This window comes from Brevundimonas bullata (assembly GCF_003350205.1).
GTDB classification, from domain to species: Bacteria; Pseudomonadota; Alphaproteobacteria; order Caulobacterales; family Caulobacteraceae; genus Brevundimonas; species Brevundimonas bullata.
In genome coordinates, this window is record NZ_QLLC01000003.1 from 54,959 (window position 1) to 112,072 (window position 57,114).

General features: G+C 68.0%; 47 protein-coding genes, 1 tRNA gene and 1 other RNA gene (2 of these 49 only partly in view). 32 read left to right on the top strand and 17 right to left on the bottom strand.

Annotated features, from left to right (window positions below; genetic code table 11):
• The 5 genes from DXK21_RS02130 to DXK21_RS02150 form a co-directional block, all read left to right on the top strand.
• On the top strand, positions 1 to 327 hold the 3' portion of the coding sequence (locus DXK21_RS02130) for a glycine--tRNA ligase subunit alpha (RefSeq protein ID WP_114816136.1). Its footprint begins 561 nt before the window's first position; 327 of the gene's 888 nt are visible here — the last part of the coding sequence; its start codon lies off the left edge, out of view; its stop codon occupies positions 325 to 327.
• Positions 324 to 836, top strand: coding sequence for an endonuclease domain-containing protein (locus DXK21_RS02135; RefSeq protein ID WP_281269016.1), 513 nt, complete (start codon positions 324 to 326; stop codon positions 834 to 836). Before DXK21_RS02130 ends, DXK21_RS02135 begins: the two co-directional genes overlap by 4 nt.
• Entirely contained in the window at positions 836 to 2,905 is a 2,070-nt protein-coding gene (gene glyS, locus DXK21_RS02140; RefSeq protein ID WP_114816138.1) for a glycine--tRNA ligase subunit beta, read from the top strand. The genes DXK21_RS02135 and glyS overlap by 1 nt, the downstream gene beginning before the upstream one ends.
• Positions 2,906 to 3,207: 302 nt before the next feature.
• Entirely contained in the window at positions 3,208 to 5,898 is a 2,691-nt protein-coding gene (ppdK, locus tag DXK21_RS02145) for a pyruvate, phosphate dikinase (RefSeq protein ID WP_114816139.1), read from the top strand.
• 317 nt (positions 5,899 to 6,215) lie between these two features.
• Positions 6,216 to 6,743 (top strand): porin family protein, encoded by a 528-nt coding sequence (locus DXK21_RS02150; RefSeq protein ID WP_114816140.1) that lies wholly within the window; start codon positions 6,216 to 6,218, stop codon positions 6,741 to 6,743.
• 86 nt (positions 6,744 to 6,829) lie between these two features.
• Here DXK21_RS02150 and DXK21_RS02155 read toward each other — a convergent pair whose 3' ends face one another.
• The 5 genes from DXK21_RS02155 to DXK21_RS02175 all read right to left on the bottom strand — a co-directional run bounded on the left by DXK21_RS02155 (position 6,830) and on the right by DXK21_RS02175 (position 11,857).
• Complete coding sequence (locus DXK21_RS02155) at positions 6,830 to 7,096, bottom strand: hypothetical protein (protein ID WP_105563065.1); 267 nt, start codon at positions 7,094 to 7,096, stop codon at positions 6,830 to 6,832.
• A gap of 99 nt (positions 7,097 to 7,195) precedes the next feature.
• Entirely contained in the window at positions 7,196 to 8,341 is a 1,146-nt protein-coding gene (locus tag DXK21_RS02160) for a beta-ketoacyl-ACP synthase III (protein ID WP_114816141.1), read from the bottom strand.
• Between the two features lie 69 nt (positions 8,342 to 8,410).
• Positions 8,411 to 10,474, bottom strand: coding sequence for a capsular polysaccharide biosynthesis protein (locus tag DXK21_RS02165; RefSeq protein WP_245945063.1), 2,064 nt, complete (start codon positions 10,472 to 10,474; stop codon positions 8,411 to 8,413).
• A 70-nt stretch (positions 10,475 to 10,544) separates the two neighbouring features.
• Positions 10,545 to 11,366 carry an HpcH/HpaI aldolase/citrate lyase family protein gene (locus tag DXK21_RS02170; RefSeq protein ID WP_114816143.1) on the bottom strand — a complete coding sequence of 274 codons (822 nt, stop codon included), beginning with the start codon at positions 11,364 to 11,366 and terminating at the stop codon, positions 10,545 to 10,547.
• Positions 11,363 to 11,857, bottom strand: a complete 495-nt coding sequence (locus DXK21_RS02175; protein ID WP_114816144.1) for a GAF domain-containing protein — start codon at positions 11,855 to 11,857, stop codon at positions 11,363 to 11,365. The genes DXK21_RS02170 and DXK21_RS02175 overlap by 4 nt, the downstream gene beginning before the upstream one ends.
• A gap of 171 nt (positions 11,858 to 12,028) precedes the next feature.
• Here DXK21_RS02175 and DXK21_RS02180 point away from each other — a divergent pair, with 171 nt between their 5' ends.
• Positions 12,029 to 12,208 (top strand): hypothetical protein, encoded by a 180-nt coding sequence (locus DXK21_RS02180; RefSeq protein WP_114816145.1) that lies wholly within the window; start codon positions 12,029 to 12,031, stop codon positions 12,206 to 12,208.
• A gap of 121 nt (positions 12,209 to 12,329) precedes the next feature.
• Here the strand turns inward: DXK21_RS02180 and DXK21_RS02185 are convergent.
• Positions 12,330 to 12,405, bottom strand: a tRNA-Ile gene (locus tag DXK21_RS02185).
• Positions 12,406 to 12,591: 186 nt separating this feature from the next.
• Here DXK21_RS02185 and DXK21_RS02190 point away from each other — a divergent pair.
• The 16 genes from DXK21_RS02190 (at position 12,592) to DXK21_RS02265 (ending at position 30,495) form a co-directional block, all read left to right on the top strand.
• Positions 12,592 to 13,341: an SIMPL domain-containing protein gene (locus DXK21_RS02190; RefSeq protein ID WP_114816218.1), complete on the top strand. Its 750-nt coding sequence runs from the start codon at positions 12,592 to 12,594 to the stop codon at positions 13,339 to 13,341.
• 149 nt (positions 13,342 to 13,490) lie between these two features.
• Positions 13,491 to 15,278: a signal peptide peptidase SppA gene (sppA, locus tag DXK21_RS02195; protein ID WP_114816219.1), complete on the top strand. Its 1,788-nt coding sequence runs from the start codon at positions 13,491 to 13,493 to the stop codon at positions 15,276 to 15,278.
• Positions 15,279 to 15,387: 109 nt separating this feature from the next.
• Positions 15,388 to 15,711, top strand: coding sequence for a hypothetical protein (locus DXK21_RS02200; RefSeq protein WP_170136943.1), 324 nt, complete (start codon positions 15,388 to 15,390; stop codon positions 15,709 to 15,711).
• Between the two features lie 9 nt (positions 15,712 to 15,720).
• On the top strand, positions 15,721 to 16,482 hold the full coding sequence (locus DXK21_RS02205; RefSeq protein WP_114816147.1) for an N-acetylmuramoyl-L-alanine amidase: 762 nt from the start codon (positions 15,721 to 15,723) through the stop codon (positions 16,480 to 16,482).
• A gap of 192 nt (positions 16,483 to 16,674) precedes the next feature.
• Positions 16,675 to 17,053, top strand: an RNA gene (rnpB, locus tag DXK21_RS02210) — RNase P RNA component class A.
• 546 nt (positions 17,054 to 17,599) lie between these two features.
• On the top strand, positions 17,600 to 18,076 hold the full coding sequence (locus DXK21_RS02215) for a division/cell wall cluster transcriptional repressor MraZ (protein ID WP_114816148.1): 477 nt from the start codon (positions 17,600 to 17,602) through the stop codon (positions 18,074 to 18,076).
• Positions 18,073 to 19,050: a 16S rRNA (cytosine(1402)-N(4))-methyltransferase RsmH gene (rsmH, locus tag DXK21_RS02220; protein WP_114816149.1), complete on the top strand. Its 978-nt coding sequence runs from the start codon at positions 18,073 to 18,075 to the stop codon at positions 19,048 to 19,050. Before DXK21_RS02215 ends, rsmH begins: the two co-directional genes overlap by 4 nt.
• Positions 19,047 to 19,463 (top strand): cell division protein FtsL, encoded by a 417-nt coding sequence (gene ftsL, locus DXK21_RS02225; RefSeq protein WP_114816150.1) that lies wholly within the window; start codon positions 19,047 to 19,049, stop codon positions 19,461 to 19,463. Before rsmH ends, ftsL begins: the two co-directional genes overlap by 4 nt.
• Positions 19,464 to 19,483: 20 nt before the next feature.
• Positions 19,484 to 21,265, top strand: coding sequence for a peptidoglycan D,D-transpeptidase FtsI family protein (locus DXK21_RS02230; protein ID WP_245945072.1), 1,782 nt, complete (start codon positions 19,484 to 19,486; stop codon positions 21,263 to 21,265).
• Positions 21,262 to 22,722: a UDP-N-acetylmuramoyl-L-alanyl-D-glutamate--2,6-diaminopimelate ligase gene (locus tag DXK21_RS02235; protein WP_114816152.1), complete on the top strand. Its 1,461-nt coding sequence runs from the start codon at positions 21,262 to 21,264 to the stop codon at positions 22,720 to 22,722. Before DXK21_RS02230 ends, DXK21_RS02235 begins: the two co-directional genes overlap by 4 nt.
• On the top strand, positions 22,715 to 24,169 hold the full coding sequence (locus tag DXK21_RS02240; protein WP_114816153.1) for a UDP-N-acetylmuramoyl-tripeptide--D-alanyl-D-alanine ligase: 1,455 nt from the start codon (positions 22,715 to 22,717) through the stop codon (positions 24,167 to 24,169). Before DXK21_RS02235 ends, DXK21_RS02240 begins: the two co-directional genes overlap by 8 nt.
• A 12-nt stretch (positions 24,170 to 24,181) precedes the next feature.
• Positions 24,182 to 25,291 carry a phospho-N-acetylmuramoyl-pentapeptide-transferase gene (mraY, locus tag DXK21_RS02245; protein ID WP_114816154.1) on the top strand — a complete coding sequence of 370 codons (1,110 nt, stop codon included), beginning with the start codon at positions 24,182 to 24,184 and terminating at the stop codon, positions 25,289 to 25,291.
• A 4-nt stretch (positions 25,292 to 25,295) separates the two neighbouring features.
• Positions 25,296 to 26,780 (top strand): UDP-N-acetylmuramoyl-L-alanine--D-glutamate ligase, encoded by a 1,485-nt coding sequence (murD, locus tag DXK21_RS02250; RefSeq protein ID WP_114816155.1) that lies wholly within the window; start codon positions 25,296 to 25,298, stop codon positions 26,778 to 26,780.
• Positions 26,777 to 27,958: an FtsW/RodA/SpoVE family cell cycle protein gene (locus tag DXK21_RS02255; protein ID WP_114816156.1), complete on the top strand. Its 1,182-nt coding sequence runs from the start codon at positions 26,777 to 26,779 to the stop codon at positions 27,956 to 27,958. Before murD ends, DXK21_RS02255 begins: the two co-directional genes overlap by 4 nt.
• Before the next feature lie 124 nt (positions 27,959 to 28,082).
• Positions 28,083 to 29,174 carry an undecaprenyldiphospho-muramoylpentapeptide beta-N-acetylglucosaminyltransferase gene (gene murG / locus DXK21_RS02260; RefSeq protein ID WP_114816157.1) on the top strand — a complete coding sequence of 364 codons (1,092 nt, stop codon included), beginning with the start codon at positions 28,083 to 28,085 and terminating at the stop codon, positions 29,172 to 29,174.
• Positions 29,175 to 29,364: 190 nt separating this feature from the next.
• Positions 29,365 to 30,495: a mechanosensitive ion channel family protein gene (locus DXK21_RS02265; RefSeq protein WP_114816158.1), complete on the top strand. Its 1,131-nt coding sequence runs from the start codon at positions 29,365 to 29,367 to the stop codon at positions 30,493 to 30,495.
• Positions 30,496 to 30,619: 124 nt separating this feature from the next.
• Here DXK21_RS02265 and DXK21_RS02270 read toward each other — a convergent pair whose 3' ends face one another.
• Entirely contained in the window at positions 30,620 to 31,063 is a 444-nt protein-coding gene (locus DXK21_RS02270) for a hypothetical protein (protein ID WP_114816159.1), read from the bottom strand.
• A 47-nt stretch (positions 31,064 to 31,110) separates the two neighbouring features.
• On the opposite strand from DXK21_RS02270, the gene DXK21_RS02275 reads away from it, so the two are divergent.
• A complete protein-coding gene (locus tag DXK21_RS02275; RefSeq protein ID WP_114816160.1) occupies positions 31,111 to 31,866 on the top strand; it encodes a WecB/TagA/CpsF family glycosyltransferase in 756 nt (251 codons plus the stop codon).
• On the opposite strand, the gene smc is transcribed toward DXK21_RS02275, so the two are convergent.
• From smc to DXK21_RS02295, 4 genes are all read right to left on the bottom strand, one after another.
• Complete coding sequence (gene smc / locus DXK21_RS02280; protein ID WP_114816161.1) at positions 31,805 to 35,269, bottom strand: chromosome segregation protein SMC; 3,465 nt, start codon at positions 35,267 to 35,269, stop codon at positions 31,805 to 31,807. The genes DXK21_RS02275 and smc overlap by 62 nt on opposite strands.
• Positions 35,270 to 35,279: 10 nt before the next feature.
• On the bottom strand, positions 35,280 to 35,930 hold the full coding sequence (locus DXK21_RS02285) for a DsbA family protein (protein ID WP_114816162.1): 651 nt from the start codon (positions 35,928 to 35,930) through the stop codon (positions 35,280 to 35,282).
• A gap of 24 nt (positions 35,931 to 35,954) precedes the next feature.
• A complete protein-coding gene (locus DXK21_RS02290; RefSeq protein ID WP_114816163.1) occupies positions 35,955 to 36,584 on the bottom strand; it encodes a DsbA family protein in 630 nt (209 codons plus the stop codon).
• A 100-nt stretch (positions 36,585 to 36,684) separates the two neighbouring features.
• Positions 36,685 to 37,248 carry a DUF721 domain-containing protein gene (locus DXK21_RS02295; RefSeq protein WP_114816164.1) on the bottom strand — a complete coding sequence of 188 codons (564 nt, stop codon included), beginning with the start codon at positions 37,246 to 37,248 and terminating at the stop codon, positions 36,685 to 36,687.
• Positions 37,249 to 37,269: 21 nt separating this feature from the next.
• Here DXK21_RS02295 and mutY point away from each other — a divergent pair, with 21 nt between their 5' ends.
• Positions 37,270 to 38,292, top strand: coding sequence for an A/G-specific adenine glycosylase (mutY, locus tag DXK21_RS02300; RefSeq protein WP_114816165.1), 1,023 nt, complete (start codon positions 37,270 to 37,272; stop codon positions 38,290 to 38,292).
• A gap of 46 nt (positions 38,293 to 38,338) precedes the next feature.
• On the opposite strand, the gene DXK21_RS02305 is transcribed toward mutY, so the two are convergent.
• The 3 genes from DXK21_RS02305 to DXK21_RS02315 all read right to left on the bottom strand — a co-directional run bounded on the left by DXK21_RS02305 (position 38,339) and on the right by DXK21_RS02315 (position 42,826).
• Positions 38,339 to 40,486, bottom strand: coding sequence for an amylo-alpha-1,6-glucosidase (locus tag DXK21_RS02305; RefSeq protein WP_114816166.1), 2,148 nt, complete (start codon positions 40,484 to 40,486; stop codon positions 38,339 to 38,341).
• 31 nt (positions 40,487 to 40,517) lie between these two features.
• Positions 40,518 to 41,627 (bottom strand): glycosyltransferase family 4 protein, encoded by a 1,110-nt coding sequence (locus DXK21_RS02310; protein ID WP_114816167.1) that lies wholly within the window; start codon positions 41,625 to 41,627, stop codon positions 40,518 to 40,520.
• 119 nt (positions 41,628 to 41,746) lie between these two features.
• On the bottom strand, positions 41,747 to 42,826 hold the full coding sequence (locus tag DXK21_RS02315; RefSeq protein ID WP_114816168.1) for a site-specific DNA-methyltransferase: 1,080 nt from the start codon (positions 42,824 to 42,826) through the stop codon (positions 41,747 to 41,749).
• A 288-nt stretch (positions 42,827 to 43,114) separates the two neighbouring features.
• Here DXK21_RS02315 and murC point away from each other — a divergent pair, with 288 nt between their 5' ends.
• The 8 genes from murC to lpxC all read left to right on the top strand — a co-directional run bounded on the left by murC (position 43,115) and on the right by lpxC (position 55,410).
• Positions 43,115 to 44,560 carry a UDP-N-acetylmuramate--L-alanine ligase gene (murC, locus tag DXK21_RS02320; RefSeq protein WP_114816220.1) on the top strand — a complete coding sequence of 482 codons (1,446 nt, stop codon included), beginning with the start codon at positions 43,115 to 43,117 and terminating at the stop codon, positions 44,558 to 44,560.
• Positions 44,561 to 44,711: 151 nt separating this feature from the next.
• Complete coding sequence (murB, locus tag DXK21_RS02325) at positions 44,712 to 45,620, top strand: UDP-N-acetylmuramate dehydrogenase (protein WP_114816169.1); 909 nt, start codon at positions 44,712 to 44,714, stop codon at positions 45,618 to 45,620.
• Between the two features lie 305 nt (positions 45,621 to 45,925).
• A complete protein-coding gene (locus DXK21_RS02330) occupies positions 45,926 to 46,861 on the top strand; it encodes a D-alanine--D-alanine ligase (protein ID WP_114816170.1) in 936 nt (311 codons plus the stop codon).
• Positions 46,849 to 47,703: a cell division protein FtsQ/DivIB gene (locus tag DXK21_RS02335; protein ID WP_114816171.1), complete on the top strand. Its 855-nt coding sequence runs from the start codon at positions 46,849 to 46,851 to the stop codon at positions 47,701 to 47,703. Before DXK21_RS02330 ends, DXK21_RS02335 begins: the two co-directional genes overlap by 13 nt.
• A gap of 25 nt (positions 47,704 to 47,728) precedes the next feature.
• Positions 47,729 to 49,054, top strand: coding sequence for a cell division protein FtsA (gene ftsA, locus DXK21_RS02340; RefSeq protein WP_105563928.1), 1,326 nt, complete (start codon positions 47,729 to 47,731; stop codon positions 49,052 to 49,054).
• 475 nt (positions 49,055 to 49,529) lie between these two features.
• Positions 49,530 to 52,493 (top strand): TonB-dependent receptor domain-containing protein, encoded by a 2,964-nt coding sequence (locus tag DXK21_RS02345; protein WP_162790558.1) that lies wholly within the window; start codon positions 49,530 to 49,532, stop codon positions 52,491 to 52,493.
• A 245-nt stretch (positions 52,494 to 52,738) separates the two neighbouring features.
• Entirely contained in the window at positions 52,739 to 54,310 is a 1,572-nt protein-coding gene (gene ftsZ / locus DXK21_RS02350) for a cell division protein FtsZ (RefSeq protein WP_114816173.1), read from the top strand.
• Positions 54,311 to 54,510: 200 nt separating this feature from the next.
• Positions 54,511 to 55,410 carry a UDP-3-O-acyl-N-acetylglucosamine deacetylase gene (gene lpxC, locus DXK21_RS02355; protein WP_114816174.1) on the top strand — a complete coding sequence of 300 codons (900 nt, stop codon included), beginning with the start codon at positions 54,511 to 54,513 and terminating at the stop codon, positions 55,408 to 55,410.
• A 139-nt stretch (positions 55,411 to 55,549) separates the two neighbouring features.
• Here the strand turns inward: lpxC and DXK21_RS02360 are convergent, their stop codons facing one another.
• The 3 genes in view from DXK21_RS02360 to DXK21_RS02370 are tightly spaced (at most 32 nt apart) and all read right to left on the bottom strand, a layout consistent with a single transcriptional unit that may run on beyond the window.
• Positions 55,550 to 56,320, bottom strand: coding sequence for a purine nucleoside phosphorylase YfiH/LACC1 family protein (locus DXK21_RS02360; RefSeq protein WP_114816175.1), 771 nt, complete (start codon positions 56,318 to 56,320; stop codon positions 55,550 to 55,552).
• Positions 56,317 to 56,562, bottom strand: coding sequence for a helix-hairpin-helix domain-containing protein (locus DXK21_RS02365; protein WP_114816176.1), 246 nt, complete (start codon positions 56,560 to 56,562; stop codon positions 56,317 to 56,319). Before DXK21_RS02365 ends, DXK21_RS02360 begins: the two co-directional genes overlap by 4 nt.
• Before the next feature lie 32 nt (positions 56,563 to 56,594).
• Positions 56,595 to 57,114, bottom strand: the 3' end of a protein-coding gene (locus tag DXK21_RS02370; protein WP_114816177.1) for a class I SAM-dependent methyltransferase. It continues 554 nt past the right edge of the window; 520 of the gene's 1,074 nt are visible here — the last part of the coding sequence; the start codon falls outside the window, past its right edge — the gene reads right to left on this strand; the stop codon is at positions 56,595 to 56,597.

Here is a 57,114-nt window from a genome sequence, read left to right on the forward strand (position 1 = left end):
GGCCTGACCTACGGCGAGGTCTTCCTCGAGAACGAGCGCCAGCAGTCCGAAGCCAATTTCCACGGCTATGACGTCGCCGCGCTGAAGCGCCGCTTCGAGGACATGGAGCGCGAGGCCGCCCATTTCCTGACCATGAAGGGTCCGCAGGGCCAGCCTCTGGTCCTGCCCGCCTACGACCAGGTGCTGAAGGCCTCGCACCTGTTCAACCTGATGGACGCCCGCGGCGCCATCGCCGTCGCCGAACGCCAGAGCTACATCGGCCGCATCCGCGACCTGTGCAAAGCCTGCGCTCTGGCCCAAGTCGAACATGAGAAGGCGACGTCGTGACGGTTGACGATCAGTTGACGCCACAGGCTCCCTTCCCCCTCGATGGGGGAAGGGCTGGGGATGGGGGTGACGCCCTCAGCCCTCTGCGCGCGCGTCATCTGACGGGTGCTGTCGGCCGCGCGCGGCGACTGCGTCGCGACATGACCTTCCCGGAACGCATTCTCTGGGACGAACTGCGCCGCCTGAAGCTGAACATTCGCCGTCAGGCGCCGATCGGCCGCTACATCGCGGACTTCGTCCATCATGACAGCCGCCTGATCGTGGAAATCGACGGGCCGCTGCATGAGGAACTCGAAGCGGTCGCCTATGACGCCGAACGCACCGCCTGGCTGGAAAGTCAGGGCTTTCGCGTGATCCGCTTTTCCACCAAACAGGTGACGGACGGCTTGTCGGACGTGGTCGATGCGATCCGTTCGGCCGTGTTGTCACCCCCATCCCAACCCTTCCCCCATCAAGGGGGAAGGGCCCTCTGGCGCGCCCGCGATCAATGGGTGCGGGACGAAAACTGATGCCCCAGCTTCTTCTCGAAATCTTCTCCGAAGAAATCCCCGCCCGCATGCAGCAGGGCGCCGCGCGCGACCTGGAACGTCTGGTCTCGGATCGGTTCAAGGCCGCCGGCCTGACCTGGGACGCGCTGAACGTCTTCGCCGGGCCGCGTCGCCTGACCCTGGTGATCGACGGCCTGCCGGTCGCCGCCGAGGACCGCAACGAAGAGGTCAAGGGGCCCAAGACCTCGGCCCCCGCTCAGGCGCTGGAAGGCTTTCTGCGCAAGACCGGCCTGACCCAGGACCAACTGGTCGAGCGCGACGGCGTCTGGTTCGCCGAGATCAGCAGCAAGGGCCGTCAGACGACCGAGGTCTTCGCCGAGGCCGTCGATCAGATCGTCCGCAGCTTCCCTTGGCCCAAGTCGATGCGCTGGGGCACGGGAAGCCTGCGCTGGGTGCGCCCGATCAAGCGCATCATCGCCCTGTTCGACGGGGCGGTGGTGCCGTTCGAGATCGACGGCATCCAATCGGGTGATGTGACCGAGGGCCATCGCTTCCTCGGCAGCGGCAAGCCGTTCGCGGTCAAGGACTTTACCGACTATCGCGCCAAGCTGGAACGCGACTTCGTCCTGCTGGACGTGGCCGACCGCAAACTGCGGATTCTGGAAGCCGCCAAGGCCGCCTGCGCCGCGCGTGGTCTGGTGCTGGTCGATGACGACGGCCTACTGGACGAGGTCGCCGGTCTGGCCGAATGGCCGACGCCGATCCCGGGCGACATGGACCCGCAGTTCCTGTCCCTGCCGCCCGAAGTGGTCCGCCTGTCGATGAAGGTGCACCAGAAGTATTTCGCCGTGCGCGATCCGTCCAAGGACGGTCTGGCGCCCAACTTCCTCGTCGTCGCCAACGTCGAGGCGACCGATGGCGGCAAGGCCCTGGCCGCCGGCAACAGCCGCGTCCTCTCGGCCCGCCTGAACGACGCCCGCTTCTTCTGGGACGAGGACCAGAAGGTTGGCTTCGACGCCTGGAACGACAAGCTGAAGGGCGTCACCTTCCACGCCAAGCTGGGCACCCTGGCCGAGCGGGTGGACCGCATCGCGGCGCTGGCGCGCGAAATCGCGCCTCTGGTCGATGCCGACGCGGATCAGGCCGAGCAGGCCGCGCGCCTGTCCAAGGCCGATCTGGCCAGCGGCATGGTCAGCGAGTTCCCCGAACTGCAGGGGATCATGGGCGGCTACTACGCCCGTCTGGCCGGCTACCCCGACGCCGTCGCCGACGCCGTGCGCGACCACTACAAGCCGCAAGGTCCGGGCGACAGCGTCCCGACCGCCCCGGTCACGGTCGCCGTCGCCATCGCCGAGAAGCTGGACACCCTGGTCGGCTTCTTCGCCATCGACGAAAAGCCCACCGGCTCGCGCGACCCCTACGCCCTGCGCCGCGCCGCGCTGGGCGTGATCCGGCTGGTGCTGGAGAACGGTGCTCGTATCGGCCTTCGCGGCGACGCCTTCTCGGCGGCTATGGCGGCCTTGGAGAAGGGCAATGTCCAGCGTGCCGTCGACAAGCTCGCGGTCGAAACTGAACTCAGCGCCTTCTTCGCCGACCGTCTGACCGTCCTGCTGCGCGACCAGGGCCAACGCCACGACCTTGTGGCCGCCGTCTTCGCTCTGGGCGACGACGACCTGGTGCGGATCGTGCGTCGGGTGGAGGCGCTAGCCGCCTTCCTCGCCACGGACGACGGGGCCAACCTGCTGGCCGGCTACAAGCGGGCGTCCAACATCCTCAAGGCCGAGGAAAAGAAGGGACCGCTGCCGCAAGGCGCCGTCGCCACCGGCCTGGCCAACCAGCCGGCGGAAGAAACCGCGCTTGCGTTTGCCGCCGCCGCCGCCGCGACCGCCGTGGACGCCGCGCTGGAGACCGAAGACTTCGCCGCCGCCATGACGGCGCTCGCCGCCCTGCGCGGGCCGGTCGACGCCTTCTTCACCGGCGTCATGGTCAACTCCGACGTGGCCGAGGAGCGTGAGAACCGTCTGAAGCTGCTGGGTCAGGTGCGCGGCGTTATGGGCCGGGTGGCGGACTTCGGTCAGATCGCGGGCTGAGGCGCTCTCCCTACCGACCGTCGCGTCGCCCCCTCCACCGCTTCGCGGTCCCCCTCCCCACAAAGTGGGGAGGAAGGGCGCGTGTCTTTCCTCCCTGTCGCGCAGCGATGGGGAGGTGGATCGGCGGCGGAGCCGACGAGACGGAGGGGGCGGCGCAGAAGGCCGAAAATCTGCATCCCGACACATCCTCACACGGATTGTTACACCCACGGCCTCGCCTTCGCGCTTGCAGCACGCTAGTCAGGGCCACCGTAAGCGGGACTCGGTCCTGCGACGACTGACCACGGCTCAGGGACTGCAAGATGACCAAGTGGGTGTACGGCTTCGGCGGGGGATCTGCTGACGGCGATGCGTCGATGAAGAACCTTCTCGGCGGCAAGGGTGCGAACCTGGCCGAGATGTCCTCTCTCGGCCTTCCGGTGCCGCCCGGCTTTACGATCACGACGGAAGCCTGCGTCCACTATTACTCCAACGGCGAGACCTATCCGGCCGCGCTGGCTGAACAGGCCGCCGCCGGTCTGAAGACCGTCGAGGGCATTGTCGGCAAGACCTTCGGCGACGCCGCCAACCCCCTGCTGGTCTCGGTGCGCTCGGGCGCGCGGGCCTCGATGCCGGGGATGATGGACACGGTGCTGAACCTGGGCCTGAACGACCAGACGGTCGAGGGTCTGGCCAAGCTGTCCGGCGACCGTCGTTTCGCCTTCGACAGCTATCGTCGTTTCATCACCATGTATTCCAATGTGGTGCTGGGCATCGGCCACGATCAGTTCGAAGAGGTCCTGGACGACCACAAGGATCGCCTGGGCGTCTCGATCGACACCGACCTGACCGCCGAGAACTGGGAAAAAGTGGTCGCCGACTACAAGGTCCTGGTCGAGCGCGAACTGGGCCAACCCTTCCCGCAGGACCCGCATGACCAGCTGTGGGGCGCCGTCTCGGCCGTCTTCGCCAGCTGGATGAACGACCGTGCGAAATTCTATCGCCGCATGCACGACATCCCCGAAAGCTGGGGCACGGCCGTCAACATCCAGTCCATGGTGTTCGGCAACATGGGCGAGACCTCGGCGACGGGCGTCGCCTTCACCCGCAACCCCTCGACCGGCGAAGCCAAGCTGTACGGCGAGTTCCTGATCAACGCCCAGGGCGAGGACGTGGTCGCGGGCATCCGCACGCCGCAGTCCCTGACCAAGGCCGGGCGCGAGGAGATGGGCGAGACGGCTCTCTCGATGGAAGAGGCCATGCCGGTCGTCTTCGCCGAGTTCGTCGACGTGGTCGGGCGGCTGGAAAGCCACTACCGCGACATGCAGGACATCGAGTTCACGGTCGAGCAGGGCCGTCTGTGGATGCTGCAGACCCGTAACGGCAAGCGCACCGCCAAGTCGGCGCTGAAGATCGCCGTCGATCTGGCCTCCGAAGGCGTCATCTCGCAGGAAGAGGCCGTGTCGCGGGTCGAACCCGCCGCGCTCGATCAACTGCTGCACCCGACCCTGGACCCCAACGCCGCCCGCACCGTCGTCGCGGCGGGCCTGCCGGCCTCGCCCGGCGCGGCCACAGGCAAGATCGTCTTCGACGCCGACGAGGCCGAGCGCCTGTCGCAGGTCGGCGACGCCGTCATCCTGGTGCGCGAGGAAACCTCGCCCGAGGACATCCACGGCATGCACGCGGCGCGCGGCATCGTCACGGCGCGCGGCGGCATGACCAGCCACGCCGCCGTGGTGGCGCGCGGCATGGGGCGGCCCTGCGTCTCCGGCGCCGGTGAAATCTCGATCAATGAGAAGGCCGGGACCTTCACCGCCCGCGGCCGCACCTTCAAGGCCGGCGAGGTCATCACCATCGACGGCGGCAAGGGCGAGGTGCTGGACGGCGCCGTGGCCATGATCGAGCCGGAACTGACGGGCGACTTCCAGACCCTGATGGCCTGGGCCGACGGCGTGCGTCGCCTGAAGGTCCGCGCCAACGCCGAGACCCCGCTGGACGCCAAGACCGCGCGCGGCTTCGGCGCCGAGGGCATCGGCCTGTCGCGCACCGAGCACATGTTCTTCGACGAGGCCCGCATCGCCGCCGTGCGCGAGATGATCCTGGCCGACGACGAGCAGGGCCGCCGCATCGCCCTGGCCAAGATCGCGCCCTTCCAGAAGGCCGACTTCGCCGACCTGTTCACCATCATGGCCGGCCTGCCGGTGACGATCCGCCTGCTGGACCCGCCGCTGCACGAGTTCATCCCGCACACGGACGCCGACATCGACGCCCTGGCCGCCGGTTCGGGTCTGGACGCCGCCAAGCTGAAGCGTCGCGCGCGGGAACTGCACGAGACCAACCCCATGCTCGGCCACCGCGGCTGCCGCCTGGGCGTCGCCTATCCCGAGATCTACGAGATGCAGGTCCGCGCCATCCTGGAGGCGGCGCTGGAGGTGAAGCATGCATCTGGTTTGGCTCCGATCCCGGAGATCATGCACCCGCTGGTCGCCCTGGGTCTGGAGATGAAGTACCTGCGCGAACTGACCGACCGCACCGCGCGAGCCGTGTTCGCCGAGGCGGGCGACAGCGTCGACTACCTGGTCGGCACCATGATCGAACTGCCGCGCGCGGCCCTGCGCGCCGCCGACCTGGCCGAGTACGCCGAGTTCTTCAGCTTCGGCACCAACGACCTGACCCAGACGACCTTCGGCATCAGCCGCGACGACTCGGGCCACTTCCTGCAGGCCTATCTGGACAAGGGCATCTTCGAAACCGATCCCTTCGTGCGTCTGGATCAGGACGGCGTGGGCGACCTGATCCGCATCGCCGCCGAGCGCGGCCGCGCGGTCAAGCCGGACATGAAGATGGGCATTTGCGGCGAACACGGCGGCGACCCCTCGTCCATCGCCTTCTGCGAGAGCGTGGGCCTCGACTACGTCTCCTGCTCGCCCTACCGCGTGCCCATCGCCCGTCTGGCAGCGGCCCAGGCGGCGCTGGCCGCCCGCTCGGGCGAGGAGCGCGAAAAGGACCGCTAGAGCGAAATCGGTTCAGATGCGATCGCATCTGAACTCAGATATTCGCTCCCGTATCAATCCAGAGCCTGACACAGATCAGGCTCTGGGCCCCGTTTCAGGCTTGAGCGTGCAAGGGCGGTCCTTCGGGGCCGCCTTTTTCGTGCCGGAATAAAGTCGTTATCAGCGTAACGCTGTATGTGTCTGGTAGCGCACGGTTACGACCGTGTATTCATTCGCCTATGGAACGCCTCGGCGGAATACCCATTTAACTCCTCGCTGGATGGGGCCGGTGACCGCAGAAGTCACCACATCTGGTTTTACTAGGAGTTATAGAAACAATGCGTAACATTCTTCTCGCCGCCGCCGCTATTTCTGCAATCGCCGCTCCGGCATTTGCTCAATCTGGTCCTGACGCCCGTGGTTACGGCTCGCTGGGCTACACGCATCTGGAGGGCGACTCCGCCACGACCGGCGCCGTGACCGGCCGCTTGGGCGTGAACCTGAACCGTTACCTGGCGCTTGAGACCGAAGCCTCCGTGGGCGTCAAGGACGACGACTTCACCGTCGCCGGCATCGACGGCTCGATCAAGCATGAGTGGGACGCCGCCGGTTACGTGGTCGGCAAGTACCCGGTCAGCGACAAGCTGGAACTGTTCGCTCGTGGCGGCTACGGCCACACCGAGCTGAAGCAGGAGTTCCCCGGCGCCAACACCGACGTGGGCGGCGACAGCTGGAACTACGGCGTCGGCGCCAACTACTACGTCGACGGCGTCAACGGCGTCCGCGCCGACTGGACCCGTCGCGACTTCCGCGACAACGGCGGTGAAGCTGACGCCTATTCGGTCAGCTACATCCGTCGCTTCTAAGGCCTGACCTCCAAGTCTGGCGCTAGATACGACGAAGGCCCGCTCCGAGAGGAGCGGGCCTTTTCGTTTGCCTGAAAGGCTGAGGTCTAGGCGACGCCCGGCGCCAGGGCCCAGCGCAGCGAGTTCTCGCCGAAGGGCTTGATGAAGAAGTCGCGGTAGCGTTCGAAGACCTCGACGATCTTGGCCTTCAGGTCCTGGGTCACCGACTCGCCGCGCTGGCGTTTCAGCGCCGCGACGCAGTTGACCACGATGTCCTGATGGGCCGATCCGCCCATATGTTTCAGCACCGTGGCCACGTCATGAGCCAACGGATCGCTGAGCTTTTCTGCCCACGGTGAAACTGTCTGAGTCATTCGGGCGTCGTCCCCCAGGTTCTCGACACCCGTAACGGTTTGCAAAATTTTCCGAACAGTGCAAGCGGGGCCGGAAATAATGATTCCCGTTATGTGGTTTCAGGGGCGCTTTTGCACAAAAACCGTGCCCGCCGAATAGCCGGCGCCGAAGCTGCAGATCAGGCCCGTGTCGCCGGGCGCAAAGCCGTCGTGCTTCAGGTGGAAGGCGATGATCGATCCGGCCGAGGAGGTGTTGGCGTAGTCGTCCAGGATGATGACGTTCTCTTCCGGCTCGGGCTCGCGGCCCAGCACCTTCTTGCCGATCAGGGTGTTCATGTTGATGTTGGCCTGGTGCAGCCACATCCGTTTCAGGCCGTGCGGGTCCAGGTTCAGTTCTGCGGCGTGGTCCAGGATCATCTCCGAGACCATGGGCACCACCTCCTTGAAGACCTTGCGGCCCTGCTGGACGAACATCTTGTCGGTCAGGCCGTCGGACGACAGGGGCTCGCTGGCTCCCGTCGGCAGGGCGGCGCGGTTCAGGAAGCCGAAGTTGTTGCGGATGTTGTTCGAGAAGCTGGTCTTCAGCTTCGTGCCCAGAATGTCCCAGCCGCCCGGTCCGGCCTGATCCTCGGCCTCGATGATGACGGCGGTGGCCACGTCGCCGAAGATGAAGTGGCTGTCGCGGTCCTTGAAGTTCAGGTGGGCCGAGCAGATCTCGGGATTGACCATCAGCACGGCCTTGACCGAGCCCGAGGCCACAAAATCCGCCGCCGTCTTGATGCCGAAGGTGGCCGAGCTGCACGCCACGTTCATGTCGAAGGCGAAGCCCTCGATGCCCAGGGCCTGCTGCACCTCGATGGCCATGGCGGGGTAGGGGCGCTGCATGTTCGACGCGGCGCAGATGACGGCGCCGATCTCGCTAACCGGCTTGCCCCAGGCCTTGATCGCGTCCTGGGCGGCCTTGACCGCCATCTCGGCCAGGATCGACAGCTCGTCGTCGCCGCGCGCGGGCAGGTGCGGCAGCATCCGCTCGGGGTCGATGATGCCCGACTTGTCCATGACGAAGCGCGACTGGATGCCCGAGGCCTTCTCGATGAAGGCCTCGGACGACGGCGTCTTCAGCTCCAACTCGCCCGCGGCGATGGCCTCGGCGTTCTCGGCGTTCCAGCCTTCCGCCCAGGCGTTGTAGGCGGCGACCAGCTCGGCGTTCGAGATCGACTGCTCCGGCGTAAACAGGCCGGTGGCGGAGATGACGGCTTTTTGCAACTTTTTAGTTCCCTAACGCTCGGCGCGCGGCGCCTCGCTGCTTGAGGGCGTCCGTTATGACGAACGACCTCAATAGGCCGGTGGAAGGCTCCGGTCGAGACTGGCTTTGATGCCGCGCCACCATCTGTTGATGCGGCCACGCGGCGGGGCGGGCAGGGGATGATCGCGCGCGGCGATCAGGGCCTCGACCAGGTCCTCGGCCTCGCACGGCCAACCCTCGGGCGTGACATAGACGGGATAGCCGATCAGGGCGGCGTGGATGACGGATTGCAGGCTGGCGCGACGGACGCGGCGCTCGAACGTCAGCTGGTCGTCGGTCAGGCCCCAGCCCGCATAGAAGGGCCGGCCATAGACGCTGACCGCCTTGCCCCGCATCAGGGCCTCGAACCCGGTCAGCGACGTCAGGGTCGCCAGCCGGTCGCAGGTGTTCAGGCAGTCGACGATGTCCAGATCGTCGGCCGAAGCGTCGACCTCCTCCATCGCCGCATGATCCAGCAGGCCGGGCCGATTGCCCGCCGTCACGTCCGGGTGGTTGCGATAAATCAGGAAGGCCTCGGGATGATCCGCCCGCGCCGCCTTCACCAGGCCCGAGTTGGTGCGCAAGTCGGGGCTACAGCCCATCATGATCGAGCGGTCGTTCTCGACCTGCCCCACGACCAGCAGGATCGGCCTGTCTTTCGGCCAGGACGCCGGGACGCCCGCGCCCTTCAGATTGTATTTCGACAGGCCCGCCTCGACCACGCGGACACGCAGGGCCTCGGCCCGCGCCGCCTGATCCGGCGACGGCTCGCCCGCCTCGATCAGGCTCTCCAGACGGCTGGGCCGGGTCGGGTCGTAATAGACGCCTTGGTCATCGAGCGCGACGGACAAGGCGCCGAAGAAGTCGGACCCCAGGCCGCGCGAACGGATGAAGCCGTCCTCCATGCGCACGATCGGCCCCTCGAAGGCGTCGGCGGCGGCGCGGATCTGCGGCGTCTCCTTGCCCGCCCACCAGATCAGCTTGCCGCCCGTCGCTCGCGCATGGGCGACGGCGGCGGATGAACGCCAGAAGTAGCGCACCCGACCCTTGGGCGAGTTCAACAGGCGGCGCACCGGCGGGCGCTTGGCCGGGGCGAAGCCGACGGCGGCCCAGTCGCCCGCCAGCCGGTCGGCGCGGTCGCGGAGCGCCATCAGCCGTTCCAGCGCCTGCTCGGCCTCGCAACGCTGGCCGGTCACCGGATCGACATAGCGGGTGTAGGCGATCAGCGCCGCCGCCACGACCTGATCCAGATCACGCGCCACGCCGCGCCGCCCGGTCGAAACCGCGTCCGTCGTCAGGCCCCAGCCCGAATAGAAGGGGGCGCCGAAGCAACGCACGGGCAGGCCGCGCAGCAGGGCCTCGAACCCCAGGGCCGAGGTCACGACATAGACTGCGTCCACCGCCGTCAGCAGGTCAGCGGGCCGCACATCGGTGTCGATCAAGGTGATGCCGTCCAGTTCGCTGGCCGGGATGCATCCCTGTTTGCGCCCCGCGGCCACCGCCGGGTGGCGCTTGACGATCAACTGGGCGTCCGGCTCGTCGCGCTGCGCCGTCGCCAGCATGTCCGAGAAGCTCTTTTCCGTCGCCAGCCCATAGCCGATGGAGGCGTCGCCAAAGGTCTGATCCACGATCAGCACCCGACGACCCGGCTTCAGCACGGCGGCATCCAGCGGCCCGCCCATATTGGTCTTCGACACGCCCGAGGCGATGATCCGGTCGATCAGGCCGCGCGCCCGGACCCGCATCGCCGCGTCGCACCAGTCGGGCGCCGTCTGAATCAGATGCTCCAGCCGACTGGGCCGGGTCGCGTCGTAATAGACGCCGAGGTCGTCGACGATCAGGCTGAGACTGGTGGCTCTGCTTTCGCCGATCCCGACCGAGCGCAGGAAGCCGTCCTCCAGGGCGACATAGGGCTTGCCGTGCTTCTCCGCCCAGCGCCGCCCCGCCGCCGCTGTCGGTTTCATGCCCCAGCCCAGCACCGCCTCGGTCTGCGAGCCGGGCAGAGCCGATAGGTCATAGTCGGGCAGGAAGGCCGACAGGAAGGGGACCTTCAGCACCCCCGGCGCACAGACCCAGGCGCGGGTTTTGGAAGGTGTCGGAAGCGGTGCGGTCATCAGCCGTGTCTACGGTTTGTAGAGTCTGCGCGCCACTCCCTAGCGTCCTTCTCCCGCAAGGGGGGGAGGCTCATAACTCCGCCAGCAAATCCTGCGCCGCCGTCAGATGCAGCCGCTCCACCATCTCGTCCTCGACGCGGATCACGCCCAGCCCCTCGGCCTCCGCCGCGGCGAAGGCGGCGACCACCCTCCGCGCCCAGGCAATCTCTTCCGCAGTCGGCCCGAACGCCGCATTGGCGCCCTCGATCTGCGACGGGTGGATCAGACTCTTGCCGTCAAAGCCGTACAGTCGCCCTTGCGCGCATTCGGCCCCAAAGCCAGCCTCGTCCTTGATCCGGTTGAAGACCCCGTCGATGGCGCTCAGGCTGTTGGCCCGTGCATGGGCCACGACCGCCGCCAGCCAGGGCTTCAGCGGCTCGCGGTCGGGAGACGCGCCCGTTTTCAGGTCCTTGGCCAGATCGTTGACGCCCAGCATCAGCCCCTTCAACGCCCCGCCCGCCTCGGCGATGTCCCGCAGGTCCACCAGGGCGCGCGGCGTCTCGATCATGGCCCACAGCTCGACGCTGGGGCGCATCGCGTCAGACAGGGCGCGCACGGTCGCGGCGTTCTCGACCTTGGGGGCGACGATCAGGTCTACCGGCGTATCCCGCAGCGCCGCCAGGTCGTCGTCACCCCAGGGGGTGTCCAAGCCGTTGATCCGCACGCCCAGGCGCGGCCCGAAGCCGCCTTCGCGCGCCGCCGCGACCGCCGCCGCCCGCGCCTCGGCCTTCATCTCGGGCGCAACCGCGTCCTCCAGGTCCAGCACCGCCACGTCGCAGGCCAGGCCGCGCGCCTTCTCCACCGCGCGGGCGTTGGAGGCGGGCAGGTAGAGGACGCTGCGCGCGCGGTTCATGCAGCAAAGACCTTGGCCATCAGCCGCTCCAGCGCCTCGGCGTCCACGGCGTTGAAGGCGGCTTTCTCCGTCGCGTCCACGTCCAGCACGGCGATCAGGCCGCCTGCCGCATCCAGCACCGGCACGACGATCTCGCTGGCCGAGCGGCTGTCGCAGGCGATGTGGCCGGGGAAGGCGTGGACGTCCTCTACCACCTGGGTCTGGCGGTCGCGCGCCGCCGCGCCGCAGACGCCGCGCCCGAAGGGAATGCGCAGGCAGCCCAGCGTCCCTTGATAGGGCCCGACGACCAGTTCCTGCGGCTTGGCCTCGTCCACGACGTAGAAGCCGGTCCAGAAGAAGGCGGGAAAGGCGTCGGCCAGCATGGCGGCCACGGTCGCCATCCGGGCCGTCCGGTTCGGCTCGCCGTCCAGCACGGCCAGAATCTCGGCCTCGACCTCGGCGTAGCGTTCAGCCTTGTCGGCGGGGCGGTCGTCACGGGCGATGTAGGACATGGCGGCTCTCCTTCGGGAGATCGCCATATAGGCTCAGACCTTGCTGCACAAAGGGCGGGCGACGCGCGGCGAGAAAATAGAACAAAAAGCGAACAATTGACTTGAGGGTGTCACAAGCCGTGCGTAGCTTCCTTCAAGCCTGCCTGGGCGGGCTGTTTCGGGAGAGTGGGGATGAACAGTGCATCGCAGGCGGATGAGAACTTCGCGCGGCGTCTGGCATGGCTGGATCGCGAACTGGCCCTGCGGGTCGAGGAGGCGCGCGCCGGTGATCCCGGCAACCGGGCTCTGGCCGTGGGTCTGTTGATCGGGCTGGTCGCGGGCATGACGCAGGGCGGGTCGACCCCGTCATGAGCGTGATGCGTCAGCCGTCGCTGGAGCGTCTGCTGGAGGATATCGACTGGTCGCGCTGTTCGGGGCGGGACCTGCATCGCCTGGCCGAAGGCGCGGCGCAGGCCGCGATGCGAGGAGAGGGTGGTAGGCCCGGAGGGACTCGAACCCCCAACCAGACCGTTATGAGCGGTCGGCTCTAACCATTGAGCTACAGGCCCCCGAAGCAGGGATGACGTGCCTAGCAGGGGATGCGCTCGCTGCAAAGCCGCCCCGGACCTGTCACGCTTTTCATGTCGATGAATGGAACCTGCTCTGGGGGCTTTTGCGTTTGTTCAGGTTGAAACGGCCAAGGTAGGTCGTGGCTGGCGAACACGTCCGGCCAATGGATTTCCACGGAGACGATGATGACCCGCACCGCACGCGCCCTGATGCTGGGCACGGCCCTGATGACCCTGGCGGTTCCCGCCGTCTCCCTTGCCCAGACGGGCGCTTCTCCGATGCAGATGCACGCCATGGCGCAACAACCCGCTCTCAACCTGTCGGCCTTTGGCGAGGTCAAGGTCGCGCCGGATCAGGCGACGATCAACTTCGGCGTCGTCACCGAGGCCGCTACGGCCCAGGAGGCCATGACCCAGAACGCGCAGCAGATGACCCGCGTCGTCGCCGCCCTGCGCCGCGCCGGGATCAACGAGCGCGACATCCAGACCTCGGGCCTGAACCTGTCGGCGCAGTACGACTATCAGCAGAACGAACCGCCCAAGCTGCGCGGCTATCAGGCGACGAACCGCGTCACCGTGATCATCAACGACCTGACCAAGGTCGGCACGACCGCCGACGCCGTGGTCGCGGCCGGCGTCAACCAGATCGACGGCATCGCCTTCGGCCTCAAGGACGCCAAGGCCGCCGAGGATCAGGCGCGCCAGCTGGCCGTGCGCGCCCTGCAGGACAAGGCGCGGCTGTATGCCCAGGCTCTGGGCGTCCAGTTGGGCGGGGTCCGCACCCTGACCGAGGGCGGCGGCTATATGCCTGAACCGCCGCGTCCCATGTACGCCCGCGCCATGGCCATGGACGCAGGAAGCGCCTCGACCCCGGTGTCGGCTGGCGAACTGACGGTCCGCATCGACATCAGCGGGACCTACGACATCGGCCGTTGATCGGCTGAAGCGGTGGTGAGGGAAGGGCCTGCCGGCGACGGCGGGCCCTTTTCGCGTTTCATTACCGCCCCTTCATTTGACGGCCACCATCCGCGCTTTATGCTCGCGGCAGGCCGCGCGTGGCCACTGACGGGACGGCCGCCTTTTTCATGAAACAGTTCTTCCTGACCATGCTCGGCGTCTTCGCCGGGCTCGTGGCCTTCTTCATCGTCCTGCCGATTGCGGCCCTGCTGTTCTTCGCGGCGGCGGCCGGAGCCTCCAAGCCGACCGCGCCCGCCAACTCGGTGCTGGAGCTGGACCTGCGCGAAGGGCTGACGGATCAGCAGCCGACCAATCCGTTCGCTGCTTTCGGCGGTTCGGGCCTGTCGGTGATCCACATCGTCGACACTCTGGCCCAAGCCGAGAAGGACGCCAGCGTCAAGGTGCTGCTGGTCCGCGCGCCGGAGGGCGGCATGACCCCCGCCGCCGCCGACGAAGTGCGTCAGGCGATCCACCGCTTCCGCGCCTCGGGCAAGACCGTCATCGCCCACAGCCAGGGCTTCATGCCGATCGGCGCGGTGGTCTCCAGCTATATGGTCGCCGCCAGCGCCGACCAGCTGTGGATACAGAACACCGCCAGCTTCCAGGCTGTGGGCCTCTCCAGCGACAGCCTCTTCCTGGGCCGCGCCTTTGAGAAGTACGGCGTCAAACCCGAGTTCGAGCAGCGCTACGAGTACAAGAACGCCGTCAACGAATATACGCAGAGCGACTATACCGCCCCGCACCGCGAGGCGATGACGGCCTGGATGACCTCCATCTACGACGGCGCCCTGGCCAATACGGCGCGCGACCGCAAGACCACGCCCGAGGCGTTGAAAGCGACCATCGAGGCCGGCCCCTATTCGGCGGAACAGGCCCTGTCGCTGAAGCTGGTCGACAAGATCGGTCAGGTCGAAGAGGCCGAAGCCGCCGCCAAGGCCAAGGCCGGCAAGGACGCCAAGATCATCAAGTTCGGCGACTACGCCTCCATGCAGGGCGCACGCAACGGCTCGGGCAAGTCGGCCATCGCCATCGTCGGCGGCGAGGGCGCGATCATGACCGGCCGCGGCCAGGGCGCCTCGCCCTTCGGCTCTGGCTCTGACATCCGTTCCGACGATACGGCCAAGGCCATCTATGACGCCATCGAGGACAAGAGCGTGAAGGCCATCGTCTTCCGCGTCTCCTCGCCGGGCGGTTCGCCCGAGGCCTCGGAACAGATCCTGGCCGCCGTGCGCGCGGCCAAGGCGGCGGGCAAGCCGGTGGTCGTCTCCATGGGGGCCTATGCGGCCTCGGGCGGCTATTGGGTCAGTTCGGAAGCCGACTGGATCGTGGCCCAGCCCTCGACCCTGACCGGCTCCATCGGCGTCTTCGGCGGCAAGTTCGTGCTGGCCGACGCCCTGGGTCGTTTCGGCGTCGACATGCGCGGACTCAAGGTCGGCGGCGACTACGCCGATGCCTTCTCGCCGGTGCAGGGCTTTGACCAAGCCCAGCGCGCCGCCTTCGCCGCCTCGATGGATCGGGTCTACGAAGACTTCGTGGCCCGCGTGTCGACGGGCCGCAAGCTGCCGGTCGAGCGGGTGCGGGAAATCGCCAAGGGCCGGGTCTGGACCGGAGCCCAGGCCAAGGGTCTGGGTCTGGTCGACGAACTGGGCGGTCTGAACGAAGCCGTCATCAAGGCGCGCAAGCTGGCCAATATCCCGACCAGCGAATCGGTGCGGTTCAAGCGCTTCCCGACGCCGCAGTCGCCGTGGGAAGCCTTGGCCTCGGCCTTCGGCGCCTCCGGTCAGGCGGCAGAGACCATGGTCTCGGTCGGTCAGGTCATGGGTGATCCGGCGGCCCAGGCCGTGCTGAACCGGGTCGAGGCCGAGCGGATGCGCAGCCGCGGCGCCGTGGTTCTGGCCGATCAGCCGGCCTTCTGAGGCGTTTCCTGACCGAGCCGTGATGTCGCAGTCCATTGACCGTTCAGGTCGATGGACCGACATTGAGGTTCGGGCGTTCCTTCATCGGCGCGCCATGAAAGGCAGTTCCATGATTCAGTCCGACCCCTTCGCCCAGATCGGCTTCAACGCCCGGCGCCGCACCGGCGGCGGCTTGATGGCGCCCTTCGTCTGGTTCGGCGGGCTGGTGGCTACGGCCCTCGCCCTGACCGTGGGTGCGGTGCTCGCCGTGCTGACCGCCGCCGCCGTAGCCGTGATCGCCTTGATCGCGGGCGTGGTCGTCTTCTTCGCCGGTTTCGCTTTCCGCGCCCGTCGCGCCCGCACGGCCAAGGCGCGTCAGGACGAAGGCGTGATCGACGCCCAGAAGGTCGGCGACACCTGGGTCGCCTACGGCTGGGAACGCGAAGGGCGCTGATCGGGCGTCATGCTGAGCTTCACCGACGCCCCGTCGCCTAATTTCAACGCCCGGCGCGGGCTGCCGGACATGCTGGTGCTGCACTACACCGGGATGCAGACGGCTGATGAGGCCGTCTCTCGGCTTTGCGATCCCGCCGCCGAGGTCTCGGCCCACTATGTCGTCAACGAGAACGGCGTGATCCTGCGCCTGGTGCCGGAAGAGCGCCGCGCCTGGCACGCGGGCCGGGGCGTCTGGCAGGGCGAGACCGACGTCAACGCCGCCTCCATCGGCATCGAGATCGTCAATCCGGGCCACGAGTTCGGCTATCGCGCCTTTCCCGAGGCGCAAGTTCAGGCGGTGATCGCCCTGATCGCGGATATTCGCTCGCGCTGGACCATTTCCGATTCCCGCATCATCGGCCATTCCGACACGGCGCCGGACCGCAAGCAGGACCCAGGCGAGTTGTTCCCGTGGAAGCGTCTGGCCGAGGCCGGCCAGGGCCTGTGGTTCGATCCTGCGCCCGAACGCATCGCCGCCCTGGGCGCGGACCTGTCGCCGGGCGACGAGGGGTTGGGCGTCATCGTCCTGCGCTCGGGCCTGCACCGGCTGGGCTACGGGCTGAAGCCGGGCGGCGAATACGACGATGAAACCCGCCTGACCGTCGAGGCTTTCCAGCGCCACTGGCGGCCCGACCGCATCGACGGCGTCGCCGACGGCGAGACCCGCGCCCGCCTGGTCGGTCTGCTGCAACTGGCCTCGGTGGAGAGCGTCACCGGCGTTCTGGACTAAAATTCTCCCTCCCCTTCATGGGGAGGGTGGTCGCGAAGCGACCGGGTGGGGAGGGCGAGGCGAACGTGCGTCGTGTCTGACTTGCTGAAGCGCCCCCACCCGACTTCGCCTGCGGCTCAGCCACCCTCCCCATGAAGGGGAGGGAGAAAGCAGACGTTGACCTTCGCCGCGTTCGCGCGCACTTAGCCCCCGCCAGACGGTCGGGCGGTCGCGGCGAGAGCTTGCTCTTGTCGAGGAAAGTCCGGGCTCCACGGTGAAGAGGCGGCGGGTAACTCCCGCCCGGGGTGACCCGAGGGATAGCGCCACAGAAAGCAAACCGCCTGGGCTCCGGCCCGGGGAAGGGTGAAAGGGTGGGGTAAGAGCCCACCGCGTCGGCGGCAACGTCGGCGGCATGGCAAGCCCCGCCTGGAGCAAGACCGAATAGGGACGTCGCGCGGGTTCGCTCGCAGGGTTCACCGCCCGAGGCGTCCGGGTAGGTCGCGAGAACCGTCCAGCAATGGGCGGTCCAGAGGAATGATCGTCGCCGCCTTTCGGGGCGGAACAGAACCCGGCTTACAGGCCGTCTGGCATTTTTTTCTTGGGCCTATCGCCCTTCGGGCTACTTGAGGCCCGTTTTGTTTTGGGCCTACCGGCTTGAGGCCCGCTGTCTCCTCCCTCTCCCGGTGGGAGGGGGCTTGAGCGCACGAGAGCCGGAGGCGATCGTTCTTGCGCGAAAGGGTGAGGGGCTGGCGTTTCAGTCGGCGCAGGCCGTCGCGCCACGGCCTTCGGCCGACTTTGCTCGCGAACCCTCACCCTTTCGCCTTTGCCAATCGCTGCGCTCTTGGAGGCTCAAGCCCTCTCCCAGCGGGAGAGGGCGGCATTAACCCCTGCGTTGAAAACATGGCGGAAAAAGCCGTCCACAGGCTGTGAATACTCTTGATGTTGCTTGTATGTTCTCATTTTACACTTGCTGAAGCGTTCGTCGAACTGCAAATCTGGTTAAAGGGTGTCAACTAATCCCATTGAGGCCCATCTGATCCCATGCTATCCCACAGCCTCATGAGTAGGGGCTGTCGCCCGACGCGTGGATGTTTCAACGGACTTCAGGGGCGGGCCGAGCGGCTCGATTGGGCAAAGCGTGTTTCTCTCGACCTACGAGAAGCAGCTGGACGGCAAGCGCCGTCTTTTGATCCCCCAGGAATTCCGCACGGCCGAAAACGGCGCGGAACACGGCGTTTTCTGCTTCCCCTCCATCGAAGCCGACTGCCTGGAAGCGGGCGGCGACAAGCTGTTTGCCGAATACCGCGCCGTTATCGAAAGCCTGCCCTTCGGCGATCCCTACCGTTCGGCGCTGGAAGCCTCGATCTTCGGCGAGCAGAAGCCGCTGACCTATGACTCGGGCGGCCGCATCACTCTGCCGGAACATCTGTGCGCCGAGGTCGAGCTGTCCGACACGGTCGTCATCTACGGCGTCGGCGAGCGCTTCCAGATCTGGAACAAGGACAAGTGGGCCGCGCACCGCGCGGAGCAGCGCCGCATGGCGCGCGAGGGCCTGAAGCAGTTCGGTGAAATGCGCCGTCAGGCCGCGGTCGCCAAGACCGGAGGCGCGGCATGACGTCGCCTCACGCGCCCGTCCTTCTGGCCGAAGTTCTTGAAGCCTTGAACCCGCAGCCCGGCGACGTCGTCATCGACGCCACCTTCGGCGCCGGCGGCTATACCCGCGCCATCCTGGATCGCGGCGCCCAGGTCATTGGTCTGGATCGCGATCCGACCGTTCAGCCGCACGCCGACGCGGTGGCCGCCGCCTATCCCGACCAGTTCCAGCTGATCCGCACGCCCTTCTCGGGTCTGTCCGAAGCCTTCGCCGAGAGCGGCAAGGCCCAGCTGGACGGCGCCGTCTTCGATATCGGCGTCTCGTCGATGCAGCTGGATCAGGCCGAGCGCGGCTTCTCCTTCATGCGTGACGGGCCGCTGGACATGCGCATGGGCGATACGGGGCCTACCGCCGCCGACATCGTCAACACCTGGGATCACGGGCCGCTGGCCCATATCTTCAAGCAGTACGGCGACGAGCGTCAGTCGGGCCGCGTCGCCACGGCCATCCTGCGCCGCCGCGTCGGGCAGCCGTTCAGCCGCACCCTGGATCTGGCCGAGGTGGTCGAAAAGGCCCTGGGCGGTCGTCGCGGCGCGCCGATCCATCCCGCGACCCGCGTCTTCCAGGCCCTGCGCATCGCCGTCAACGACGAGCTGGGCGAGCTGGAGCGCGGTCTGGAAGCCGCCGAGGCGACGCTGGCGCCGGGCGGGCGTCTGGTCGTCGTCACCTTCCATTCGCTGGAAGACCGCATCGTCAAGGCCTTCATGACCGAGCGCACCGGCAATGCGCCCGGTGGCTCGCGTCACGCTCCGGTCGCGGTGGAGCTGCGCAAGCCCAGCTTCGACCTGATGTTCAAGGGCGCGCGCGAGGCGGGCGAGGCCGAGCTGGCCGCCAACCCTCGCGCCCGTTCGGCCAAGCTGCGCGCGGCGGTCCGCACTGAGGCTCCGGCCTGGGGCGCGATCGAGGGTCGGGCCGGCAAGGGCAAGCGCGCATGATCGCCGTGCCCGTCCCGGTCAAGCGCCTGTTCGACTGGAAGGTCCGCGGCGTGCGCTGCGTCGAGATCATCGGCGTGGTCTGCGTCGCCGCCCTGGTCTTCTCGGTCTATATCGCCAAGGCCGCCGCCGCGCGCGAAAGCGCCGAGATCAGCCGCATCGAGAGCGAGATCCGCGAGAACCGCCAGCGGGTCCGCCTGCTGCGCGCCGAGGCGACCCGGCTGGAGCAGCCCGCCCGGCTGGAGGCCCTGTCGCGTGAAATCGGCCTGGGGCCGGTCGATGTCCGTCGTCAGGCGGTCGAGGCCGGTCTGCCCGCCATCGCGCCGCCGCCGGTCGTCGCCGCTGCGCCCGCGCCTGTGGCGGTTGCGCCCGTCGCGCCTGCTGCTGAACCCGTGGCCGAGGGGAGTCTGCATTGAGCGTGCATGATCACCACGGCATGGACTATCGCCGTCCCGCGCCGGGCCGTCCGCAGCCGCGCGCTCAAGGCCCGTCGGTCGGCGGTCTGTTCGCCGCCTGGGGGCGCTGGGTCGCCTCGGGCGTCTGGTGGATGGAGCACTCGTTCGAGCGCGCCCGCGCCGACGGCCGCCCGGAAGAAGACACCCGCGTTCGCATCTTCCTGATTTTGGCGGTGTTTTCCGCCATCTTCGCCTGTCTGGCCCTGGGCGCGGCCCACGCGGCCCTGTTCGCGCCGCGCGGCGCGGCGGGCGCGGGCTTCAACGCCAACGCCCTGACGCGCGCCGATCTGGTGGATCGCAACGGCCAGCTGCTGGCCACCAACATCACCCACTACGGCCTCTATATCGACCCGCGCGAGATCTGGGACCCGGCCAGCGCCAAGGTCCAGCTGCGCCGCGCCGTGCCGCGCATCTCGGCCAAGCGCCTGGACCGCGTGCTCAGCGGCGACCGTCGTCTGCTGGCCCTGAACGGCCTGACCCCGTCCGAGCGCAGCGCGGTTCACGCCCTGGCTCTGGGCGGCGTCTCGTTCGAGCCCGAGGATCGCCGCGTCTATCCGCTGGGCACCTCGGCGGCCCACCTGATCGGTCGCGCCGACACGGGGGGCGAGGGCGTGTCGGGCTCGGAACTGGCCTTTAACCAGGAGATCCGCGCGGCGGGCGCCGCCGGCGAGGACTTCCAGCTGTCGATTGACCTGCGCGTCCAGGGCGTGGTCGAGAACGAGCTGGCCGCCGCCGCCGAGGCCGCCGGGGCCAAGGGCGCGGTCGCCGTGGTCACTGACGTTCAGACCGGCGAAGTCCTGGCCATGGCCAGCTGGCCGACCTACGACGCCAATCGCCGCAACAGCGCACCCGAAGAGGCCCTGCTGAACCGCGTCACCTCGGCCCACTATGAAATGGGCTCGGTGTTCAAGAGCTTCACCGTCGCCGCCGGCATCGACACGGGCCGCGCCGACATGAACACCCTGTTCGACGCCTCCCAGGCCCTGCAGATCGGCAAGCGCCGCATCAAGGACTTCCACGCCACCAACAAGGTGCTGACGCTGGAAGAGGTCTATCTGCACTCGTCCAACATCGGCACCTCGCGTCTGGCCGTCGAAATGGGCGGCGACGTGATGCGTGAATACTTCCAGCGGTTGGGCCTGCTGGACGCGGCGCCGATCGAACTGAAGGAATCGGCCCGTCCGTCGCACATCCGCAAATGGGACGACTCGACCCTGGCTTCGCTGTCCTTCGGCTACGGCATCATGGTCACGCCGATCCAGTATGTGGCCGCCTACGCCTCCCTGGCCAACGGGGGCCGCTATGTGCCCCTGACCCTGCGCAAGGGCGGCCTGCCCAACGCCCGCACGCGTCAGGTCGTCTCGCCTGAGACCTCGGCCACCATGCTGGACCTGATGCGCCGCAACGTGACGCGCGGCTCGGGCCGATTCGCTGATGCCGCAGGCCTGCGGGTCGGCGGCAAGACGGGCTCGGCCAACAAGCTGGTCAACGGTCGCTATGACCCGACCCACGCCGTCGGCTCCTTCGCCGCCGTCTTCCCCGCCGACGGCCCGGTGACGGCCAAGCGCTATACGATCTTCGTTCTGGTGGACGAGCCGTCCTCCTATCCGCGCACCGGCGGCTATGTCGCCGCGCCCGCCGTCGGCAAGATCGCCGACCGCATCGCCCCCTTCCTCGGCGTCGAGCGCAAGGCTGACCGCTGGTCCACCGCCCTGGGCGAAAAGATCCCCGAATTCCAGGACGTCGAGGGCGACGGCCGATGAGCGCCCTTCGTTTGTCAGAACTGCTGCGTCGCGACGTGAGCTCGGACCCCGAGATCACCTCGGTCACGTCCGACAGCCGCAAGGTCGCGCCGGGCGCCCTGTTCGTGGCCCTGCCGGGCTCGACCGCCGACGGTCGCGCCTTCATTCCTCAGGCGCTGGCAAAGGGCGCCGCCGCCATCCTCGCCCCGTCCGACACCCCGGCGGGCGCCGCGCCCCTGCTGGTGACTTCGGGCGACGTGCACCGCGCCTATGCCCTGGCCGCGCGAAGCTTCTACGGCGCCCAACCCAGGACCTGCGTCGCTATCACGGGCACCAACGGCAAGACCTCGGTGGCCAACTTCTGCCGCCAGATCTGGGCGGGCCTCGGCCACAAGTCGGCCAGCATGGGCACCCTGGGCGTGGTCGGTCAGAAGGGCGAGCAGACCTACGCCCTGACCGGCCCCGGCCTGACCAGCCCTGACGCCGCCGAAGCAGCGCGCCTGCTGGCCGAGCTGGCCGCCAAGGACGTGACCCACCTGGCGCTGGAGGCCTCGTCGCACGGCATCGACCAGCGCCGTCTGGACGGCGTGGCCATTCGCGCCGCCGGCTTCACCAACCTGACCCAGGACCACCTCGACTATCACGGCGACATGGCCGCCTATCGCGCCGCCAAGCTGCGTCTGTTCGAGGCCCTGCTGCCGCGCGGCCGCACCGCCGTTCTGAATGCGGACTCTGACGCCTATTCCGCCTTCGCCTCGGCCTCGATCATGGCGGGACTGGGCGTCATGGGCGTGGGCGAGCGCGGGCGCGACCTGTCGCTGATCGCGCGCCGGGCCACGCCGGAAGGCCAGCGCCTGACCATCGACGCGCGCGGCCGCATCCACGACATCCTGCTGCCGCTGGCCGGGGCCTTCCAGGCCTCGAACGCCCTGGTCGCGGCGGGCCTGTGCATCGCGGGCGGTGAAGACCCCGACCGCGTCATCCCCGCCATGGAGTTCATTCGCGGCGCCCAAGGCCGTCTGCAACGCATCCCCGGCGAAGGCGCGCGCGGCGGCGAGGTCTATGTCGACTACGCCCACACGCCTGACGGTTTGGAGACAGTGCTCAACGCCCTGCGCCCGCACGCGACCGGCCGTCTGATCGTCGTCTTCGGCGCCGGCGGCGACCGCGACCGCGCCAAGCGGCCGATGATGGGCGAGATCGCCGGCCGTCTGGCCGACGTGGCCATCGTCACCGACGACAATCCGCGTTCCGAAGACCCCGCCGCCATCCGCGCCCAGGTCCGCGCCGGCTGCCCTGACGCGCTGGAGATCGGCGACCGCCGCGAGGCCATCCGCCACGCCGTATCGCTGATGCGCGAAGGAGATGTGGTCGTGATCGCCGGAAAAGGGCATGAACAGGGACAGATCGTCGCCGGGGTGATCCATCCCTTCGACGACGCCACCGAAGCGACTGAAGCCCTGCGCGATCATGCCTGACACCCAAACCCCGCTCTGGACCGCCGAAGCCATCGCCTCGGCGACCGGGGGGACACTTCACGGACCCGACGCCGCCCAAGACATTGGCGTCTCGGGCCTGACCTACAACAGCCGCGAGATCGCCCCCGGCGACCTGTTCCTGGCCCTGCACGGCGCCCGCGACGGGCATGAGTTCGCCGCCGCGGCTTTCGCCGCCGGGGCGACCCTGGCCCTGGTCGATCGTCCCGTCGAGGGCGGGCCCTATGTTCTGGTTCCCGACACGCTGAAGGGGCTGGAGGCCATGGGCGTCGCCGCCCGTGACCGCGCCCGCCTGCGCGGCGCCGTCACCGGCAGCGTCGGCAAGACCAGCGTGACCCAGGCGATCAAGGCGGGGCTCGACTTGGCCGGTTCGGCCCACGCCTCGATCAAGAGCTATAACAACCACATCGGCGTGCCGCTGACCCTGGCGCGGATGCCCCACGGCACGGATCGCGCGGTGTTCGAGATCGGCATGAATGCGCCGGGCGAGATCGGGCCTCTGTCGAAGTTCGTCCGTCCGCACGCCGCCTGCGTCACCACGGTCGGCCCGGTCCATATTGAGGCCTTCGCTGACGGCGAGGCCGGTGTGGCGCGCGAAAAGGCCACCATCTTCGAGGGCCTGATCCCCGGCGGCGTGGCCGTGATCAACGCCGCTGACGCCCATGCCGATCTGGTGCGTCAGGCGGCGGTCGCGGCTGGCGCCGTGGTGCAGACCTTCGGCTCGGGCGCCGGCGCCGACGCCCGCCTGCTGGGCTTCAAGGCCGACACCGAGGGCGCGCGCGTCACCGCCGAGATCGACGGCCATCGCCTCGACTACCGGCTGGCCCAGTCGGGCGTGCACTGGGGCTTGAACAGCCTCTGCGTCATCCTGATGCTGGGGGCGCTGGACGTGTCGCTGGATACGGCGCTTCAGGCGCTCGCCGGCTTCCAGCCTCTGGCGGGACGCGGCCAGCTGAAGACCGTCGCCATCCCCGGCGGCGCCTTCACCCTGATCGACGAGAGCTACAACGCCAATCCCCTGTCGATGAAGGCGGGCTTCCTCAGCCTGGGGGCCAGGCCGGTCCCTGAGGGCGGACGCCGTATCGTCGTCCTGACCGACATGCTGGAACTGGGCGAGCACAGCCGCGCCCTGCACGAAGGCCTGATCCAGCCCATCGCCGCCGCCGGTCTGGACGTGGTCCACGCCGCCGGGATGGAGATGCGCCGTTTGCACGACGCCCTGCCGCCGTCGCGGCGCGGCCTGTGGCGCGCCACCGCCGCCGAACTGGCCGCCGAGGCGAACAAGCTGGTTGGCCCCGGCGACATCGTCATGGTCAAGGGCTCGAACGGGTCCAAGGCCTCGCTGGTCGCGGCTGCGCTTGCAAATCTCGGCTCAGCCGATCAAGGCAACAACCCCTCAGGCAGCGGCGCGCCGCGCGCGACGCGATAGGGTCACTCAAGAATGTTCTACCTGCTCTATCTCTACTACGCGGACATTGCGCAGGAATATCCGCTGCTGCACCTGATCCAGTATCAGACGGTGCGCGTCGCCCTGGCCATGGCCACGGCCATGATCGTCGCGGTCGCCATGGGCAGCCGCTTCATCAACTGGATTCGCGCCAAGCAGGGCCGGGGCCAGCCGATCCGTGAGGACGGCCCGGTTTCGCACCTGTCCAAGGTCGGCACCCCGACCATGGGCGGGCTGATGATTCTGGCGGGCATCGGCGTGGCGGTCTTCCTCTGGGGCGACCTGACCAATCCCTATATCTGGATCGTCTCTGGCGTGACGGCGGCGTTCGGCGTGCTGGGCTTCATCGACGACTACGCCAAGGTGACCAAGCAGACCTCGGCGGGTCTGACCTCGAAACAGAAGCTGGCGGCCCAGGCGGTCGTCGCCGTGATCGCCGGCGTGCTGACCGTGGTCTGGATGACTTATTCCCCGACCTCGCCGGGGCTTGAGACCTCGATCGCCTTTCCCTTCCTGAAGGCGGTCCTGCTGAACATCGGCTGGTTCTATGTGGCCTTCGCCGCCTTCACCATCATCGGCTTCTCCAACGCCGTGAACCTGACCGACGGTCTGGACGGTCTGGCCATCGTGCCGGTGATGATGGCGGCGGGCGCCTTCGGCATCATCTCCTATCTGGTCGGCAACTTCGTCTTCGCCGAGTATCTGCAGGTTCACCACGTGCCCGGCTCGGGCGAGCTGGCCATCTTCTGCGCCGCCATGATCGGCGGCGGCATGGGCTTCCTCTGGTACAACGCACCCCCGGCCAAGATCTTCATGGGCGACACCGGCTCGCTGGCCCTGGGCGGCGCGCTCGGCTCCATCGCCGTGGCCACCAAGCACGAACTGGTGCTGGGCATCGTCGGTGGCCTGTTCGTGGTCGAGGCGGCCTCGGTCATGATCCAGGTCGGCTACTTCAAGCTGACCGGCAAGCGCATCTTCCTGATGGCCCCGATCCACCACCATTTCGAAAAGATGGGCTGGCCGGAATCCACCGTCGTCATCCGTTTCTGGATCGTCGCCGCCATGCTGGCGCTGCTCGGTCTGGCCACGCTGAAGCTGCGCTGATCCCATGATCCCGGTTCCCGGCTTCGAGGGCAGACGCGTCGCGGTCTTCGGCCTGGGCCGGTCCGGGATCACCGCCGCGCGCGCGCTTCAGGCCGGCGGCGCCGTCCCCGTCCTGTGGGACGACGGCGTCTCGGGCCGGATGCAGGCCGAGGCGGAAGGCTTCCTCGTCGAGGACCTGACCCGCGCCGACTGGTCGGGCTTCGCCGCCCTGGTCCTGTCGCCGGGCGCGCCCCTGACCCATCCCAAGCCGCACTGGACCGTCGAGCGCGCCCATGCAGCGGGCGTGCCGGTCATCGGCGACGTCGAGCTGTTCGCCCGCGCCCTGGACGCCCTGCCCAAGGACCAGCGCCCCCGCGTCGTCGCCATCACCGGCACCAACGGCAAGTCCACCACCACGGCCCTGATCGGCTGGGTGCTAAAATCGGCGGGCCTTAGCGTTCACATCGGCGGCAATATCGGCATCGGCGTCCTGGCCCTGCCGGCCCCGACGCCCGACGCCGTCTATGTCATCGAGGTCTCGTCCTATCAGTTGGACCTGACCACGACCTTCGCGCCCGACGTGGCCATCCTGACCAACATCAGCCCCGACCATCTGGACCGCCACGGCGGCATGGAGGGCTATGTCACGGCCAAGCAACGCATTTTTCAGGCGCAAGGGCCGGGGGCGCTGGCCCTGGTCGGCGTGGACGAGGCCTGGGGGCAGGGGATCGCGGCGGACCTGCGGGCGCAGGGAAGGCGGGTCTGCACAGTTTCCACCCTTTCCGTCATCCCGGGGCCGGACGCGCAGCGTTCGGAACCCGGGACCCAGACGGTTGCTCATGTCGCCGAGGCCTGGGTTCCGGGTTCGGCTACGCCGCCCCGGAATGACGGCATGGAAGCCGCGCCCGGCAGGCTGAGTCTCGACGGCCAGCCCGTCGCCGACCTCTCCGCCGCCCGCTCGCTTCCCGGTCGCCACAACGCCCAGAACGCCGCCTTCGCCTACGCCGCCGCCCGCGCGCTCGGCGTGTCGCACGACGCGGCGGTCGACGGCCTGCTGACTTTCCCCGGTCTGGCGCACCGGATGGAGGCCGTCGGCCGCCTCGACGGCGTGCGCTTCATCAACGACTCCAAGGGCACCAACGCCGACGCCGCGCGTCAGGCGCTCGCCTCCTACCCCTCCGTCTTCTGGATCGCAGGCGGCAAGGCCAAGGAGGGCGGCATCGAAGCCTTACGCGACCTTTTCCCCCACGTCGCCAAGGCCTATCTGATCGGTGAGGCCGCCGAGGCGTTTGCTGAGACCCTCGGCGACACCCCGCACATAGTCGCCCACACCATGGAGCGCGCCGTCGAAATGGCCGCCGCCGACGCCGCGAAAGCCGGGGGCGAGCAGGTGGTCCTGCTGTCGCCCGCCTGCGCCAGCTTCGACCAGTTCCCCGATTTCGAGGTGCGGGGCGAAGCCTTCCGCGCCGCCGTCCTGGCGCTGGGCGCGAAAGCGGAGCCCACCGCATGAGCCAGAGCTACAGCCATCCCTTTTCGCGCAATGATCAGAGCCTGATCGCGCGCTGGTTCTGGACCGTGGATCGCGGCCTGCTGGGCGCGGCCCTGACCCTGGTGGCGCTCGGCGTATCGCTCAGCTTCGCCTCCAGCCCCGCCGCCATCCTGGCTGATGAATCGATCACCGATCCCTTCCACTATTCCTGGCGGATGATCGTCTGGGCTTCGATGGGCACGACCGTCATGCTGACGGCGTCGCTGTTGTCGCCGCGCGGCGTGCGGCGGATCGCGGTCCTGGCCCTGTTCGGCGCCATCGTGGTCATGGCGGCCCTGCCGTTTATCGGCGACACGGTGAAGGGCGCCGCGCGCTGGGTGAACCTCGGCCCGTTCAGCCTGCAGCCGTCCGAGTTCGCCAAGCCCGGTCTGATCGTCTTCGCCGCCTGGATGTTCGCCGAGGCCCAGAAGGGGCAGGGGGTTCCGGGCGTCAGCATCGCCTTCGGTCTCTGGGCCCTGACGGTCGGCCTGCTGCTGATCCAGCCGGACATCGGCCAGACCTTGCTGATCACCACCACCTTCATGGCCGTCTTCTTCATGGCCGGGGTGCCGCTGAAATGGGTGGCGGTCATCGCCGCTATGGGCGCGGGCGGGGTGGTGTCGCTCTATTTCACCTTCAGCCACATGCGCGACCGCCTCAGCCGCTTCCTGTCGCCCGAGACGACCGACACCCATCAGATCGACCGCGCCTCCGAGGCCATTCGCGCCGGCGGCCTGGTCGGACGCGGCATCGGCGAGGGGGTGATGAAGCGCCGGGTGCCCGACCTGCACACCGACTTCATCTATTCGGTCGGCGCCGAGGAGTTCGGCCTGATTCTGTCGCTGTTTATGATCGGCCTCTACGCCTTTATCGTCATCCGCGGGATGAAGAAGGCGATGAAGCTGAACGACCCGTTTGAGCAGACGGCGGCGGCGGGCCTCTTCATGCTGATCGGGCTGCAAGCCTGCATCAATGTGGCGGTGAACCTGAACCTGATCCCGACCAAGGGCATGACGCTTCCCTTTATCAGCTATGGCGGCTCGTCGATGATGGCCATGGGCCTGACCATGGGCTTCGCCCTGGCCCTGACGCGTCGTCGTCCGGGGGCCTATGAGCCGGGCTCCAACATCTCCCCGCCGCGTCGTCGCCTGCTGCCCTGACGCGCCTTCGTCATCCCGGAAGCCCGAAAGGGCTATCCGGAACCGCTCCATACGCCGCGTTTGTGGCGGTCCCGGCTCTTCGCCTGCGGCTACGGCCGGGATGACTATCTGATTTGAGGTTCTCATGACTGAGAAGAACAAGGTGTGCGTCGTCGCCGCCGGGGGCACTGGCGGCCATATGTTTCCCGCCGAGGCCCTGGCCCGCGAACTGGCCTCGCGCGGCTGGCGCGTGGTGCTTGCCACCGATGCGCGCGGCGAGCAGTACGCCCACGCCTTTCCCGCCGAGGAACGTCTGGCGCTGGACGCCGCCACCGGCAGCGGCCCCGTCGGCCTGCTGAAGGCGGGCCTGGCCATCCTCAGGGGGGTGGGCCAGGCGCAGTCGGCCTTCGCCCGAATCGGCGCGGACGTGGTCGTCGGCTTCGGCGGCTATCCGTCCGCCCCTGCCCTGGTCGCCGCCGTGGCGACGCGCCGTCCGACCCTGATCCATGAGCAGAATGCGGTTCTGGGCCGCACCAACCGGATGCTAGCCCCGGCGGTCGGCACGGTGGCCTCGGCCTTCCCGACCCTGGGGCGCGCCCCCGCCAAGGTGAAGGCCCGCGCCAGGCTCGTCGGCAATCCGGTGCGCCCCGACATCCGCGCTCTGTTCGACCGCGCCTATGTCGCTCCCGCTGGCGATGGCCCGATCCATGTCCTCGTCACCGGCGGCAGCCAGGGCGCGCGCATCCTGTCCGAGACCGCGCCCCGCGCGCTGGCGGCCCTGCCCGAGGCCATCCGCAAGCGCCTTAAGGTCCAGCAGCAGTCCCGCCCCGAAACCCTGGAAAGCGCGCGTCAGATATATTTGGAGGCCGGCATCAACGCCGAGGTCGCCCCCTTCTTCCGCGACATGGCCGACCGCCTGTCCAGGGCGCATCTGGTCATCGGCCGCGCCGGGGCCTCGACCTGTTCGGAACTGGCCGTCGCGGCGCTTCCGTCCGTGCTGATCCCGCTCAAGATCGCCATGGACGACCACCAGACCCTGAACGCCCGCGCCCTGTCCGACGCCGGCGCCGCCCGCGTCATCGCCGAGGACGACGTGACGGTCGACAGCCTGACCGCCGCTCTCAGCGATATCCTGTCCGACCCGACGAAGCTGACCGCCATGTCCGTCGCCGCCCGCTCGGTCGCCATCCCCGACGCCGCCGCTCGCCTGGCCGACCTGGTCGAAGCCGCCGCCTGATCCGCGTCTTTCCTCCCTGTTCGCGGAGCGAAGGGGGAGGTGGATCGGACGTGAAGCGGACGAGACGGAGGGGGCGACTCGACGTCGACCCTCTGTGCCGCCCCCTCCACCGCAAAGCGGTCCCCCTCCCCACGATGTGGGGAGGAAAGAGGGCGTGGCCGTGCGCGGAGAAGCTGGTTAGGCTGCGCTCATGCCCCAGTTCGTGACCAACCTGACCAACAAAGTCTTCGCCCTGTGGAACCAGTTCTACTGGCTGCCGGAATGGGCGGTGATCACCATCATCACCGCCGTCTTCGTCTTCATCGGCTGGGCGGCGAACCAGGTGGTCTTCGCCCTGCTCAAGCTGGCCGTGCGCAAGCGCGACCTGTTCTGGAAGGGCATGGTCGGCCGCGCCCGGCTCAAGGTCCGCATCGCGGTGATGATCATCGCCCTGGCCCTGGCCGTCACGGTGTCGCCGCTGGACCCTGAACCCTCTTTGTTCATCCGCCGGACCCTGCTGTTCGCCTTCATCCTGGTGTGCGGCTGGATGATCGCTGGCGCGGTGGACATGGGGGCCATCGTCCATCTGCGTAAGTTCAACATGGAGGCCGAGGACAACCTCTACGCCAGGAAGCACGTCACCCAGACGCGCATCCTGCAACGCGTCGCCGCCATCCTGATCGGCCTGGTCACGCTGGGGCTGGCCCTGCTGACCATTCCGGGCGTGCGCCAGTGGGGCATGTCGCTGCTGGCCTCGGCGGGCGTGGTCGGCATCGTCGCCGGTCTGGCGCTGCAACCCTTCCTGACCAACCTGATCGCCGGCATCCAGATCGCCACGGCCCAGCCGATCCGCCTGGACGACGCCGTCATCGTCGAGGGCGAGTGGGGCCGGGTCGAGGAGATCACCTCGACCTATGTCGTGGTCAAGCTGTGGGACTGGCGGCGGATGATCCTGCCGCTGACCTATTTCATCCAGAAGCCGTTCCAGAACTGGACCCGCGACAACGCCAGCCTGATCGGCGTCGCCTTCCTCTATGTGGACTATGAGGCGCCGATCGACCGGCTGCGGGTCAAGCTGGAGTCCATCGCCCACGCCTCGCCGCTGTGGGACGGCGACGTGGTTTCCTTGCAGGTCACCGACATCACCGAGCGGGTCGCCCAGGTCCGCTGCCTGACCAGCGCCAGAAACGCCTCGCTCGCCTTCGACCTGCGCTGCGAGGTGCGCGAGAAGATGCTGGCCTTCATGCGCGATGAATGCCCGCAGGCCTTGCCGCGGGATCGGGTGGACCTGGATCGGAACGGGCGCGACCTTCTCCCTCCCCGACACGGGGAGGGTGGCTGAGCCCGAAGGGCGAGGCCGGGTGGGGGCGCTTTCGCTGATCAAAGCGCCGCGCCCAGTATCGCCACGCCCTCCCCACCCGGTCGCTTCGCGACCACCCTCCCCGTGACGGGGAGGGAGAGGCGCTTCAGTCCTGCATCCGCTCGCGCCCGATCCGCACAGCCTCCGCCGTGCTGACCGCATCAATCGCCCGCGCATCGGCTCCGCACGCCACCGCCGCCAGTTCCGCTGCATCCCCGCCGGGCGCGATGACGTAGGGCGCTGACTTCGTCGGCGTGATCGGCCCCTCGGTCCCGTCCGCCTTCAGCGAGGCGAAGTCGAGCCGGTCCGCCGTCTGGGCCGCGCAGTCGAACCGCCACCAGGACCAGCCGCCGACATAGGCCGCGTCGCCGATGACTATGTCCTCCTCGCTGATCTGCAGCGAGCGCATCCGCACCCCGTCGGCATCGGGCATGACCGAGGCCACGTCGGCGAAGATGGCGAAGCGCCCGACGCCGGTCAGGACCAGACGATGCTCTGTGGTCGGCTGCGGGGCGGCCAGGAGGTTCAGGATCAGCAAGGCGAGGGTCATGCCGCCTTCGTAACCGGGTGTTGACCGCCAGACGATAGGCTTCGTCCATGACGCGCTTCATGACGCTGGATTTCACCGACGACGACGGCCCCGCCCTGCTGGATCGGGTGACGAGGCTGGCGCGTGGTCCCTATGCCTACGTCGTCACGCCCAATGTCGATCATGTCGTCAAGCTGATGGAAGGCCGGGTGGACCGCGAGGTCTATCAGGGGGCCGACCTCAAGCTCTGCGACAGCCGCATCCTCGGCCATCTGGCCCGGCTGCGCGGCAAGCGGCTGGCGGTCTATCCGGGCTCGGACATGACCGCGGACCTGCTGGCCTCCGACGCCGCCGAACAACTGGCCATCGCCGTCTTCGGCCCTGATCGCGCCGCTTTCGACGATCTGGCCGCGCGCTACCCGAAGGCGCGCCTGAGCTTCCTGGACGCCCCGGTTCTGACGCCCGGCGCACCCGCCTGGGACAGGGCCGTGGGGGAGGTCCTAGCCGCCGATTGGGACGTGCTTCTGACCTGCATCTCCTTTCCGAAGCAGGAGCGGTTCGCCCATGCGCTTCGGATGGCCGGTCGTCCCCATGGCGTGGCCCTGTGCGTGGGCGCATCGGTCGATTTTCTGACGGGTCGTCAGCAACGCGCGCCGCGCCTGTTCCAGAAACTCTCGCTGGAGTGGCTCCATCGCCTGCTCAGCCAGCCCCGCCGGATGTTCCGTCGCTATGTGGTCGAAGGACCAGCGATCCTGAGCTGGTTCATACGGATCGAAGTGCTGGGGTCTCGCGCGCCACGATCTGCTCGGCCTGGTTCAGGTTGACGCTGACCAGCTGGCTCATGCCGCGCTCGGGCATGGTGACGCCGTACAGGCGGTCCATGCGGCTCATCGTCACCGGGTTGTGGGTGATGACGATGAAGCGGGTGTCGGTGCGGCTGCGCATCTCGTGCAGCATCCGGCAGAAGCGGTCGACGTTGGCGTCGTCCAGCGGCGCGTCCACCTCGTCCAGCACGCAGACGGGCGCCGGGTTGGCCAGGAAGACGCCAAAGATCAGCGCCGCCGCCGTCAGGGCCTGCTCGCCGCCCGACATCAGGCTCATGACCGACAACCGCTTGCCGGGCGGGCAGGCGTAGATTTCCAGACCGGCCTCCAGCGGATCGTCGCTCTCGACCAGCTTCAGCTCGGCCTGGCCGCCGCCGAACAGAGCCTCGAACAGGGCCTTGAAGTTGGCGTTGATGACGTCGAACGCCGCTGTCAGCCGCTCGCGGCCCTCAGCGTTCAACTCGTCGATGCCGTCGCGCAGCTTGGCGATGGCCTGGGTCAGGTCGATGCGTTCAGACTTCATGGCGCCCAGACGTTCGCCGTATTCGGCGGCCTCTTCCTCGGCGCGCAGGTTGACCGCGCCCAGTGCCTCGCGCTCGCGCTCCAGCCCGGATAGCAGGCTCTCGGCGCCGGCCGTGTCGGGCGGACGGGCGATGGCGTCGTCCAGCAGCTTCTGGCCCAGTTCGTCCGGCGACATCTGCGCCGTCTCGCGCAGGGTGGCTTCAGCCTCGACCAGACGTTCAGAGGCCGCCTCGGCGCGGACGGCCAGACCGGCGCGGGCCTCGCGCGCGGCCCCGGCGGCGGCCTCGGCGGCGCGGCTGGCGCGGTCGCTGTCGCCCGCCGTGCTTTCGGCCAGGGACAGGGCCTCGGCGGCGGCGCTCTTGCGCGTCTCGGCGGCGATCAGGGCGTCCATCAGGGCGTCGCGCTGCTCGGCGAAGCCCTGGGGCGCGATCTCGGCCTGTTTCAGCAGGGCTGAGGTCCTGTCGGCGTCCTTGCCCAGGGCCGCGACGCGGGCGGCGCTGTCCTTGGAGCGCCCGGCCCAGCCGGCGTGGGCGCGGCTCAGGCTGCCCAGGCGCTGTTCGCGTCCGGCGCGGTCTCTGGCCTCCTCGTCGCGGGTCGAGCGTGCGGTCTGGGCCGCCTGCCGCGCCGCATCCGCCGCCACGCGAGCCGCAGCCAGTTCGTCGCGCAGTCCGGCGATGGTCTCCGACGGCGCCTCGACGCTCTGCGCGGCCTCCAGCGCGGCCTTGGCCTCGGCCACCTCGCCGTCCAGACGGGCGACGATCTCGTCCAGCGCCTGGGCGCGGGCCTCGCGACGGGTCTGGTCGCGCATCAGGCTTTCGACCCGGTCGCGAGCTGACGTCACGGCCTTGTCGGCGGCGAAGGGCTTGAGGCGGGCGGTCTTGACCGCCTCCTCGGCGGCGCGGAAGGCCTCGGTCGCGGCCTTCTGAGCCGCCTGAGCCGCCTCCAGCGCGGGCTTGCCCGTGTCGATCTCGGCTTCCAGCTCGGCCAGCCGCGTGCGCTGGGCCAGACGCACCGCAGCGGGGCGCGGGGCCTCTGCGCGGCTGACGAAACCGTCCCAACGATAGAGGTCGCCCTCGACCGTCACCAGGCGGGCGCCGGTCGGCAGGGTCTTGGCCAGACGCGGCGCATCGGACTGGCTGGCGACGACGCAGAGGGCCAGACGCGCGGACAACTCGGCGGGGGCGGTCACATGGGCGGCCAGCGGGGCCAAGCCCTGCGGCCAGACCGGCGACGTCGCCTCGGCGCCGGCCCAGTGGGCGGCGGCGCGGGCGTCCAGGGCGGCGTCCAGATCATCGCCCAGGGCCGCCGCCAGCGCCGCCTCGTAACCCTTGGCCGCCGACACCTTGTCCAGCGCCGGCGGATGGTCGCGCTTGCCGGTGACCAGCAGTTGCGCCAGGCCCCGCGCCTCGGTCTGCAAGCGGCCCAGCCGGTCCTCGGCGGCGCGGGCCGCCGTGCGGGCCTCGGCCTCGGCGCGGGCCAGGTCGCCGCGCGCGGCTTCGGCGGCCTCGACGGCTTCGCGGGCGGCGGTCAGGTCAGCCTGGGCGGTTTCGAGGGCGGTGCGGGCGACGGCCAGTTCTGGCGTTTCCAGCGGACCGAGGGCCTCGCGTTCGCGCTTGGCCTGTTCGAACTGGCCGACGACGCGGGCCAGTCGAGCCTCGGCGTCGCGCTTCCTGGCGGTCTCGGCGTTGGCGCGGGCCTCGACAGCGGCCAGGGTCCCGGCCAGTCGTTCGACCTCGCCGTCGGCGGCCTTGCGCGCGTCTTCGGCGACCAGCAGCGCCTTCTCCAGCTCCGGCCCGCGCTCAGGCGCGGCGGCGATCTCGGCCTTGAGCCTGGTCAGTTCGTGGTCCAGCCGGTCCAGCTCGCGCTTCGCGTCGGCGGCCATGCCCTCCTCGCGCTCGACGTCGGCGCTGATGCGCGCCGCTTCGGCCTGCAGCCGGTCGACCTCGGCGCGGGCGGCCTGTTCGGCCATGTCGAGGCGGTCGCGCTCCAGCGTGGCCCTGTGGAGCAGGGCGCCGGCGACGGCGTCTTCCTCGCGCGCGGGCTTCATGGCGTCTTGCGCTTTCAAAGCCTCGGCCTCGGCCCTGGTCGCAGCGGCGCCGGCCTCGGCCACGGCGCGGTCGGCGTCGCGCAGTTCCTGGGCCGCGACTTCCGCCGCCGCCTTGGCGTCATTCCAGCGCACGTAGAGCAGGGCGGCTTGCAGGGCGCGGATCTCGGCCGAGATCTTCTTGTACTTCTCGGCCTGACGCGCCTCGCGCTTCAGCCGGTTCAGCGCAGTTTCAAGCTCGCGACCGATGTCGTCCAGCCGGTCGAGGTTGGCCTCCGCCGCCTTGAGGCGCAGCTCGGCCTCGTGCCGCCGGGTGTGCAGACCGGACACGCCGCCGGCCTCTTCCAGAATCCGCCTCCGGTTCTGCGGCTTGGCGGCGATCAGTTCGGAAATCTGGCCCTGACGCACCAGGGCGGGGGAGTTGGCCCCGGTCGAGGCGTCGGCGAACAGCAGCTGGACGTCGCGGGCGCGGACCTCCTTGCCGTTGATGCGATAGGTCGAGCCCTGGCCCCGGTCGATGCGGCGCGAAACCTCCAGAACGGGGCTGTCGGTAAAGGGCTGGGGCGCGCGCTTCTGGGCGTTGTCGATGGTCAGGACGACTTCGGCGTGGCTGCGCGGCGGACGGCCTGCGGCCCCGGCGAAGATGACGTCGTCCATGCCCTGGCCGCGCATGGCCTTGGCCGAGTTGGCGCCCATGACCCAGCGCAGGCTTTCCAGCACATTGGACTTGCCGCAGCCGTTCGGCCCGACCACCCCGGTCAGGCCAGCCTCGATTTGAACTTCCGCCGCGTCGACGAAGGATTTGAAGCCGACGAGCTTCAGTCTCTGGAACTGCATCGGCGGGGGCTTAGCGCCCCTTGAGCAGCGGGTCTATGGCCGCCGACAGGGTTTCGAGCGAATGGTCTGAGGCGCGCACGCCGTTGACGAAGAAGGACGGGGTGCCTTCGACGCCTGCCGCCACGGCGGCTTCGACATCGCGTTGCAGGGCCTGCCCCGTGGCGGGGTCGCCCAGGCAGGCTTCGATCTGGGCCTGGGTGCGTCCGCTGACGCTGATGGCGCCGGTGTACCAGTCACGGGCGTCGCCGCTGGCGAAGGCGGCGGATTGAGCGGCCATCAGGTAGTGGGCCACGTCAAAGAACTTGCCCGGCGCGGCGCAGCGCCCGATGGCGGCGGCGGTGGCCGCCACCTGGACCGGCTGGGTCGGCAGGTCGCGGAACACCAGCCTGACCTTGCCCGTGTCGATATAGCGGGCCTTGAAGGCCGGGAGGACATCATTGGTCCAGGCCGCGCAGTGGCTGCAGGTGAAGGAGGCGTACTCGATCACCGTCACCGGGGCGTCGGCGCGACCCAGCACCCGGTCCGCGGCGGTCACCGCCGGAACGGCGGCCAGGGTTGCGGTCGTCGCCTTCGCCGAAGGCGTGTCGGCGGCGAAGGCGGCAGGCGCGACGGCCAGCACGACGACCGTCGCCAGGACGGTCGAGGCCAGGGTTTTGAGCATATCCGGTCGCGCCTGCTTCATCAATTACTTGGCCAGTTCCGCGTCGATGGCTTCCGACAGGCCCGACAGGCTGCTGTCGACGACCTTGGTGCCATTGACGATGAAGGTCGGGGTGCCGGTCACGCCGGCGTCGAGGCCGGCCTTGATGCGGTTGCTCATCTCTTCGATGGCGGCCTTGTCGCTGATGCAGGCCTCGGTCTGCTCCTGGGTCAGACCGGCGGCGGCGGCGGTGCGGAACAGGGTGGTGCGCGGAGGAACGCCGGCCGCCCATTCCTTCTGGCTGGCCATGATGTCGTGCATGACGTCGAAGTATTTGTCTTCACCGGCGCAGCGCGCGATCAGGAAGCCGGCGACGGCGATGTCCTGCGGCGGGGTCGGGAACTCGCGGAAGACATAGCGGACCTTCTTGGTGTCCACATACTTGGTCTTGAACTCGGGCCAGACTTCCTCGTTCCAGACGGCGCAGTGGCCGCAAGTGACCGAGGCGTACTCGACGACCGTGACCTTGGCGTCGGCGCCGGCGCCCAGGGCCATGTCGCCCTTGGCCTCGCCGCCGGTCTTGGCGGTACAGCCGGCGACGGTCGCCATGGCGGCCAGGGCGGCGGCGGTCAGGGCCGCGCGGCGGCTCATCGAAGCGTAACGGAACGTAGCCATGGATCGTCCTTGGGCGAGGGTGTGACTCTGAAGGATGGCGCGATTCCCTTGGACGCGCGCGATCCGCTTAGTTGTCGAGAACAGGTGCGGCGAAGGTTTGTCAACGGCGGTCGTTTTCGGGGGGCTGCGACAGCACCGCGCGACCCAGCTTGCGCAGGGCGGCTTTCAGGCTGTCCGGCGCATCCTCGACCGAGGTGGCCAGTTCGGCCTCAACCGAGGCGGGCAGGGGCGGCAGGACCCTCATGCCGCGCGCCCTCGGCTTGGCGCCGGCGACGGGCAGGGGCTTGACCGGCCCCTGGGCGATGCGCAGCCGCTCGACCGATCCGGCGCCGAGAAACAGGTTCACCCGCTGGATGATGTCTTCGGACTGATGCTGCACCAGCAGGGCGGCGGGACCGGCCACGCGCAGTTCCAGCGTGCCGCCGGCGGTCCCTCTACCCTTGGTCAGCTTCTGCGGGCGGGTGACGCGCGCCAGGCGCTCGCCGACGATCTCGACCCAGCGGGGCTCCAGCGCCCCCGCGCCGCGCCCGAACTGGGCGTCCAGCTTCTTGATCAGCGGGGCCAGCGACCGACCCGCCGGGGGCGGCGGGCGCAACGGCGGGCGCGTCCGGCGTCGGGCCAGGATTTCGCGGGCTTCGCTTTCGGTGGGCAGAGGACGACGCATTCGTCCTATATAGCTCGACCCATGCCTGACGTCTCTTCCCTCCGCGCCGCCCTGCTTGATTGGTACGACGCCCATGCGCGCAGCCTGCCGTGGCGCGCCCCGCCGGGGTCGGGGATGCGCACCGATCCCTATCGGGTCTGGCTGTCCGAGGTCATGTTGCAACAGACCACGGTCCCGCACGCCGCCCCCTATTTCGAGCGCTTCACCGCGCGCTGGCCGACCGTCAGCGATCTGGCCGCGGTCGAGGATTCCGACCTGATGGCCGCCTGGGCCGGGCTGGGCTACTACGCTCGCGCCCGCAACCTGCTGGCCTGCGCCCGCGCCGTGGCCAACGAGCACGGCGGCGTCTTTCCCGACAGCGAGGCGGCGCTTCTGGCCCTGCCGGGCGTGGGCGCCTATACCGCCGCCGCCGTGGCCGCCATCGCCTTTGACCGGCCCGCCAATGTCGTGGACGGCAATGTCGAGCGGGTCATGAGCCGCCTGTTCGCGGTTCAGACGCCTCTGCCCGCCGCCCGACCCGAGTTGAAACGTCTGGCCGCCCTGTTCGTCAGCGACGAGCGTCCCGGCGACTGGCCCCAGGCCCTGATGGATCTGGGCTCGGGCGTCTGTCGGCCCAAGTCGCCGTCGTGCGAGCTTTGCCCTCTGGCCTTCGGCTGCGAGGGCTTGAAGACCGGCGAACCGGCCCGCTACCCGCTCAAGGTCAAAAAGGCGGAGCGACCGCATCGCCTGGGTCACGCCTTTGTCCTGCGCGACGGCGAGGGCCGGATCGGTCTGGTGCGACGGCCCGATAAGGGGCTGCTGGGCGGCATGGTCGGCCTGCCGACCTCGGACTGGAGCGCGACGCCGGACTTTATGGCCCCCGTCGACGCCGACTGGGTCGAAGTCGGAGCGGTCGAACATGTCTTCACCCACTTCAGCCTCACCCTGACGGTTCACGTCGGGACGGGGGGCGGCGACTTCCTCTGGACCGAGGCGGAAGACGCGCTGGCCTCTCTGCCGACGGTGTTCAGGAAGGCGCTGGAACGGGGACTGGCCGGCCAATAGCTTCTCGATCCTCCCCCATGATCATGGGGGAGGATCAAAGGGGCCGCTAACCCGCCACCCGCAGGTTGACCACGCCGCTCTTCTCGTGGGGCATGACGACGACCCGGCCGTCCAGGCGCTGGAAATTCAGGTCGATGACGCCGCCCCCGACCTCCAGATCGCTGACGGTCAGCCGGTCCAGGCCGATCGGGAGGGCGGGTTTGGTGACTTCGACCAGACTTTCGGCGGCGTTGATCGACACGCCGAGCACGGCCTGCAGCATCAGGAAGACCGACCCCGCCGCCCAGGCCTGGGGCAGGCAGGCGACCGGATAGGCGATGGGCGGCTCGCCTGTCTCGCGGATGAAGCCGCAGAACAGCTCGGGCAGGCGAAGGTGGAAATGCGACGCCGCGCCAAACACCTCGCCCAGCAGCATGGCGACCGCCCGCCGTTCGCCGTAGCCGGCCATGCCCGCCGCCGCCATGGCCGTGTCGTGCGGCCAGACCGAGCCGTTGTGATAGCTCATCGGATTGAAGCGGGTCTGGCCCTTGCCCAGGGTCCGCAGGCCCCAGCCCGATCGGAACTCGGCCGTCAGCATCCGCCGCGTCACCCGATGCGCCCGCTCCTGCGTGGGCAGGCCGCTGAACATCAGATGCCCGGCGTTGGAGCCGATGGCGCGGCACTGCTCGCCGTCGCCGTCCAGGGCGATGGCGTAAAAGCCCTCGTCCTCCATCCAGAAGCGATCCTCGACCAGGGCGCGCACCGTCTCCGCTCGCGCCTGCCATTGTGGCGTCCGCTCGTCTCCCAGATGGGCGCCCATCTCGGCCAGGGCCTTCCAGGCGGCGAAGGCGTAGCCCTGGACCTCCAGCAGGGCGATCGGTCCCTTGGGGAAGCGACCGTCGGCGTAGAAAATCGAGTCCTCGCTGTCCTTCCAGCCCTGGTTGGCCAGGCCTGTATCCGCCGCCCGGGCGTAGTCGATCAGGCCGTCGCCGTTGCTGTCGCCGTAGTCGGTCATCCAGCCCGCCGCCGCGATCAGGTTGGGCCACAGGGCGCGGATGGTCTCCAGATCGCCGGTGCGCTTGGCGTAGGCGCCGGCCAAGGCGATGAACAGGCAGGTGGTGTCGACCCCGCCGTAATAGAGGCCGAACGGCACTTCGCGCAGCGCGCTCATCTCGCCGCCGCGCGTCTCGTGCATGATCTTGCCGGGGGCGCAATCCATGAAGGCGTCGACCTCGGTCGCCTGACGCGCCGCCAGATAGGTCAGGACCCCCTTGGCCAGGCTGGGGTCGATCCACAGCATCTGCCAGGCGGTGATGATGCCGTCCCGCCCGAACGGGGTCGAGAACCACGGCACCCCGGCGTAAGGATAGGGGCCGGTCGGCAGGTCGGTGGTCAGCAGGGCCACGTCCGTCCTCGACTGGGTCAGCCAGTCGTTGACGCGCGGATTACGCGGGGCCTGGACGCTGGCGCCCCGCCTCAGCCGCCGACGCATGGCCAGCCTCGCCTGGATGGCGTTCCAGCGCCAGCGGTCCTTGTCGGGCGCATCGCAGACGTCGAGCCCGCATTCGATGAACAACTCCAGCTTCTTGCCCTTGGGCAGGCTGAACATGAACTCGGCCCGGTTGGGGCTGAGCCGCGCCGGCGGCTCGGAAAAGGCCAGGCAACTGGTCCTCAGAACATCATCCAGCCCGGTGTAGCCGAAGGTGACGCGGCGCCCGTCCATGACCGGGGCGTGGATCTCGCCGCGCGCCGCCCGCTGCGTGCCGCGCACCTGAAAGATGTCGGCGAAGTCGGCCCCGAACTCGAAGGCCAGAGGCAGCAGGATGTCCTCGATGCCGTGGTTGACCATCCGCACCCGCTCGAACAGCCTCTTGTCCCAGAGAAAGCGCCGTCGCTCCAGATGCAGCACCCCCGCCGGGGCGGAACGCCCGCCCATGGGGGGCAGGGGGCGGTTGGTCGAATGGCAGGTGAAGAAGACATTGTCCTCGGTCACGCCGGAACTGAGCCGCGACGGCCGCGCCCGACCCACCGTCAGGACGAAGTGCGACAGCAGCCGCGTGTCCTGATCGAACAGGCCGTCCGCGCCGCTCTTCACATCGCCCCAGTGGTCCGCGACCAGAAAGGTGTCGCGATCCTTCAACGCCATCAGGGTTTCCAGCCCGTCCTGGTCGTTGTTGTCGGCGGCGGTGGTCTGGACTGAATAGGCGTCGTCCATGCTCTACCTAATGACCAGAGAGGCGAAGGGTTCAGGCGCGGACGGCGAAACTGCGTTCCTCAAGCAGCGGCAGGATAGGGTCGCCATCCAGAACGTGCGCCGCGAACGGGCGTCGGGCCAGAAGGTCGCCGTAGACGTCGAGATAGCGCCGGGCCATGGCCGTGGCCGAGAAGCGCAGATCGAAGCGCGCCCGGATCGCCTCGCGGTCCAGTTCGTGCGCCTTTGCAGCGGCGGCGACCGCCTGCTCCATGGTGTCGACCAGGAACCCGGTGGCCCCATCCTCGATGATCTCGGGCGTCGAGCCGCAGCGGAAGGCCACGACCGGCGTGCCGCAGGCCAGGGCCTCGATCATCACCAGACCGAAGGGCTCGGGCCAGTCGATAGGGAAGAGCAGAGCCTCGGCCCCGCCGAGGAAGGCCGACTTCTGATGGTCGCCGATCTCGCCGACGAACTCGATCATCGGACTTGCCTCAACGAGCGGCTTGATGATCGTCTCCCAATAGGTCTTGTCCGCCGCATCGACCTTGGCCGCGATCTTCAGCGGCTTGCCCAGGCGCGTGGCGATCTCGATGGCGCGGTCGGGGCGTTTCTCGGGCGAGATGCGGCCCAGGAAGGCCAGATAGCCCTGCGAGGTGGGCGAGAAGCGATAGAGGTCGCCGGGCATTCCGTGCTGCACCGTGGCCTTCCAGTTGGCGTGCGGCAGGGGGCGGCGCTGATCGTCCGAGATGGAGACCAGACCGAACTCGGGCCAGCGCTCATAGACCTCGGGCAGATCCTTCAGGTCCAGCCGTCCGTGCAGGGTGGTGATCGTCTTGTCCGCCAGATCCCGGAAGAAGGGGAAATGCAGAATGTCGGTATGGAAATGGATGACGTCGAACGTGTCGGCGCGGTCCAGAACGGCGGCCAGCAGGGTCATGTGCGCGGCCAGGTCGGACTTCAGCGGCTCGGGGTCCAGCCGGATCGCCTGATCGCGCACCGGGATCAGCCGCGCCCGCGTCTCGGCCTCGGCGCTGGCGAACAGGGTGACGTCGTGACCCAGTTCGACCAGGGCGTCCGTCAGGTGGGCGACCACCCTTTCCGTGCCCCCGTAGAGGCGCGGCGGCACAGCCTCATATAGGGGCGTGACCTGAGCAATCTTCATGATCGGACTCCTGCGCCCCCGATGGCGCACTGCAGTCCTCAACACGGGTCGATGAACGGGGGTTCCAGCTTGGCCGGACAACTTTCCTCCCCATGAAATGGGGAGGAAAGCGTTCAGCCCTACTGCATTCCGGCGCGGATCTCGGCGCGCAGGGCGTCGATGGGGCGCAGACCCGTGTCGGTCTTGAACCGCCAGTAGGTCCAGCCGTTGCAGGCCGGGGCGTTTTCCAGCAGGGCGCCCAGCTTGTGGATCGACCCGCTCATGGAGCCGGACACCAGCGAGCCGTCGGCGCGCACGCGGGCCTCATGGTCGCCCTTGGGGCAGTAGAGCTTGTCGCCGGGGGCCAGCAGGCCGGCTTCGACCAGAGCGCCGAACGGCACCTTGACCTCGGCCTTCTTGGAGCCGGTGACGACCAGGTCCTCGGGCGCGGCGGGGATGACGGCCTTGATGCGCTTCTCGGCCACCTTGGCGTAGCCTTCGTCGCGTTCGATGCCGATGAAGCGGCGGCCCAGGCGTTTGGCGGCGGCTCCCGTGGTGCCGGTGCCGAAGAAGGGGTCCAGGATGACGTCGCCGACGCGGCTGGCCGACAGGATGACCCGGTGCAGCAGGGCCTCGGGCTTCTGGGTCGGGTGGGCCTTGTCGCCGTTCTCGTCCTTCAGGCGCTCATTGCCGGTGCACAGGGCCAGGGTCCAGTCCGAGCGCATCTGGGTGTCTTCGTTGAAGGCCTTCAGCGCGTCGTAGTTGAAGGTGTAGCGCTTCTGTTCACGCGACTTGGCGGCCCAGATCAGGGTCTCGTGCGCATTGGTGAAGCGCGTGCCCTTGAAGTTCGGCATCGGGTTGGACTTGCGCCAGATGATGTCGTTCAGCACCCAGAAGCCTAGGTCCTGCATCGCCGAGCCCAGGCGGAAGATGTTGTGATAGCTGCCGATGACCCACAGACTGCCCTCGTCCTTCAGCACCCGGCGGCATTCGGTCAGCCAGGCGCGGGTGAAGGCGTCATAGGCGGCGAAGCTGTCGAACTTGTCCCAGTCGTCATCGACCGCATCGACTTTGGAGTTGTCTGGCCGCAGCAGGTCGCCGCCCAGCTGCAGGTTATAGGGCGGGTCGGCGAAGACCATGTCCACCGACTTGTCCGGCAGGCCCTTCAGCACCTCGATGCAGTCGCCACGCAGGATGACGTCGGTCTTCAACTCGGACATGGAATAAGCGGCCCCGGACAGATGAGACGCTTATGGTGAATCCTTACGGTTAAGGCGGAGTAACCAAACTTAAGATCCCGACTGATCGATAGAATCCTTCTCCCCTTGCGGGAGAAGGTGGCCGAGCAGCGCGAGGTCGGATGAGGGGTTGTGCGACGTTAAAACAGCCCGCCGTCAAACCTTGGCGAGACCCCTCATCCGTCAGGCTCCGCCTGCCACCTTCTCCCGCAAGGGGAGAAGGGAAGAAGAAGTATGCAAATCGCATCCCGTCTGAGCTATGAGGCGGGGATGATCGCACGCCTTCGTCCCGTTCCGTTCGCCCTTGGGCCTGTCCACTTCGTCGGTATCGGCGGCATCGGCATGAGCGGCATCGCCGAGATCATGCTGAAGATCGGCTATCAGGTGTCCGGCTCGGACGCCAAGGCCAGCGCCAACACCGAGCGGCTGGAGCGCCTGGGCGCCCGCATCTACATCGGCCATGACGCCGCGCACGTGACCGAGGGCGTCTCGGCGGTGGTCTATTCCACGGCGGTCAAGGCCGCCAACCCTGAACTGGTCGTCGCCCGCGAGCGTCGCATCCCTCTGGTCCGCCGGGCCGAGATGCTGGCCGAGCTGATGCGGCTGCAATTCTCGATCGGCGTCGGCGGCACCCACGGCAAGACCACGACGACCTCGATGGTCGCGGCCCTGCTGGACGCGGCGGGCATGGACCCCACCGTGGTCAACGGCGGCATCATCAACGCCTACGGCACCAACGCCAAGGTGGGCGAGGGCGACTGGATCGTGGTCGAGGCCGACGAGAGCGACGGCAGCTTCCTGCGCCTGAAATGCACCGTGGCGATCATCACCAATATCGACCCTGAACACCTGGACCACTACGGCGACTTCGACGCGGTCAAGAAGGCCTTCTGCGACTTCATCGAGGACATTCCCTTCTACGGCTTCGGCGTGGTCTGCCTGGACCACCCGGAAGTGCAGAAGCTGGCGGCCCAGATCGACAACCGCCGCCTCGTCACCTACGGCCTGAACCCCCAGGCGATGGTCCGCGCCGAGAACGTGCAGATGTCGCCCGACGGCGCCCGTTTCGACGTGGTGGTGCAGGGCCAAGGTCTGGCCGCCCTGGACGAGCCGATCCGGATCGAGGGCCTCTATCTGCCCATGGCCGGCTGGCACAATGTCTCCAACTCCCTTGCGGCCATCGCGGTCGCCCGTGAACTGGGTGTGGACGACGACGCCCTGCGCGCCGGTCTGGCCGGCTTCGGCGGGGTCAAGCGCCGCTTCACCACCACGGGCGTCGTCGGCGGCGTGCGCGTCATCGACGACTATGGCCACCACCCGGTCGAGATCGCCGCCGTGCTCAAGGCCGCCCGTCAGGTGGTCCAGTCGGCGGACAACCCCGGCCGCGTCATCGCCGTGGTCCAGCCGCACCGCTACACCCGTCTGCGCGACCTGATGGAGGAGTTCTCGACCTGCTTCTCGGACGCCGACGCTGTCCTGGTCGCCGACGTCTATCCGGCGGGCGAACAGCCGATCGAGGGCGTGGACAAGCACGCCCTGGCCGATGGCATCCGCCGCTATGGCCACCGCAACGTCGCCGCCCTGGAAAACGCCGCCGTCCTGCCGCGCGTCATCAAGGATGAAGCCAAGCCGGGCGATCTGGTCGTCCTGCTGGGCGCAGGCGATATCACCAGCTGGGCCTACGCCCTGCCGGCGCAGCTTGAGGCGCTTGCCTAGACCATTTGCTCCCGCTCATCCCGGCGGACGCCGGGATCCAGTGAGAGCTTCACGACGCGCCTTTGCCGCCCTACATCGGGCAGAACGCCAAACGGCTGGATGCAGCCAAAGAACTGGATCCCGGCGTCCGCCGGGATGAGCGGATTAACAGATGTCCTGGACTGACACCCTCCCCACCGTGCGCGGCAAGCTGCTGCTGAACGAACCGCTGGGCCCCTACACCTGGTTCCGCGTGGGCGGGGCGGCGGACGCCCTCTTTATTCCGGCGGACGCGGAAGACCTGGCCGACTTCCTCAAGGCCCTGCCCGAAAGCGTCCCCGTCACCATCATCGGCGTCGGCTCCAACCTGATCGTGCGCGACGGCGGGGTCGAGGGCGTGGTGATCCGTCTGGCGGGCCGCGCCTTCGCCGCCATCACGACCGAGGGCGAGACCATCACCGTCGGCGCCGGCGCATTGGATTCCATGGTGGCCAAGGCCTCCGCCAAGGCGGGCATCGCCGGGCTGGAGTTCTACGCCGGCATCCCCGGCACCATCGGCGGCGCCCTGACCATGAACGCGGGCTGCTATGGCGCGGAAACCAAGGACGTTCTGGTCTCGGCCTGGGGTCTGAACCGTCAGGGTCAGCGGGTCGAGCTGACGCTGGCCGACTTCGGCTACACCTACCGCCATTCCAACGCCCCGGCCGACATCATCTGGATGGAGGCTGTCTATCGCGGCGCGCCCGACGCGCCCGAGGCCGTCACCGCCCGCATCAACGAGATCACCAGCCGCCGCGAGACGACCCAGCCGATCCGTGAAAAGACCGGGGGCTCGACCTTCAAGAACCCTGAAGGCCATTCCTCGTGGAAGCTGGTCGACGAGGCGGGCTGGCGCGGCAAGCTGCGCGCCGAAACCGGCGGCGGCGCCAAGTTCAGCGAACTGCACGCCAACTTCATGATCAACCCCGGCGAGGCCACCGCCGCCGACATCGAAGCCCTGGGCGAAGCTGTGCGCGCCGATGTCCTGGCCAAGACCGGCGTCCAGCTGGACTGGGAAATCAAGCGCATCGGCCGCCGCTAACCCTCTCCCGGCGGGAGAGGGCTTGAGCGCACGAGAGCCGAAGGCGATCGTTCTTGCGCGAAAGGGTGAGGGGCTAAGGTGTCAGTCGGCGTCCGCCGTCGCGGCGCGGCTTGCGCCGACGGTTGTCGAGAACCCTCACCCTTTCGCCTTGCCAATCGCTGGCGCTCTCGGAGGCTCAAGCCCTCTCCCATCGGGAGAGGGGCTCTACCGCAGGAAGGCGCTTAAATTCCCCTCCGTCCCGCTATCGTTTCCAACCGGTTAACCGTATTCAGGGCATAGGGGCGGGCTAGTAGTCGGATCGTCCCATGCGCGCGCCCCTGAACACTCTTCACGTCGCTGTCCTGATGGGCGGCCTGTCGTCGGAACGCGAGGTTTCGCTGTCGTCCGGTCGCGGCTGCGCCGACGCCCTGGAAGGGCAGGTCGCCAAGGTCACGCGCGTCGACGCCGGGCGCGATCTGGCCCAGGTCCTGACCGCCCTGAAACCCGACGTCGTCTTCAACGCCCTGCACGGCGAATGGGGCGAGGACGGCTGCGTCCAGGGCATCCTCGAGACCCTGCTCATCCCCTACACCCACTCCGGCGTCCTGGCCTCGGCTCTGGCCATGGATAAGGATAAGTCCAAGGCCGTGCTGCGGGCGGCCGGCGTCGTCGTGCCCGGCGGCGGCCTGTTTGATCGCAAGGCGGTGGCGGCGGACCACGTCATTGCGCCCCCCTATGTGATCAAGCCGAACGCCGAGGGCTCCTCGGTCGGCGTCTATGTCATCCAGCCGGGCGACGCGCCCTGCGCCATCGTCGGCGACGACAGCTGGACCTATGGCGACCTGGTCATGGTCGAGCCCTTCATCGCGGGCAAGGAACTGGCCGTCACGGTGCTGGGCGAGGCCGCCGGCCCGCGCGCCCTGACCGTCACCGACATCACCCCGACCAAGGGCTTCTACGACTACGAGGCCAAATACGCGCCGGGCGGTTCCAAGCACGTCCTGCCCGCCGAGCTGCCCGCCCACGTCTTTGACAAGGCTTTACGTCAGTCCGAGCTGGCCCACACGGCCATGGGCTGCCGCGGCGTGTCCCGATCCGACTTCCGTTATGACGATGTTAACGACGTTCTCGTTCTTCTGGAGGTCAACACCCAGCCCGGCATGACGCCGACCTCGCTCAGTCCCGAGCAGGCGGCCTATGTCGGGATGGCGTATCGTGATCTGGTTCGGTGGATGGTGGAGGACGCCTCATGCCCGCGGTAGTGCGTGGCGGTCGGCGACAGGGTTCGACAAAAGGCAAGGGGCAGGGGTCCCGCAAGGCGCCGGCCACGCCGGGCAAGGTCGCCGCCATCGGTCGGCTGGACCTGTCGCCGCGCGCGGTCCTGATCTCCATCGTGGCGGGCGTCGTCGTTCTGGGCGGGGTCCTGGCCACGGGCGCGCGGGCCGAGCGCATCTCCAACTCGGTCTCCAACAAGTTCGACAGCGTCACCTCGGGCATGGGTCTGAAGGTGAAGCAGGTCCACGTCACCGGCGCCTCGCCTGAGGCCCGCGCCGCCATCCAGCAGGCCGTCGGCGTCCGCGCCGATCAGCCCATCGTCAGCCTCGACCTCAACGCCGTGCGCGACCGGGTCCAGGCCGTGGGCTGGGTCAAGGAGGCGCGCGTGGTGCGCCTGTTGCCCGACACCCTGATCGTCGACGTCAAGGAACACGACCGCCTGGCCGTCTGGCAGACCGGCGGCCACGCCTATGTCATCGACAGCCGGGGCCAGGTGATCCAGGGCGCCGACGCCGGTCGCTATCCCAAGCTGCCGCTGGTGGTGGGCAAGGGCGCCGATCAGACCGCATCTGAAATCCTGCCGCTGCTAGTCCAGCGCCCGCGCCTGATGGCCCGCATCGAGGCCCTGGTCCGCGTGGACGAGCGCCGCTGGGACCTGCGGCTCAAGGACGGCAGCCTGATTCAACTGCCCGCCGTTGATCAGGATTCCGCCCTGATCCGTCTCGACGCGCTGGACCAGCGCGAACGCCTTCTCGACCTGGGCTTCGCCCGGGTCGATCTCCGCACGCCCGAGGAGGTCGCCGTCCGGCCCTCCGAAGGCGCCGTCTGAACCAAATATCCAGGACACGATCATCATGGCCGGACGCAGCCGAGACACGAACACGGATCAAGCCAAGGGCGCCCCGCGCGCCCCGGCCGTGGCCGCGCTCGACCTGGGCCAGTCTAAGGTCGCCTGCTTCATCATGAAGCCCGAGGGCGTGCGCCACGCCGACCGCACCATCCGCGTCGCAGGCGCCAGCCATGTCCAGTCGCGCGGCGTGCGCGGCGGGGCCATCGTCAACATGGACGAGGCCGCCCAGGCCATCGGCCACGCGGTCGAGCGCGCCGAGCGCGCCGCCGGCTCGCCCGTCTCCGGCGTCATCGTCACCACGGCCATCGGCCAGATGGCCAGCCACCGCGTCCAGGCCCGCGTCTCGCTGGGCGCCCATCCGATCAGCGACGGCGACCTGGCCCGCGCCATCGGCATGGCCCTGGCTCAGATCCGCCTGCCCAACCGTCGCCCGATCCACGTCCTGCCCATCGCCTGGTCGGTGGACGGGGCGCGCGGCGTCCATGATCCGCGCTCCATGCGCGGCGGCTCGCTGGGCCTCGACCTGCTGGTCGTCTCCATGTCCGAAGGTTCGTTCGGCGCCCTCAGCCACTGCCTCGAACTGGCCCACCTTGACCTGCAAGGCGTCGCCGCCGCCCCCGTCGTCTCCTCGCTCGCCGCGCTGGAAGAGGACGAGATGGAGCTGGGCAGCGTCTGCATCGACATGGGCGGCGGCTCGACCTCGGCGGCGGTCTGGGGCGGGCGCAGCCTGCTGCACATCGAATCGCTGAACGTCGGCGGCGACCACGTCACCGCCGACATCGCGCGCGGCCTGTCGACCTCCAAGGTCGGCGCCGAGCGCCTGAAGACCCTGCACGGCTCGGCCATGGCCAGCGCCAACGAAGACCGCGAGATGCTGGAGGCCCCGCCGCGCGGCGAGGACCCGTCCGCCGGCCCCGTCATCGTCCCGCGCGCCATGCTCAAGACCGTCATCGCCCCGCGCGTCGAGGAAACCCTCGAACTGCTGCGCGACCGGCTCAAGCACGCCGGCGTCGGCATGGACCCAGGCGCGGGCATCGTCCTGACCGGCGGCGCCAGCCAGCTGAACGGCGTGCGCGAACTGGCCGTGCGCGTCTTCGACCGCCCGGTCCGCCTGGGCAAGCCGCAACGCGCGCCCCACCTGGCCGACGCCGCCTCGGGCCCGGCGTTCTGCTCGGCGTCGGGCGTCCTGCTGCGCGCCGCCTACGGCCCGCGCGAGGCGGTCTCCGCCCGCAAGCTCATGTCCCGCCAAATCACCGCCGCCGACGCCCCCAAGGTCCACCGCGGCGGCATGGTCGCCCGCGCCGCCGGCTGGTTGCGCGACAACCTTTAAAACGTCCGCCGGCATGAAGCCCCGACACATAGCGTGTGGGGGATGGTGATATTTGCGGGCTGCAAAACGCCTGCCTGAGAGTGCGCTGAACAGGCCGACCATTTGCGCCCTATGCCCAGGCGTGTCGTCTCCGCCTTGTGACCGGGGCGGTGCAGGTTGGCGCGCGCACCCGAACAGTTCAAATCAACCAGCGTTCGTCGAATTCGTGATCTGACGGTTCCGTTTTCTGAGGGTGCAAGAAGGGAACCGCTTCTCTAGGCATACCGAAGTTATTGAAAGCCATAGTTAGGCGAACAATGTTTGCTGGTGGCCGGCTGTATTGTGTCGAAACTGCTACATATTGTCGTTTAGCGGGCCAATTTTAGCCAATATGCTGGATTTCTTCGTTATTCTGACTAGGGAACACATGTGGCGCTCGGAGCGCCCGAGGCGGACCGCGCCGAGTATCTTTAGTTGGGGTAGTAGAAGTATGAGTTTGAAGCGTAATCACCTGTTCGGAACCACGGTCCTGGCAGGCTTTATCGCCATGTCGGCGCCCGCCGCTGTTCATGCTGCACCTGCAGCGCAGGACCCGGAAGCCACTGAACTGGGTGAGGTCGTCGTCACCGGCTCGCGTATTGCGCGTCCCAACCTCGAGCAGCCGGCTCCCGTTTCCACGATCACCGAACAAGCTATCATCAACTCTGGTACGACGAACCTTGGAGACATCCTAGCTGAACTGCCGGGCATGGGGCGGACTAACACCGTTCGCGCCAACGCCGACAGTGGCGGCGATCTCGTGGGGCTCAATCAGGCCAACCTGCGCAGCTTGGGCGCTGCGAGGACGCTGACCCTGGTCAACGGCAAGCGTCACGTCGGTGGTTCCGCCGGCAGCACCGCCGTGGATCTGAATGCTGTCCCGACGGCTCTGGTCAAGAGCATTGAAGTCGTGACTGGCGGCGCCTCGGCCATCTACGGCTCGGACGCTGTGTCAGGCGTTGTGAACATCATTCTCCGTGACGATTTCGAAGGCGCGCAGATTGGCGCATCCTACGGCATCGGCGACGGTAGTCTGAATGAACGTTGGGCGATTGATGCGACGATCGGCGGCAATTTTGCAGGAGGGCGAGGAAACGTCGCCTTCAGCCTGTTCGCCGACGGTACAAGCCGCGTCATGGCGACGGAAGTTCCCGAGTTGGCTCTGCGTGCCGGTACCGTCCTAAATCCTGATGATCCCACGGGTTTGCCTGGCAACGGCAAGCCCAACCGGCTCTGGGCCAACTATATCGGCAGCGACTGGATCGACGAACGCGGCGTTTTCTTTAACGGCGTCACTGGTGAGGCTTTCGGCTTTAAAGCCGATGGAACTCTGGTGAACCAGCCGGCACGTACCGGCGAGAACAGCGCCGCGTTTGGCTCGTTCGGCGAATATTGCGATACCTGCTTCTTCCCTGACGACTGGATTGTTGTGATCCCGAAGTCGGAACGTGTCGGCTTCAACACGGTCGCTCACTATGACCTGCTACCCAATGTTCGCGCCTATGTGGACGCCAAGTACATTACGTCCAAGTTCGACGACAACTATCAGCCGTCGTTCCGCTTCTTTAGTGACAGTGTCGCCGAAGACAACGCCTTCCTGACGCCTGAGATGCGCGCGGCGGCCGGCGCCGATCTTGCTGCGGGCAACATGTTCGTCAACCGCTTCCTGGGCGACACCAACGGTCGTGCATCCAGCGTTGAACGTACCACGATGCGGATCGTCGGCGGCCTGCAAGGTGACTTCGACGCTCGGTTCGCCGAGATCGACTGGGACCTGTCATACAACTACGGACGGACGACCAACCACTTCAAGTCCTTCGGCACGCTGATCCCCGGCAACTACGCCGCTGCGCTCGATGCTGTTCAAGGACCTGATGGGATTGTCTGCCGTTCGTCGCTTCCGGGTGAAGATCCGGTTGCAGGCACTACGGGCGCACCCTGCGTGCCCTATAATCCCTTCATTGCGCAGAACACGCCTGAAGCGCTCGCCTATGTCACACATGACTCGCAACGCGAGCATAAGCTGACTCAGAAGGTGGTTTCGGGCATCATCTCTTTCGACACCTCGCGCTTCCTAAACCTGCCCGGCGGCGCGATTGGTGTTGCCGGCGGCTTCGAGTTCCGTGAGGAAAGCAGCGCTAACATCAACGACGCCTTCGTCAAGACAGGCTTGAGCGAAAGCGCACCGCAACCCGACGCCATCGGCGGGTTTGACGTTTCAGAATACTTCGCCGAAGTGAATTTGCCGCTTCTGGCGGATATGCCGTTCGCCTACCGCCTATCGGTTGACGGCGCCTATCGCCTAGCGGACTATTCACACTCGGGCGAAGCTGAGGCTTGGAAGGTTGGCTTCCTCTACGCCCCGATCCGGGACGTCTCGTTCCGCGGCACCTATGGTAAGGCCGTTCGCGCGCCGAACATCACGGAAGCCTTCCTGCCGATAACTGCCGGCTTCGAAGACGTCTCCGACCCTTGTGATGTGGCGCGTATCAACGGCAACCCCAACCGCGCCGCCAACTGCGCTCTGGACACCGAAATTCCGCAACTGCCGTGGAATTCAAGCACGAACGCCTCGATCAAAGCGGAGACGGGTGGCAATCCGAACCTGAAGCCGGAAACCTCTGAAAGCTTCACGGCAGGCGTGGTGCTGCAACCGCGTTGGGTTTCGGGGCTGGCTCTGACGATCGACTACTTCAGCATCGAGATCGAAGACGCGATCGCTCAAATCGCCCCCCAGACGATTATTAACAACTGCTACGATTCCCCGGGCGGGCTGGCTGAGCAGTTCTGCAGCATGTTCGACCGCAACACCGATCCGAATAGCAACTTCTTCGGTAATATCAGCATGCTTCGCAATCAATTTGTGAACACGTCGAAGCTGGAGACGAGCGGATGGGATATTAATCTGTCCTACGCCGCGAGCCTGGATAATTGGGCTGAGAAGGTCTCGTTCCTCAACTGGGCTCAAGGCGATCTGGGGATCAATATGAAGGCCACCCACCTGGAGAAGTATAATACCTTCCAATTCCAGGACCGGCCTGACGTGATCAACATGAACCGCGGCGAACTGGGCAACCCGGTTTGGCGCCTGACGTCCAGCGTCAACTGGACGCGCGGCCCGCTGCAACTGGGTTGGGAAGCTCGCTTCGAAGACGAAGTCGCGACGTACGAGACCACCCGGACTCTGAACCCCTCTGCTGCGGAAAGCACCAACATTCCGTACATCGGCGCGAAGGTCTATCACGACTTCATCGCCCGTCTGCGTCTTGAGGGCGGTGTCCTCTATGCGAACGACACCGAGCTCTACATCGGCATCAACAACGCATTTGACGTGCGACTGCCTTACAGCGTCGGGTTCGACAGTTCGCAATATGAGCTGTTTGGCCGCCAGATCTTTGGCGGGGTGCGCATCAGCTTCTAAGGCTGACGCTGCCGACTAATGGGGAAAGGGGGTGCCCGTCGGGCGCCCCTTTTTCTTTGGTTGAATGTGGAAAAATCCAGCTACGCTTGGATTCGAAGCCTTTCACAGACTCCGACTCATAGTAGGTCGGTAACACTCCGTTAACGCAAAAGGGGTTTTCCTTAACGCGCTCATAACCAATGCGATTCGGCGGGGATTTCGCACTGGGGTTAACGGGCAGGGTCGGAAAGTTCGGAACAACAATCATGTCTCTCTCGCTGGTGAAGCCGCAACACACGGAACTGAAGCCCCGGATCGTCGTCTTCGGCGTCGGCGGCGCGGGCGGGAACGCCGTGAACAATATGATCGACGCCGGCCTTGAAGGGGTCGAGTTCGTCGTCGCCAACACCGACGCTCAGCATCTGAGCTTCGCCAAGACCGACCGTCGCATCCAGCTGGGCGAGACCATCACCCAGGGCCTCGGCGCCGGCGCCCACCCCGAAGTCGGCATGAACGCCGCCGAGGAAAGCGCTGACGAAATCCACGCGCACCTGGACGGCGCGCACATGGTCTTCATCACCTGCGGCATGGGCGGCGGCACCGGCACCGGCGCGGCCCCCGTCATCGCCAAGTGCGCCCGCGACCGCGGCATCCTGACCGTCGGCGTCGTCACCAAGCCCTTCACCTTCGAAGGCCGTCACCGCATGCGTCTGGCGGACTCTGGCGTCGCCGAGCTGCAACGCTACGTCGACACCCTGATCGTCATTCCGAACCAGAACCTGTTCCGCGTCGCCAACGAGCGCACCACCTTCGCCGACGCCTTCGGCATGGCTGACCAGGTCCTCCACTCGGGCGTCCGTTCGATCACCGACCTGATGATCCTGCCGGGCCTGATCAACCTCGACTTCGCCGACGTCCGCGCCGTCATGTCCGAAATGGGCAAGGCGATGATGGGCACGGGCGAGGCCACGGGCGACGACCGCGCCCTGCTGGCGGCTCAGAACGCCATCGCCAACCCGCTGCTGGACGAGACCAGCCTCAAGGGCGCCAAGGCCGTGCTGGTCAACATCACCGGCGGTCTGGACATGACCCTGCTGGAAGTGGACGAGGCCGCCAACGCCATCGCCGCCGAAGTGGACGGCGACGCCAACATCATCTTCGGCGCCGCCTTTGACCCGGCCCTGGACGGCAAGATCCGCGTCTCGGTCGTCGCCACCGGCATGGATGAGGCCGTGATCCAGAAGATCGAACCCCAGGGTTCGGCCTTCTCGGACCGTCGCCCCAATACGACGATGGCTCCGCGTCAGCCCGAAGTCCGCATCGACCCGGTTCGCGAAACGGCCCGCGCGCCCGAGCCGGCCCCGGTCTATGAGGCGCCCGCCGCCCGCTCCGCGCCCGAGCCGCGCCCTGAGCCGGTGATCCACGACGCGCCCCGCAATCTGGAGCCGATCATCGATCCGTGGGTCGAGGAATACGAATCCGGCGCCGTCCGCGCTCAGCCGGCGGCCGCTTCGGCCGAGCAGGGCGACCTCTACTTCGACCGCGGGCAGCAACAGCAGCCGCAAGCCCGTCCGGCCCCGCGCCGCGAAGAGCCGGTCGCTGAAGAAGAATACTACGACGACCGCGATCACCGCCGCAGCGGCTGGAGCCTGTTCGGCAAGAAGCGCCAGCAGCCGCAACAGCAGCAGCCGTCCTACGCACCGCAGCCGTCGTCGAACCGCACGACCCAGCAACTGCGCCAGTCCCAGTCGGCCCAGCCGACCCAGGAGTATCAGGCCGGCCACGCTGAAGACGACGACCTGGAAATCCCGTCCTTTCTTCGCCGCCTCGCGAACTGATCGGACCAAACGCTGATCGAAACGCCCCGGAGCCTGGCTCCGGGGCGTTTTGCTTTGTGGCGCTACACGGTCGGCTGTCGCCAGACCGAAACATTTCGAAACCCATCTTTCATTTCGCGCTTGAGCCGTCGTGGTTAAACGACAGACGAGGCGAACTCCGCACCCGTTGCGCGGAGCCGCGCAACACAGAGAGCTTCCCCTTGTCGGTCCGTAACGACCATCACGAACAGACCATCGTCGCCCCGGCCATCTGCGCCGGCGTCGGCGTTCACACCGGCCAGCGCGTCAAGCTGGTCGTGCGTCCGGCCGCGTCCGGGACGGGCATCACCTTCGTGCGCACCGACATCACCGACCGCGACAACCGCATCCCCGTCTCGGGCGAGGCTGTCGTAGACGCCCGCCTGAACACCATGATCGAGAACGCGGCGGGCGTGCGCCTGTCGACCATCGAGCACCTGATGGCCGCCCTGTGCGCGCTGGGCGTGTCCAACGCCGTGATCGAGGTCGACGGCCCCGAACTGCCGATCCTGGACGGCTCGGCCCTTCAGTTCGTGCAACTGCTGGACCGCGCCGGTTTCCGCCGTCAGGAAGCTCCGGTTCGCTACATCGAAATCCTCAAGCCGGTTCGGGTGGAGGAGGGCGACAAGTCCGCCGTCCTTCTGCCCTGCGACCGCTATGAGATGCGCTTCGAGATCGACTTCCCGACGCCGGTCATCGGCAATCAGGTGGTGGACTTCGTCGTGGACGAGGCGACCTTCCGCTCGGATATCATGGCCGCCCGCACCTTCGGCTTCGCCCACGAGGTCGAGGCGCTGCGTCAGGCCGGTCTGGCGCGCGGCGGCAGCCTCGAAAACGCCGTGGTCATCGACGGCGACGAGATCCTGAACCCCGGCGGCCTGCGCATGGAACGCGAATTCGTGCGCCACAAGGCCCTGGACGCCATCGGCGACCTCTACGTCCTCGGCGCCCCCCTGCTGGGCCGCTACGAAGGCGTCAAGGCCGGCCACGCCCTGAACAATAAACTGGTCCGCGCCCTGCTGGCCCAGCCCGACGCCTGGCGCGAAACCACCCGCGTCTTCGACATGGCGATGGCGGGCTAATCACGCTTTCCTCCCCATTTCATGGGGAGGTGGCGCGGCGCGTTAGCGACGTGACAGAGGGGGCGTCTCGACGTCAGCCCTCTGTGTCGCCCCCTCCACCGCTACGGGGTCCCCCTCCCCATGGAATGGGGAGGAATGATCAGGTGAGCGCAATCGTCGAGATCAACCGCCCGAAATCCGGCTCCCTCGCCAGAAACGCCCGCCGGTTCGAGTAGAACCGCACCGCGTCCGCGCGTGTATCGTCGCCAGTCCAGGCGGCGTCGCCGACGCCGGCCTGCTCGAGCCGCCACAGGACAAAGCCGGGCAGGTCGAACAGGCGCTTGTCCTCAGTCGCGCCGGGCGCGAAGAACCGTTCGCTGCCGGGGTCGTGGTGGGCGAAACGGTCCTGATAGTCGGCCCCGACCTCATAGCTGGCCTGAGCGATGCAGGGGCCGACCACGGCGACCATGCGCTCGGGCCGCGCGCCGAGGGCCTCCATGGCCGCCACCGTCGAGTGGATGATCCCGCCAAGCGCCCCCTTCCAGCCCGCGTGGGCCGCGCCGACCACCCCGGCCTCGGCGTCGGCGAACAGGACCGGCGCACAGTCGGCGGTCAGGACCGAAGCGATGGGGCCGCGCACGGCGCTGACCACGGCGTCGCCCTCCGGCCGTTCGCCATTCCAGCCGGCTTCGGCCACGCGGGCCACGGCGGAGTGGATCTGATAGCAGCCGCACAGGTCGTCCAGTCCGCCGCCCATCCATTCGGCGACGCGGCGGCGGTTCTCGGCCACGGCCGCCGGATCGTCATTCGAACCGACGCCCGCGTTCAGCCCGGCGTAGATCCCCTCCGACACGCCGCCCTCGCGGGTGAAAAAGCCGTGGCGCACCCCGGCCTTGTCGAGCAGGGGGTGGGTGATGGGGTTCAGGCTCATGCGGCCTCCAGCGACGAACGGGCGGCGGCGACAGCGGCTTCGACCGCCTTGCGCGCCTGGGGGCTGTTCTTCCAGCAGGTCGAGCCGACACTGGCGGCGGCGCCGGCGCAGACGACGGCGGGATCGGCCTGGGCCAGGCGTTCAAAGCCGCCCAGGCCCTGTTCCTCCAGCCTCTCGACCACCTTGGGCCCCACGCCCTTTACGGACAGAAGAATGGCCCGTTCCTGCTCGGAAAAACGCATCGTACACTCCCTGCGGACACAGGCCGCAGTCCTCAGAAACCCGGCAGGGCCAGCGAACGGGGCGAGAAGATCGCCGCCGCCTTGAACAGTTCGCCCATCTGGTCCGGCGCGGTCAGGCGGTCCAGCTGGCGCTGGATAACCGGGGCGGCGTCGGGGCGGGCCTGCATCAACTTCTGGGCGCGGGCTTCGATCCCCAGGGCCTTGAGGAAGGCGCCCTGGCTGACGCAGCCGGTAACGTCGGCGCCGCTGCGCACGGCGGCCTCCAGCACCAGCGGATAGTCGGCCCACTGCGTCAGGTCGGCCTCGCCCGGCGTCGACAGCGGGTCGACCTTCTGGTGTCGTCGCAGACCCTGCAAGGTGTCGCCTGCGCCCGGTTTGCTGCGGCCATAGTCTATCAGCAGGGCAGCGCCCGAGGCCGCCTTGACCAGCGCGGCCAGGTCGCGCGCAAAGGCCGCCTGCTGTTCCGAAATCTCGACCACCTGGCCCGGCTCGACCTCGTACTCGGGGCGCTCGAAGCCGCCGGAGATGGCGACCAGGCCGAAGGTCAGCTCA

Excerpts from the sequence above, each read along its gene's own strand:
- glyS (WP_114816138.1), top strand. The coding sequence starts at position 836 with ATGCCCCAGCTTCTTCTCGAAATCTTCTCCGAAGAAATCCCCGCCCGC.
- ppdK (WP_114816139.1), top strand. The coding sequence starts at position 3,208 with ATGACCAAGTGGGTGTACGGCTTCGGCGGGGGATCTGCTGACGGCGAT.
- DXK21_RS02150 (WP_114816140.1), top strand. The coding sequence starts at position 6,216 with ATGCGTAACATTCTTCTCGCCGCCGCCGCTATTTCTGCAATCGCCGCT.
- DXK21_RS02155 (WP_105563065.1), bottom strand. The coding sequence starts at position 7,096 with ATGACTCAGACAGTTTCACCGTGGGCAGAAAAGCTCAGCGATCCGTTG.
- DXK21_RS02165 (WP_245945063.1), bottom strand. The coding sequence starts at position 10,474 with ATGACCGCACCGCTTCCGACACCTTCCAAAACCCGCGCCTGGGTCTGT.
- DXK21_RS02170 (WP_114816143.1), bottom strand. The coding sequence starts at position 11,366 with ATGAACCGCGCGCGCAGCGTCCTCTACCTGCCCGCCTCCAACGCCCGC.
- DXK21_RS02175 (WP_114816144.1), bottom strand. The coding sequence starts at position 11,857 with ATGTCCTACATCGCCCGTGACGACCGCCCCGCCGACAAGGCTGAACGC.
- DXK21_RS02180 (WP_114816145.1), top strand. The coding sequence starts at position 12,029 with ATGAACAGTGCATCGCAGGCGGATGAGAACTTCGCGCGGCGTCTGGCA.
- DXK21_RS02190 (WP_114816218.1), top strand. The coding sequence starts at position 12,592 with ATGACCCGCACCGCACGCGCCCTGATGCTGGGCACGGCCCTGATGACC.
- sppA (WP_114816219.1), top strand. The coding sequence starts at position 13,491 with ATGAAACAGTTCTTCCTGACCATGCTCGGCGTCTTCGCCGGGCTCGTG.
- DXK21_RS02200 (WP_170136943.1), top strand. The coding sequence starts at position 15,388 with ATGATTCAGTCCGACCCCTTCGCCCAGATCGGCTTCAACGCCCGGCGC.
- DXK21_RS02205 (WP_114816147.1), top strand. The coding sequence starts at position 15,721 with ATGCTGAGCTTCACCGACGCCCCGTCGCCTAATTTCAACGCCCGGCGC.
- rsmH (WP_114816149.1), top strand. The coding sequence starts at position 18,073 with ATGACGTCGCCTCACGCGCCCGTCCTTCTGGCCGAAGTTCTTGAAGCC.
- ftsL (WP_114816150.1), top strand. The coding sequence starts at position 19,047 with ATGATCGCCGTGCCCGTCCCGGTCAAGCGCCTGTTCGACTGGAAGGTC.
- DXK21_RS02230 (WP_245945072.1), top strand. The coding sequence starts at position 19,484 with ATGGACTATCGCCGTCCCGCGCCGGGCCGTCCGCAGCCGCGCGCTCAA.
- DXK21_RS02235 (WP_114816152.1), top strand. The coding sequence starts at position 21,262 with ATGAGCGCCCTTCGTTTGTCAGAACTGCTGCGTCGCGACGTGAGCTCG.
- DXK21_RS02240 (WP_114816153.1), top strand. The coding sequence starts at position 22,715 with ATGCCTGACACCCAAACCCCGCTCTGGACCGCCGAAGCCATCGCCTCG.
- mraY (WP_114816154.1), top strand. The coding sequence starts at position 24,182 with ATGTTCTACCTGCTCTATCTCTACTACGCGGACATTGCGCAGGAATAT.
- murD (WP_114816155.1), top strand. The coding sequence starts at position 25,296 with ATGATCCCGGTTCCCGGCTTCGAGGGCAGACGCGTCGCGGTCTTCGGC.
- DXK21_RS02255 (WP_114816156.1), top strand. The coding sequence starts at position 26,777 with ATGAGCCAGAGCTACAGCCATCCCTTTTCGCGCAATGATCAGAGCCTG.
- murG (WP_114816157.1), top strand. The coding sequence starts at position 28,083 with ATGACTGAGAAGAACAAGGTGTGCGTCGTCGCCGCCGGGGGCACTGGC.
- DXK21_RS02265 (WP_114816158.1), top strand. The coding sequence starts at position 29,365 with ATGCCCCAGTTCGTGACCAACCTGACCAACAAAGTCTTCGCCCTGTGG.
- DXK21_RS02270 (WP_114816159.1), bottom strand. The coding sequence starts at position 31,063 with ATGACCCTCGCCTTGCTGATCCTGAACCTCCTGGCCGCCCCGCAGCCG.
- DXK21_RS02275 (WP_114816160.1), top strand. The coding sequence starts at position 31,111 with ATGACGCGCTTCATGACGCTGGATTTCACCGACGACGACGGCCCCGCC.
- smc (WP_114816161.1), bottom strand. The coding sequence starts at position 35,269 with ATGCAGTTCCAGAGACTGAAGCTCGTCGGCTTCAAATCCTTCGTCGAC.
- DXK21_RS02285 (WP_114816162.1), bottom strand. The coding sequence starts at position 35,930 with ATGCTCAAAACCCTGGCCTCGACCGTCCTGGCGACGGTCGTCGTGCTG.
- DXK21_RS02290 (WP_114816163.1), bottom strand. The coding sequence starts at position 36,584 with ATGGCTACGTTCCGTTACGCTTCGATGAGCCGCCGCGCGGCCCTGACC.
- DXK21_RS02295 (WP_114816164.1), bottom strand. The coding sequence starts at position 37,248 with ATGCGTCGTCCTCTGCCCACCGAAAGCGAAGCCCGCGAAATCCTGGCC.
- mutY (WP_114816165.1), top strand. The coding sequence starts at position 37,270 with ATGCCTGACGTCTCTTCCCTCCGCGCCGCCCTGCTTGATTGGTACGAC.
- DXK21_RS02305 (WP_114816166.1), bottom strand. The coding sequence starts at position 40,486 with ATGGACGACGCCTATTCAGTCCAGACCACCGCCGCCGACAACAACGAC.
- DXK21_RS02310 (WP_114816167.1), bottom strand. The coding sequence starts at position 41,627 with ATGAAGATTGCTCAGGTCACGCCCCTATATGAGGCTGTGCCGCCGCGC.
- DXK21_RS02315 (WP_114816168.1), bottom strand. The coding sequence starts at position 42,826 with ATGTCCGAGTTGAAGACCGACGTCATCCTGCGTGGCGACTGCATCGAG.
- murC (WP_114816220.1), top strand. The coding sequence starts at position 43,115 with ATGATCGCACGCCTTCGTCCCGTTCCGTTCGCCCTTGGGCCTGTCCAC.
- murB (WP_114816169.1), top strand. The coding sequence starts at position 44,712 with ATGTCCTGGACTGACACCCTCCCCACCGTGCGCGGCAAGCTGCTGCTG.
- DXK21_RS02330 (WP_114816170.1), top strand. The coding sequence starts at position 45,926 with ATGCGCGCGCCCCTGAACACTCTTCACGTCGCTGTCCTGATGGGCGGC.
- DXK21_RS02335 (WP_114816171.1), top strand. The coding sequence starts at position 46,849 with ATGCCCGCGGTAGTGCGTGGCGGTCGGCGACAGGGTTCGACAAAAGGC.
- ftsA (WP_105563928.1), top strand. The coding sequence starts at position 47,729 with ATGGCCGGACGCAGCCGAGACACGAACACGGATCAAGCCAAGGGCGCC.
- ftsZ (WP_114816173.1), top strand. The coding sequence starts at position 52,739 with ATGTCTCTCTCGCTGGTGAAGCCGCAACACACGGAACTGAAGCCCCGG.
- DXK21_RS02360 (WP_114816175.1), bottom strand. The coding sequence starts at position 56,320 with ATGAGCCTGAACCCCATCACCCACCCCCTGCTCGACAAGGCCGGGGTG.
- DXK21_RS02365 (WP_114816176.1), bottom strand. The coding sequence starts at position 56,562 with ATGCGTTTTTCCGAGCAGGAACGGGCCATTCTTCTGTCCGTAAAGGGC.